Source organism: Thermotomaculum hydrothermale, assembly GCF_016592575.1.
GTDB lineage: Bacteria > Acidobacteriota > Holophagae > Thermotomaculales > Thermotomaculaceae > Thermotomaculum > Thermotomaculum hydrothermale.
This window is the reverse complement of record NZ_AP017470.1, coordinates 2,256,886-2,314,556: the sequence shown is the minus strand read 5'-3', so window position 1 is coordinate 2,314,556 and position 57,671 is coordinate 2,256,886. Positions and strand designations below refer to the sequence as shown.

The following is a 57,671-nucleotide window of genomic DNA, read 5'->3' as shown; positions in this document are numbered from 1 at the left end:
TTACCTTCGTTTTCAATTACATACAAAATAAAAACTTTGACAATGTTATGGCTGACACAGACACAATTTTAAAAGAAAAAAATGGGGATTGTACCGAACATTCATTTCTTGCAACTGCAATTTTTAGAAAGGCAAAAATCCCTGCAAGGTGCGTTGTTGGGCTTGTAATGGGAGATAACATCTTTGGTTACCACATGTGGGTTGAGGTTAAATTAAACGGCAAATGGTACCCTGTTGACCCGACTCTAAACCAGATAAACCCTGACCCTACCCACATTAGAATAGACGAATTCCCAATTACCCCATCAACAATGAAAAATATATACAAAATCATTCTGCCCCTCATTCGCTCTTTGGCAATTGAGCCTGTAAAAGTAAAATTTGAAAACGGAAAAACCATTGGAAACCCTAAAAATTTCTTTGAAAACCTGTTTGGTGCAAAAAATTGGGCTTATGACAACAGGTATTTTACTTATACACTATCCAAAAAAGAAGGAATCTTTAAAGAAACGATTTACCTTGCTTCCCTTTATTCAAAAGACACAAGGCAGTTAGGGATAAACCTCTCAATGTTTGAGGGATGGGAAAAGCATTACAACCAGGATATTAAGGGCAAATATGTCATGATGTATGAAGATAAAAACAAAATAGGGTTTGCATTTGTCCATAACTCTGTTTTAATCGTTTTTGTTGCTGAAAGCTTAAGACCTGTTAAAATAGAAAAGTTCAGAGAATTTATCTATAACAAATGCTTAGAGGTAATAGAAAAATGTCAGAAAGAATTTTAATTGTTGACGATGAAAATAATATTAGGCTTACCTTAAAAACAATTCTTGAGGAAGAGGGGTACTTCTGCCTTCTTGCATCAAGCGGAAAAGAGGCAATTGAGATAATGAAAGGTCAGGAGGTAGACCTTGTCATAACTGACATATGGATGGAAAATATTGATGGTATCGAACTAATAGAGTACATGAAAAAGCATGGAATTGATGCTGAAATTATTGTCATATCTGGGCATGCAACAATAGAGCTTGCTGTTAAGGCAACAAAAAAAGGAGCATTTGATTTTCTTGAAAAACCCCTTTCTTTTGACAAGTTAATACTCTCAGTTAAAAACGCATTGGATAGAAAAAAACTTAAAGAAAAAAACAAATGGTTGCTTGAAGAGTTAAACAAAACAACCCCATTAATCGGCACTTCCCCACTATTTCAGAAATTACTTGAAGACATAGAGCTTGCCGCCCCCTCCGACGGAAGAATTTTAATTTACGGGGAAAATGGGACAGGGAAAGAAGTAGTTGCAAAGACAATACACTTTAAGTCAAAAAGGGCACATATGCCTATGGTTGATGTAAATTGTGCAGCAATTCCAGAGGAGTTAATAGAAAGCGAACTTTTTGGCCACAAGAAAGGGGCATTTACAGGGGCAACTGAGAACAAAAAAGGGAAATTCCTTATTGCAAACGGCGGAACTTTATTTTTAGATGAAATAGGGGATATGAGTTTAAAAACTCAGGCAAAGGTTTTAAGGGCATTGCAGGAAAATGAGATAACCCCTGTGGGAGAAACAAAAAGTTACCCTGTTGATGTAAGAATAATTGCAGCAACAAACAAAAACTTGCAGGACGAGATAGAAAAGGGGAATTTTAGGCAGGATTTGTACTATAGACTCAATGTAATTGAATTGTATGTGCCTTCCCTAAGGGAAAGAATTGAAGATATTCCACTTCTTGCAGAGTTTTTTGTAAAAAAATTCGCTGCAGAAAAAAAGATTGAACCTAAAGAGATCACAAATGAAGCAATGAATATTCTTATGTCTTACAGCTGGCCGGGAAATGTGAGAGAGCTTCAAAACCTAATTGAAAGGCTAATGATAATGGTACCTGACGATAAAATACTGCCAAAACACATTCCTTATCCCATTAACAAAACAACCCCTGAAAGTGAAGCACTTCTCTCTTTGAAGGATGCAAAAGAAGAATTCGAAAAGGAATATATAACAAAGGTATTAAAGATTACCCACTGGAATATCAGCCAGGCTTCAAAGTTATTGGGAATTGAAAGAAGCTATCTGCACAAAAAGATTAAAAAATACAATATTGAATTTAACGAAAAAATAAATCAATAATTGACAAACATCACAACAAAAATTTATCTTAATGGTATAATCTATTGCACACAGCTAAAAAAGGAGGAAAAATATGTCAGATGCTGTTATGTGGTATATTGCCATTGCAGGCCAGCAACAGGGGCCTTTCGGCAAAGAGGATGTTATAAAAAAACTTCAAAGCGGGGAGTTAACCCCGGATACACTTGTTTATGCTCAAGGAATAACTCAAAACTGGGTTCCTATTTCTTCAATCCCAGAGTTTGCACAGTACCTTTCAAATCAAGGGGGAGACACCCCACCTGTTCCAGCTCAAAGCACAACACAGGTTGCCCATGTTATTGACTACAAGGTATTCGGAGATGACTTACAGTTTGTAGAAATTGAGTTAGACCCCGGGGAAACAGTTGTAGCAGAAGCAGGGGCAATGATGTATATGGAAGATGGTATTGAAATGGAAGCAAAGTTTGGAGACGGCTCAAACGAAAATCAGGGGTTTATGGGCAAGCTTTTAAGCGCAGGAAAGAGAATGATTACAGGTGAATCCCTTTTTATGACCCATTTTACAAACAGGGGAAATAGAAAGAAAAAGGTTGCCTTTGGTGCCCCCTATCCAGGAAAGATTGTTCCTGTTGACTTAAAGGATGTTGGGGGAACACTTTTATGCCAGAAAGACGCCTTTTTATGCTGTGCTAAAGGGATATCATTAGGCATTGCTTTTCAGAAAAAAATAGGTGTTGGGCTTTTCGGTGGAGAAGGCTTTATTATGGAAAAATTGGAAGGTGACGGCCTTGTATTTATGCACGCAGGAGGCACAATAATTGAAAAAACATTATCCCCGGGACAGCAGTTCAAAGTGGATACCGGCTGTATTGTTGCCTATCAACCAACTGTAAACTACGATGTGCAGTTTACAGGGGGAATAAAAACCTCTCTATTCGGCGGGGAAGGATTGTTTTTAGCAACCCTTACAGGCCCTGGTAAAATCTGGCTTCAATCCCTGCCATTTTCAAGGCTTGCAGACAGGATTTACTCAGCTGCCCCTCAGACAGGCGGAAAGAGAGTGGGAGAAGGCTCAATTTTAGGTGGGCTTGGTGACTTATTAGACGGCGATTAATACATACTTTTCAATACAATATTTGAAAGGGGGGAGAAAATCCCCCTTTTTTGTTATAATTTTTTTATGAAGAGTTTTCTTTTGGCAAGAATAGGAAAAACAAAAATTGCAATAGATGTAAAACAGATACACTTTGTAATAAGGAATAATGGCATTGTGCCTTTTCCCGATATGCCTGAATGGATGGAGGGAATAATTTCATTTAGAGACAAAGTAATCCCTATTGTGAATAACAAACGAAAATTTGAATTTGAAAATGATAATACAGAAAAAAAACGAATAGTTTTGTGCGAAATCAAAGATAAAGTACTGTTTGGGCTTAATATAGACCAATACCTTGACATAATAAAAGTTGAAGATAAACAGGTTAAAAAAATGACTTTGAAAAAGGGGGAAGAAGTTATCCCTATAATAGACTTGAAAAAGCTGATAACAGAGGAAGAAATTGAATTTGCAAAAAGAATATAAATTCATTGTCTTTACCGATACCCACCTTCCGGTAGAAAACAGGAAAGAGAGATTTAATTATTTTCTTGAACTTCTAAAAAAATCAGTAGAATTAACAGAAAATATAATTCTTTTAGGAGATGTCTTTGAAGTATGGAGCGGTGTATCATACTATAACCACCGGAGAGGAAAGGCTCTTTTAGAAAAGATCAAAGAATTAAGGACAAAAGCAAAATTTATTTTAATAGAGGGGAATTGGGACTTTTTCCTGTGCAAAAACTTTGGAGAATACTTTGATTTTTGCACTGAAAAACACCTTACTCTTAATGAAAATGGTAAAACAATATCCTTTACCCACGGACACTATTTTGGAGACTGGCAAACAAGGGTGTTAAACTTTATCCTGACAAACCCTATAAGCTACTTTGCGTGGAAAACAGGGTGCTTAAAAAACCTTGAAATTAAGGTTGCCCACAAATTTTTAAATAAAGAGACAAGCCCTTTACCTGATGGGTACGACTTATCCCTTGCAGCAAAAAAATTAAAACAAAAATTCAAAGATAGCAATTTTATTTTCTGCGGCCACTTTCACGAAGAGAAGGTAATTGACAATGTCTTTTTTCTGAAAGACTATCAATCAAGCAGTTTTTTTTACGGAATAACACCAAACAGAATAGACACTTTGTTTTTTGAAAATGAAGCAATAAAAAAGGTAAAATCTATTTCCCTGAAATAAAAAAGCCGGGTTCCCCCGGCTTTTATTAAGCAATTTTTTTAAGCAAGGGTAATGTCTTTGTCCAGAAAAACATCCTGAATAGCGTTAAGGAGTTTAACACCTTCATCCATAGGCTTCTGAAATGCCTTTCTACCAGAGATAAGACCCATTCCCCCTGCCCTCTTGTTTATAATTGCTGTTTTTACAGCCTGAGCAAGGTCATTTTCCCCTGACGGCCCACCTGAATTTATAAGGCCAATCCTTCCCATATAGCAACCTGCAACCTGATACCTTGTTAAATCAATTGGATGGTCACTTGTCAGTTTTTCATAGACAAGCTTGTTTGTTTTACCAAAGTTTATAGCCACAAAACCACCGTTATTTTCAGCCTGTTTCTGCTTAACTATGTCAGCCTCAATTGTTGCACCAAGGTGGTTTGCCTGATTTGTTAAATCAGCTGCAACATGGTAATCCTTCCCATCTTTCTTGAAAGCAGGGTTTCTCAAATAACACCAGAGAATAGTTGCCATACCCAAAGAATGAGCATACTCAAAAGCCCTTGAAATCTCCTGAATCTGCCTTGAAGACTCGGGAGAACCAAAGTAAATGGTTGCACCAACAGCTGCACAACCCATATCAAAAGCCTGATCAATGGACGCAAAAAGTATCTGGTCATACTTGTTTGGATAGGTTAACAACTCATTGTGGTTAATCTTTAAAACAAATGGAATTTTGTGGGTATACTTTCTCGCAACAGAACCTAAAACCCCTAAAGTTGTTGCAACAGCGTTGCATCCACCTTCAATTGCAAGTTTAATAATATTTTCAGGGTCAAAGTAAATAGGGTTAGGTGCAAAAGATGCCCCGGCAGAATGCTCAATCCCCTGGTCAACAGGAAGAATTGACAAATACCCTGTTCCTGCAAGCCTTCCAGTATTGTAAAGCCTCTGTAAATTAACTAAAACAGAAGGTTTCCTGTCACTTTGAATAAAAATTCTGTCAACAAAATCTGGACCAGGTGCATGAATCATTTCCTTCGGAATTGTCTTACACTTGTGTTCAAGCAAATCACGGGTTTCCTTTTCCCCTAAAATCTTTTCGTAATCAAGTAATGCCATTTTTATCCCCCTAAACGAATTTGTGCTCTATAGAAAAATTGTAATTTATTTTATTTTTAAACGCAATAAAATAAAGAGAAAGGGATAAGGAGGGAGTATGAAGGTTTTTGTTACAAAAAAGATACCTGAAATTGGAATAAATTACCTGAAAGAAAGGGGATTTGAGGTTAATGTAAGGGAAGAAGAGGGAATTATTCCAGATAATCAATTGATAGAAGCGTTAAAAAAATATGATGGAATTATCTCAATGCTTTCAGACAACCTTTCAAAAGAGGTATTAAAACACGCTGAAAAGACAAGGGTTATTTCAAACTATGCAGTTGGTTACAACAACATTGATGTTGAATACGCAAGGGAAAAGGGAATAATTGTAACAAATACCCCTGATGTTTTAACCTATGCAACAGCAGAACTTGCTTTTGGACTTATGCTTTCTGCATCAAGGAGAATTGTGGAAGGAGATAGGTTTACAAGAGAGGGAAAATTCAAGGGATGGGAGCCACTTTTATTTTTGGGAAAAACACTTGACAATGCAACTGTTGGGATTGTTGGAATGGGGAGAATAGGGCAGAAATTTGCAGAAATGCTTTCAGGGTTTAATGTAAAAATCATCTATTATTCAAAAACTAAAAAGGATTTACCGTACAAATTTGTTGATTTTGAGACTCTATTAAAAGAATCAGATCTTATTTCTCTCCACCTACCTTTAACAAAGGAAAGCAAACATATGTTTACAGAAAATGAGTTTGAAAAGATGAAAGATGGTGTTGTTTTTATAAATACAGCAAGGGGAGCAATTGTTAAAGAGTCAGACTTAATAAAGGCTTTGAAAAAGGGGAAAATAGCCTTTGCAGGCCTTGATGTTTATGAGTTTGAACCTGAAATCAGTGATGAATTGAAAAAAATGCAAAATGTAGTAATTTTACCTCACATAGGAAGTGCAACAGAAAAGGCGAGAAACGATATGTCAATGCTTGTTGCAAAGAACATTGAAGCTGTATTAAGAGGGGGAAAGGCAATTACACCTGTAAATCAGGTGTAATCAATCTGTAAAGAGGCAATCAAAGCACCTATTACTCCAAATATTACAGACAAAAGCAATAATTTTAACTGCATATCAACAGGTAAAATGTGCAACTCTTTCAGGAAACTTAAAACTTCAACTTTTCTGAAAAATCTTGAAGAAAGGTAAACAACTGATAAATTTCCTATTAAAATTCCTGCAATCCCCCCAAAAAATCCCTGCAAAATCCCTTCAAAAACAAAGGGCATTCTAATATACCTCATATTAGCGCCAACCAACTGCATAATGGCAATATCCTCTTTTCTTGAAACAATTGTAATTTTAATAACATTGTAAATTGTAATAATTGACGAAATTATAAGAACAAAGGTTAAAATAAAAGCAAAAAATGAAAAACTTGCCGCAATACTCTGTATCTTTGAAAACAACTCAAAAGGGGTATAAACATCCTCTACAATATCCTGATACTTAATTAAAAGTTCTTGAAGTTCAGGTAGTTTTTTGTAGTTAACCTTTAATATAAATGCGTCCGGCACCGGGTTATCCCCTAAATCTTTTTCAACACCCTTTAAATGGGAAAATCTTTTATAAAGGAGATTTAACCCCTCTTCCTTTGGGATAAACTTTAAATCTTTAACCCCATCAAAAAGGGAAAGTTTATTTTTAAGCAGGTTTATATCCCTCTTTGAAACATTGTTTTTAAGGTAGATTGAAACAACAGGTTCTGTTCTCATTCTCTTTAAATACAAATCTACATTAACAAAAAAGGTGGAAAATATAGTTATAATAGCTAAAGACACAGCAATAATAAAAATAGATATAATTGTTGTCCCCTTAGACCTCGAAAAATTTTTCCAGCCCTCTGATGTGTAAAAAGACAGGTCGCTTAAAATCCTCAAAATCACTCCTTTAAATGCCCGTGTTCAAGCCTTATAACCCTTTTTTTAAACATATCAATCATATTTTTATCGTGAGTTGCTATTACAACCGTTGTCCCTCTATTGTTTATCCTTTCAAAAAGCTTCATAATTTCTATAGAAAGTTCATAATCAAGGTTGCCGGTAGGCTCGTCAGCAAGCAAAATCAAAGGATCATTAACAAGAGCCCTTGCTATGGCAATTCTCTGCTGCTCCCCGCCAGACAAACTTTTAGGGTATTCATTAAATTTATGCTGAAGACCCACCCACTTTAAAACACTGTATGCCTTATCCTCTCTAAACCTTGCAGGATAACCTAACACTTTAAGGACAAAGGTTATATTTTCAAAAACTGTCCTGTTTTCAAGAAGTTTAAAGTCCTGAAAAACAACTCCAATTTTTTTCCTGAAATCAGGCAAGTCACTTTTTGATATATGCATTGTGTCTTTATTATGAACAACAACCTTTCCCTCTGTCGGTTTCAACTCCCTGAAAATTAGTCTTAAAAAGGTTGTCTTCCCTGCCCCTGATGGCCCTGTGAGAAAAACAAACTCTCCCTTTGGAATAGATACCGTTATATCCTTCAAAGCAAACTGCTTCCTGTTGTCGTAAGCCTTGTAAACATGGTAAAACTTAATCATTTATTGCTGTTGTAAAACTCCTCAATTTTTTTAGCAATAGAATTTCCATCAAGGCCAAAGTAAACAAGCAAATCTCCAGCTTTTCCTGACCTTCCAAATTTATCTTCCATTCCTATTCTCTTAATCTTTACAGGGTAATTTTCGCTTAAAACCTCTGAAATTGCACCACCTAAACCGCCTATTATATTGTGCTCTTCAACTGTAACAGCAAGTTTTGTATCTGAAACAGCGTTAACAATTCCTTCAACATCAATAGGCTTAATTGTTGAAACATTAACAACCTTTGCAGAAATACCCTTTTCTTCAAGCAATTCAGCAGCCTTTAAACTTTCAGCAACCATAACTCCACATGCAAAAACTGTTATGTCTGAGCCTTCTTTTAAAACTCTAACCTTCCCGTAGTCAAAAGAGTAATTTTCATCAAAGATAACAGGGGTTGCAGACCTTGTCATTCTAATGTACACAGGGCCTTTATACTCTGCTGCAAACTCAACAGCCTTCTTTGCCTCATAGTAATCTGCAGGAACAATTACTGACATATTCGGTAAAACCCTCATTAAAGCAATATCTTCAAGAGCCTGATGGGTTGCCCCGTCTTCTCCCACAGTAATTCCACCATGGGTTGCACAAATCTTTACATTTTTATTTCCAAGGCAAACAGCCTGCCTCACTATTTCCCACGCCCTTCCTGTTGCAAACATTGCAAAGGAAGAAGCAAATGGAATTTTGCCCACTGTAGCAAGCCCGGAAGCTGTTGCAATCATATCCTGCTCTGCAATTCCCATATTGAAAAACCTTTCAGGAAACTCTTTTGCAAACATTGCAGTTTTGGTAGAACCTGAAAGGTCGGCATCTAAAACCACAATATTCTCATTCTCTTTTCCTAACTTTACAAGTGTTTCACCATAACCTTCTCTCATTGCTTTTTTTTCCATATTTCACTCCGATAACAAAGTTTTTATTCTATTTACAACAAACCTGATAGCCTCTCTATTGTGAGCCCCTTCAGGGATTATCAGGTCAGCCCACCTTTTTGAAGGCTCAACAAACTCCTCGTGCATTGGTTTAACCTGATTGAGATACTGCTCTATTATATTGTCTAAATCCCTTCCCCTTTCGTTAATATCCCTAACAATTCTCCTTAAAACCCTTACATCTGCATCAGTGTCAACATAGAGTTTAATATCTATCAATTCCCTCAACTCAGGTATAACAAAAATCATTATCCCCTCAAGAATAATAACCTTTTTAGGAACAACAGTGGTGAACTTATCCTTTTCCCTTGTGTGGGTAACAAAGTTATAAACCGGCTTTTTTATAGGGACATTGTTTTTCAATGCTTTTAAATCTTCTATTAACTTGTCAAAATCAACTGAACCTGGATGATCAAAGTTTACCTTTTTTCTCTCCTCAAAGGGAAGGTCAGACAAATCTTTGTAATATGAATCCTGGTCAACCAAAACAACATCCCCCTCTGGGAAATGCTTCATAATCTCAAGGGCAAAAGAGGTTTTACCTGAACCTGTACCGCCTGCAATTCCTATAAGAAGGTTATGCATCAGGCTAACTCCTTCATTGCAATCTTATACTCTTCATCGTTAGGTGCCTTGCCGTGAAATTTGTAATTGTTTTCCATAAAAGAAACCCCTTTACCCTTAACCGTTTTTGCCACGATTACGGAAGGAATTCCCATTGTTTCTTTTGCATTTTTTACAGCTTTTTCAATTTCCTCAAAGTTATGCCCGTCAATTGTTTGCACATGCCAGTTAAATGCCCTGAATTTATCTTCAAGAGGCTTTACATTCATAACCTTTTCAACATCTCCATCAATCTGTAACCCATTAAAATCAACAAAGGCAATTAAATTGTCAAGTTTGTAATGACCTGCCGCCATTGCCGCTTCCCAGATTATTCCCTCCTGACATTCCCCGTCACCTAAAATTGCATATACAAACCTTTCTGACTTATCAAGCTTATACCCTAAAGCCATTCCAACAGCCTGAGGAAAGCCCTGGCCTAAAGAGCCTGTGGTAACATCAACACCAGGCACAAAGTGGTTTTCAGGGTGCCCCTGTAAAAAAGAATCAACCTGTCTGAACTTATCAAGCTCTTCCTTTTTAAAGAAACCCTTTTCTGAAAGACAGGCATAGTACGCTGGAGTAGCGTGCCCCTTGCTTAAAACAAGCCTGTCTGAATTAAAATTGTTTCTGTTTTCAAGGGGATATTCCATTTCATAGAAAAATAGGTAAGTTAAAATGTCAATAACTGAAAGAGAGCCTCCTGGATGGCCGCTTTGTGCCTTATAAACCATATCAACAATTTCTCTTCTAAACTTTTTTGCAAGTTTTTTCAATTCTTCAAGTTTACTATTGTCCACTTTATCCTCCAAAATTTCAATTAATACACATAACTATATATCATTATATAATGAGAAATAGCCCCTGCTAAAACAAAAAGGTGCCATATCTCATGAAAACCTAAAATTTTTCCAAAATCTGGCTTTTTCAAGGCATAAATAATTGCCCCAACTGTATAAAAGGTGCCACCTATCATTAGCCACAAAAATCCTTTAAATGAAAGTGCATAATACACATATTTAATCCCGAAAATAGCCACCCAACCCATTAAAAGGTAAATCCCTGTTGAAAACCATCTTGGTGCATCAATCCAAAAAAAAGACTGTATTGCAGAAACAATTGCTAAAGACCATATAACAATCAAAAAAATCATTCCAGCCTTACTTTCCTTTAATGAAATCATACACAAAGGAGTATATGTCCCGGCAATAAATACACCAATCATAACATGGTCTAACTTCCTAAGTGTTTTTATTACCTTATCGTTAGCATTAACAGAGTGGTAAAGGGCACTTGAAAAAAACATTGAAAACATGGAAATACTAAATATTAATGTTGCAATCTTTTTCTCTAAAGTTGTGCTTTTAACCATAAGCCCGGCAAGCCCATAAATTGCAAAAACACTCCCTGCAAAATGGCTTAAAGCATTGAATTTCTCCCTTATTTTCATCACACACCCCTTTTATCACCCCAGATAAATTTGTGGATCTGAAGGTTAAACCTTACATTTAATCCATCTCGCACAATCCACTCTGCAAGCAAAGAAGGCTCTAAATAAGGTATGGCAGGTGAAAGGTTAATTGTATAGCCTTTATCAATTAAATTACGACTATCTATGAGGGTTTTTGCCCATTCATAATCGCTTTGGTCAACAATAACAAACTTCAATTCATCAGTTTTTCTCATTAAATCTAAATTTACATAGTTGTTTTTATCTTCCATTCCGCTTTTAGGGGTTTTTATATCAACAATTAAAATTGTATTCTCTAAAAGGAAAGGCTTAATATTTACACTTCCATTTGTTTCAATAATAATCTTTTTATCTTTTATACTTCCAAGCAATAAAATCAAATCTTTCTGGATTAGTGGTTCACCACCTGTTATATGAACATACTCAAAAGGATTACTATTGATAATTTCAAGCAACTTGGATAAAGAAAATCTTTTCCCTTCATCGTAGGCATACTTTGTATCGCAGTAAACACACCTTAAATTACATCCTGTAAAGCGGATAAAGAGCATGGGGATTCCCTGATAGGAAGTCTCTCCTTCAATAGAGGAGAATATCTCATTAATCAGGTAGGTAGGTTGCGACATACTTATCTGTTTCGTAAACTTCTATCTTTGATACTTTGTTAGGGTGAAACCTGTTTTTTAACTTTTTATAAAAAAATAGGCAATATTTTCGGCAGTTGGATTTATATTGTTGTTTTTAAAATAAGGGTGATTATTTATTACACCATGGTCTAATTGCTCTGCAATCTCATTGATAGCTGACTTTAAATCCTTAAAATCAACAAGCATCCCTAATTTATCTAATTTTTCCCCTTCAATTTCAACAACCACTCTCCAATTGTGGCCATGGAGGTTTGCGCACTTTCCGTTATAACCGTTTAAATAATGAGATGTTGAAAATACTGTCTCTGCCCTTACCCTATACATAGCGATTTAAATTATATAGTAAAAGACAATAAATTCAATAAATTTTATTTGAAACAAAATCACTTCCCTGTTATTATAATTATTAAGAGGAAATTATGATGAAAAATAAGTTAATATTTATTTTTTTTACATTATTAACATGCTTAATTTCATATACTTCAACAGAAACAACAAAAAAAGAAGCTTTGTCTTTTTTTAATAAAGGGGAAAAACTATATTCAAACGAAAACTACTCAAAGGCACTTGAAGAATACTTAAAAAGCAAAGCAATTTATGAGAAAAACAGCTCAACTGATAATTTACTTTACATTAGAATTTTGAGAAGAATAGGAGATTGCTATTATTATCTTAGTAATTACAAAAATGCTATAAATTTTTATCAAACTGCAATTGAAAAAATAGATTCTATTATCAAAAAACAAAAAAACAAAAAACTTTTGATTCACAAAGGACATTTACTAACCATGCTTGGAAATATTTTAAAATTTGTGAATTGCGAAAAAGCTATTCATTACTACAAACAGTCTCTGGAAATATACAAAAAAACAGGTTATAAAATAGGGATAGGTGGGTGCTACCTCAATATAGGAGACTGTCTGGCAAAAAAAGGAGATTTAAATAGCGCCATTGAATATACAAAAAAAGCAATAAAATACTTCAATCCCAACGATTTTTACTCTCTTTCTATAGTATATTCAAATCTTTCTGATTACTACATTGACAAACATGATTTTGAAAAAGCAATCTCCTTGATTAACAAATCAATTGAATACAGTTTAAAAGGAAACAGGAAAAGACAGTTAATATTCAATTACATAAAGTTAGGAAAATTAAAAAAAGCACAGAAAAAGTGCAATGAAGCTCTTACTTCATTTAACAAGGCTTTAGAACTTTCAAAGAAAATAAACGACAAAGATGCTATTAGAAAAACCCTGCTTTTAATGGGAAACTGCTATGCAAACTCAGGAAACTATGAGAAAGCCTATAATTGTGCAATGGAATTTATAAAAAATTCAAGAGAATTGTTTAGCAAGCAATTAATTGAACAACTTGCCGCACTTGAAAGCAAGCAAAAAAGCAAATTAATGGAAAAGAAATTAAAAACCCTTGAAAAAAGCTCTCAAATACAAGAGAAATCTCTCTTTTTGCATAAAACCACCCTTGCTGTAGTAATAATTTTCGTAGTAATTTTGTTCTGGCTTTTATGGCATAGACAAAAACTAATAGAAGAGATAGAACAAAAAAACAAAAATCTTGAAATGCTTATAGGAACTGTGGAAAAGGTTTCAAAAACAGATGATTTAACAGGGCTCCCCAACAGAAGGGGGTTGTTTGAATTTTTGGAAAGAGAAATTTCAAGGGCTATAAGGCAGAAAGAGAAATTTTCCTTTGCAATATGCGACTTAGACAACTTTAAAAGAATTAATGACAACTTTTCCCACCAGGTAGGGGATATAGTATTGATGGCTGTCTCCAAAACATTTCAGGATTTAACAAGAAAGGTTGACATTGTTGCAAGGTTTGGCGGAGAAGAGTTTATATTTGTATTTCCCTCAACACCTCTGAAAAACGCAAAAAAAGTGTGTGAAAAAATAAGAAAAACTATTGAAGAAACAGAGTTTGTGGTTTTTGACACCCCCATAAAGATTACTTTAACCTTTGGAGTAACTGAATTCACTCCTCAAAAAAACTTTGAAACCCTGCTTCAGGAGGCAGACAAAGCTTTATACTTAGGGAAAGAAACAGGGAAGAATAAGGTTGTAACATACTTTCAATACCTTGAAAAATAATCCTTTGTTATTTCTTTAACCTTTGGGGAAAGAAGGACAACAGCAATCAGGTTTGGAATTGCCATTAAACCTAAAGCAAGGTCTCCAAAAGACCAGACAATTTCAAGGGTAAAAATAGCTCCTACAAAATGCATAATCAAAAAAACTATCCTATACGGAAGAATTGCTTTATCCCCAAATAAGTATTGAATAGACCTGTCTCCATAATACGACCAGCTGATAGCTGTTGAAATTCCAAAGAGAAAAACAGAAACAGTCACAAGGTATCTACCATAATTTCCCAATAAAGAAGAAAGGGATAACTCAAAAGCCTTCGCTGTTAAAGGAGAACCGTTTAAAGCTACCCCTGATGCATCAATGTGAGTCCATGCACCGGAAATTATAATAACAAGCCCTGTCATTGTGCATATTACAAGGGTATCAATAAAAGGGCCAATCATTGCAACTGTCCCTTCCCTTGCCGCTTCCTTTGTTTTTGCAGCAGCATGGGCAATAGGCGCAGAACCCTGTCCCGCTTCGTTTGAAAATATCCCCCTCTTTACCCCCCAAATTAAGGTATATAGAAAAGTTGTGCCTGCAAATCCACCAATAGCAGCAGGGGGATTAAAAGCCGAAGTTATTATAAGCTTAAACATTTCAGGAACCTTATCTATATGTAAAACAATTGCAGTAACAGATGCCAAAACATATAAAATAGCCATAAAGGGTGCCAGTTTACTTGCCACCTGTCCTATCCTTTTAATACCACCTAAAATAACAGAACCGACAATAAGAACAAGAATTATCCCTGTAACATACTGAGGTATTCCAAAATCTGCCTTAAACTGGTCAGCAACTGTAAAAGCCTGAACAGCATTCCCTGAACCAAAAGATGAAATTACCGTACAGGCGGCAAAAAGTATTGCAAGAGGCTTAAAATTTTTCCCCAATCCTCTTTCAATGTAATACATTGGCCCCCCTGAAACAGAGCCATCAGGGTTAACCTTTCTATAGTAAAGCGATAAAGTACACTCAGCATACTTTAATGCCATACCAAAAATTGCTGTTATCCACATCCAGAACAATGCTCCTGGTCCCCCATAATGAATGGCAGTTGCCACTCCTGCAATGTTGCCTATTCCAACTGTAGCACTTAAAGCAGCCGACAATGCCTGAAAATGAGAAATATCTCCCTCTTCTTCCTGATTGTCGTATTTGCCGGATATCACTTCCCATGAATGCCAGAATTTTCTAATCTGAATAAACCCAAGGTAAAGGGTGATATAAACACCTGCCCCTAAAAGAAGGACAACCATAATAGGTGCTTTTTCAGGAAAATTCCAGATTAAAGAAGATAAAAACTCTACAATTTCTCTAATTTTATCAACCATCACCGTTTTTTTACCGTCTATATAGTGTATTTTAAATTCTTATGCATTATAGCATAACTTGTGTTAAAATCTCATTTTGACAGGAGGAAAGATGAAAAAAAGCATACTTATTGCATTACTGATTATCTTACCATTAACCATTTTAGGTGATGATTTAAAAAATAATCCTTTTGTACAGGAATTTATTCCAAAAGTTAAAACAAAAGTAAGTTTAAAGGTTTACAGAATAAAAACAAAAAGAGAATGCGCTCACCCTCAAACCCTAACTCCAAAACAGGCAAATAAAATTTTACACTCAATAAAAATCAAAAGACAAATTCCTCTCCTTGTGCTAAACAATGAAGAAATTATGAAAATCTTAAAAGACTTTGTTAAAAACATGGCTGAAGCAGGTAAAAACGAGATGGTTGTTATTGAAAAACAAAAAAATATTTAGATACAAAAAATAAAAAAGACTTACTTACAAAAATTGATAAACTTATGTTCTGGTTTAAAGATAATGAAACTCTTGTTGTTTTTTACAGTTACAAAGGGTACGACAGGGCAAGAATACTGAAAGAGGGGTTTCATGTTAATTATTTTAAAGCAAACGGTAAAATTTATAAGTCTGCAATTGAGATAAAGAAAGATGTCTGGACAAAATACCTTAACAAAGCAATCTTTGAGAAAGATTATGAAAAAATATGGGAAAGAATCCCCAAAAATCCTGAAGAAGCAGAAGCAAGGGAAAAAACAAAACAAAAAACAAGTGGTGAAAATATCAATACTGAACAGAAAACAATCTCTATTGAGGAAATGCAAAAGGAATTAGAAAGATTGAAAAATATGCTTGATAAAAAACTTATCACAAAAGAAGAATACGAAATGCTTAAAAAGAATGTTTTGAAAAAGGCGGGGTTGTAAATGCTTCCAGAAGAAATTTGGAAAAAGGTTGAAGAATTGGGAGAACTAATCCTTGATTACATAGCAGAAGACAAAGAAATAATGAAAAAAATTAATGAATTGAGAAAAAAAGGCTACCATGTATCAATTACACTGGATGCTTTTGAAGATATTGAAGAAGACGAACAACTTGATAAAATCTCAAAGATGGCTTCAAAAATAAATTCAAAAGATAGAGAATTTTTAAAAAAGTTAAAAATAAAAATTCCAGATGATAATAACTGATTGCACTTTTGAGGAATTACAAGAAAACCCCTTTTTTTCAGAAGAAAAGCCTTTCAGGATAAAACAGATAGCACAATGGGTTTATACAAAATCTGAATTTGATTTTGACAATATGACAAACCTGTCAAAGCAATTCAGAGAAAAATTAAAGGGAAATGTAGAGATTCTATCAATTGAAAAGGCTGGAGCAAACACTTCAAAGGATGGCACAACAAAGTATGTTTTCAAACTAAGAGACGGGCTTTTTATTGAATCAGTTTTAATCCCTATGAATGAAGGGAAAGTTACCTTTTGCATATCCTCCCAGGTTGGTTGCGCAATGGGGTGTAAATTCTGCAAAACAGCCACAATGGGGTTTATCAGAAACTTAACACCTTCTGAAATTGTTAGTCAGGTGCTATTACTTAAAAAATACGCAAATTTACCTGAAAAAAAGAAATTCAACATTGTATTTATGGGAATGGGGGAACCTTTACACAACACAGAAAATGTTTTTAAAGCTATACAAATTCTGACAGACAAGAACCTTATGGATTTGTCGCCAAGAAGGATAACAATTTCAACCTCTGGTTTGATTGAAGGGATAAAAAAACTTGCAAATTTTCCAATAAAGGTAAGGCTTGCAATATCGTTAAACGCCTCAAAAGAAAAACAGAGAGAAGAAATAATGCCTGTAACAAAGGGAAATCCCTTATCAAAATTGATAGATACCCTGAGAAAATTTCCCCTTTCAAACAGGGATAGAATAACCTTTGAGTATGTTCTTCTAAAAGATTTTAATGATAAGAAAGAGGATGCTTTAAGGGTTTACAAACTTTTAAAGGGGATAAAGTATAAAATAAACCTCATACCCTTTAACCCATATCCAGGAAGCAAATTTGATAAACCGGAAGAAAAGAAGGTGCTGGAATTTCAAAAGATCCTTACAGACAGGGGAATTAACGCTATTATAAGAAAATCAAAGGGAGAGGACATATCAGCTGCCTGCGGAATGCTTGCCTCAAAAACAAAAAAGGATTAAACTGATAAAAAACCCTTAAAAGGGGGAATAAATGAAACTTTACAGCGAAACAATGGGACAAGGAAAAACCATTCTTTTTATTCACGGTTTTGGGGTAAACACCTATACCTGGCGCTACTTAATGCCTGAATTTTCAAAAAGTTACAAATGCATAGCAATTAATTTAAAAGGCTTTGGTAAATCCCCAAAACCATTTGATAACAAATACTCCTTCTTTGACCACCTTGAAAATGTCTTAAAATTTATAGAGGAAAATAGGTTAAAGGATTTTGTTATTGTTGGTAATTCGTACGGTGGCGGGCTTGCAATGGGAATAGCCCTTGAATACAAAAAGAGAGGAATTGAAGAAAATTTAAAAGGCCTTGTCTTAATTGACACAATGGCGTACATTCAGGAACTTCCCCCCTTTATGAAAATTTTAACCCTGCCTGTAATCAGTGAAATTCTATCAATTTTAATTCCCCCCTCTGTTGCAACAAAGAATGCCCTGAAAGAGGTGTGGCACAATTACCATAAGGTAACTGAAGATGTGGTCAATGCGTATAAGGTAAAGTCAATAAGGGATAGATACTGCTCAATAAAAACAGCAAGACAGATTTTAAAGGGAAATATTGAAGGTTTTGTAAATGGGATAAAAGAGATTGATACAAAATCCTTGATAATATGGGGAGACAAAGACAAAATTATCCCAATTAAAACTGCTTACAAACTTGAGAAAGATTTAAAGAATTCAAGACTTGAAATTATCGAAAACTGCGGGCATGTTCCTCAGGAAGAGTGCCCTGAAAAAACAATTGAAATTATTAAAAACTTCTTAAAGGAGATAGAATTTTAACCTTCGTTTTTCAATTCAGGGTCAAAACACTTCCTGCACCTTGCCTCATACATCCCAACTGAACCAACCACAATTCTATCCTTCTTCTTTACTGTCCTCTGGGTTCTATTTGCAAGGTTTCCACACTTAACACATATCGCGAGCAACTTTGTAACATATTCCGCTTCTGCCATAAGCCTCATTGTATTTTCAAAAGGCTGGCCAAGGTAATCCTGGTCAAGCCCTGCAACAATTACCCTTTTGCCATTGTCAGCAAGGTATTTACAAACATCTATAATCTTTTCGTCAAAAAACTGCACTTCCTCAATTCCTATAACATCATCATTTTCTTCCACAAGGGGAAGGATTTCGTCTGAGTGCCTAACAACAATAGCCTCTAACATATTTCTGTTATGGGAAGAAATCTTGTCTTCAGAATACCTGTTATCAATCATTGGCTTAAAAACCTTAACACTTTGCTTTGCAATAATTGCTCTTCTCAACCTTTTTATCAACTCCTCTGTTTTTCCGCTGTACATACAGCCTGTTATAACTTCAATCCACCCAACATCGCTTATGTGCCTCATCATAACAAAACTCCTTAATGCCTGAAGTGCCTGATGCCGGTAAACACCATAGCAATTCCATGCTCATTTGCAGCCTCAATTACCTCTTTATCCCTAATTGAACCGCCTGGCTGAATAACAGCCTTTACCCCTATTTTTGCAGCTTCGTCTATGCTATCTCTAAAAGGAAAGAAGGCGTCAGATGCAAGCACACTTCCGTTTAAATCCTTATTTGCCTTCATCACGGCAATTTTAACTGAATCAACCCTGCTCATCTGGCCTGCCCCAATACCAAGAGTTTCATTTTCCTTGCAGAAAACAATTGCATTTGATTTTACATGCTTTACAACCTTCCATGCAAACTCCAAAGCCTTAAATGTCTCCTCATCAGGCTTTGCCTCTGTTACAACATTCCAATTGCTTCTGTCCTCTTCAATAGTGTCAGCATCCTGCAAAAGTATTCCACCCCTTACTCTCTTTATGTTGAAGTAAGGGTATTTTTCAGAGTTAATGGGCAATTGGATTAGCCTTAAATTCTTCTTTTTTGAAAAAATCCCCCTTGCTTCCTTTGTAAAGGAAGGGGCAATTACAACCTCAACAAAATTTTTAGTAATCAGAGAGGCAAGCTCACCGTCAACCTCTCTGTTTAAAGCAATAATGCCCCCAAAGGCAGACATCGGGTCAGTGGAGTGTGCCCTTTCAAAAGCAATTTTTAAAGATTCATTATCCCTTCCTATCCCGCAGGGGTTAGCATGTTTTACGATTACGCACGCAGGCTCATCAAACTCCCTTACCATTTCAATTGCAGCATCAGAATCCATTAAGTTGTTGTATGATAACTCCTTACCCTGCAATTTTTTCAAAGCAGGCAATTCATCATTCCTAAAATCAGGCTCGCTGTAAAAAGCAGCTTGCTGATGGGGGTTCTCCCCGTACCTCAATGTGTTCTCAAGGTTGTATTCAAGAAACAACCTCTCAGGAAATTTATTTTCAAGCATTCTATTAAAGAAAGAGGATATTGCAATATCGTAAGATGCTGTATGGGACAAAGCCTTTAATGCAAGTTTCTTTCTTGTATCAAGGGACACTTCACCGTTTTTCTCAATTTCCTCAACAACCTTTGAGTAATCATCAGGGTCAACTACAACTGCAACAGAGTAAAAATTCTTTGCAGAAGCCCTTAAAAGGGTTGGCCCGCCAATGTCAATGTTTTCAATAATCTCGTCAACATCATCTGTTTTTTTAACTGTTTCTTTAAATGGGTAAAGGTTAACGCAGACTATCTCAAAGTTATTAATGCCGTGTTTTTTCAACTCTTCTCTATGGCTTTCTTTTCTCATATCTACAAGTATTCCACCGTGAATTTTTGGGTGAAGGGTTTTAACCCTGCCGTCAAGTATTTCAGGGAAACCTGTAATATCAGAAACCTTAACGGGATTCAACCCTGCATCTTTCAACACTTTAAAAGTTCCCCCACTTGAAACTATTTCAAAGCCTAAATTTTCAAGCTTTTTTGCAAAATCAACAATACCGTTTTTATCACTAACAGAAATTAAAGCGTATCTTTTCATTTCCCTCTCCTTGTTTAATTCAATTTATTTTAAACAAAAAAATCAATCTTTAAAAGGCAAACAATTGGTTTTAAAATTCAATGGAAAACCAAATTGCTTAAGGCATTCAATACATTTTTCCTGATAATCCTGAATTGTCAAAGAAGGTAATAGCTCTTTTAAAGAAATTACCCTTTTTTTTAATCTTTCTTTTTGTGTATTTAAAACAATAGCAGTCTCCTCATAATCAAAATCAAAGGCTATTGAACCGTGCTGCAAAACCCTGTTTTTTTCTACCCTCAAAGCGTTTCCCACAATTTTTTTGCCGTTAACAAGTATTTCAAAATCTGAAGGAAGGAGAAAACAGGCAATTCCATTTTTCATCCCTTCCCTTCTCAGCTCTCTTTTAACCTTTCCAGCAAATTGACAGTTTAATTCTAAAGATGTAAATATTTTCATTAATATTTCAGCATTTTTTCTATAGATGCCTAATACGGTTTTATCATTATAAAATTCAAGGGGGAATGAAATCATATAGGTTATGTCGTTTTTGTGGTAAACAGCACCACCACCTGTAATTCTTTTTACAATATCTATCTTGTTTTTTTCACAGTAAGAAACATTGCACACCTTTTCTTTTTGCTGGGAAAAGCCAATAGAAACTCCATAAGGCTTCCATCCGTAAAGCCTGAAAACAAATCCTTTGCTTTTTGTTAAAAAAAATTCATCTATCTTCATATTTGTTTGTGGAGAATTGTATTCAAAAGGGTAAAATTCTAAATCAATCATACGATATATTTTCCGAAAGAAAGTCGGAGAGTTTAAACTGCAAAGCCTCAGCAATATGGAAAACCTTTATTTTTTCGTTGCCTTCTAAATCTGCAATTGTTCTTGCTAACTTCAAAACCCTTGTATAGGTTCTTGAAGAAAATGAATTTTGCTTGCCTGCGCTTAAAAGCAGGTCTTCCGCATCGCTTTCTAATTTACAAAGTTGTTTTATCTTCTTTGAATTAAGGTATGCGTTTAAGCAATTGTTTCTCTTAAATTGAATTTCCATAGCCTTTGAAACCATTTCCCTTGCCTTTTTTGAGGTTAAATTGTCAAGATTAGCCTCTCTCATCTTTTCAAGAGGAATTTGAGGGACATTTACAATTAAATCTATCCTGTCAAGAATTGGGCCTGAAATTCTGCTTCTATAATTTAAAATCTTTGAAGGGGTGCATATACACTCCCTCTCCTTTGAACCGTAATACCCACAGGGGCATGGGTTCATTGCTGCAACAAGCATAAACTTTGCAGGAAATTGAACAGAGCCAGTGGCCCTTGTAATTGTTACAACCCCATCCTCCATTGGCTGCCTTAAAACTTCAAGTGTTTTCCTTGAAAATTCAGGGAATTCGTCTAAAAACAAAACCCCGTTGTGGGCGTAGGATACTTCCCCAGGCAATAATTTTGCACCGCCACCTACAAGGCCAACATGGGATATTGTATGATGCGGGCTTCTGAAAGGCCTTATCTTTATAAGCCCTTTCTCCCTAAGCCTTCCCCCTGCTGAATAAATCATTGTTGTCTCTATTCTCTCTCTATTATTCATTTCAGGAAGAATTGAAGGTATAGCCTTGGCAAGCATTGTTTTACCACTCCCAGGTGGGCCATACATAAGCATATTATGCCCTCCTGCACAGGCTATTATCAAAGCTCTTTTAGGCTGTATATGCCCTTTTATATCCTCAAGTAAAACCTCGTAATCCTGTTTTGCTTCCTGGTCTGTGCACTCTTCAACAAAATTAGAGTTTTCCTTTTCCCCGGTTAAAATAGCAATTAAATCAAGAAGCGATGAATAGGGGTAAATTTCAATCCCTTTAACCGAATTTGCCTCGCAAAAGTTTTCTGAAGGGATAAAGAGTTTAAGACTGTTTTCTTTACAGTATAATGCTGTGCTTAATACACCGCTTACCCCTCTAACAGACCCATCTAAAGACAATTCCCCTATAAAAAGGCATCTATCAAAGGGGAAAACTGGCTTTATTTTCCCCTGCTCAATAACCATTCCCAGGGCAATTGCAATATCAAGCCTTGAACTTTCCTTTTTCAAGTCTGCCGGGGCAAGGTTAACTGTTATCCTTGATTTTGGGAAATCAAACCTTGAGTTTTTTATTGCAGAGCGTATTCTGTCGCGGCTTTCCCTGACTGATGCATCAGGCAAGCCAACAATGTTGAAGGATGGCAATCCACCTGACAAATCAACTTCCACATCTACCGGATAAGCGTAAATTCCTGATAAATCGGCGGATTTAACCTTTGTAACCATCAAATATCCTTAACTTTTAATAAATCTCCCGGCCTTATTATATTTGACTTTATGTTGTTTATCTTTTTGAGCCTTGCAACACTTAAACCAAATTTTCTTGAAATTGAATAAATTGTATCCCCTTCCCTCACAAGGTAAAAACCTTCGGGAATTTTATCTTTTACGGAAGAATGAGACTCTTTGCGTTTTGTAGAAATTCCATAATAAACAACAAGTTTTTTCCCCGGCCTTAAAAGATTAGATTTAAGCTTGTTCCATTTTTTTATACTCTCTGTGTCAGTATCAAACTTGCGAGCAATTCTATAAAGGGAATCGCCTCTTCTTACCCTATAATAAAATTTCTTACCGCGGGGATACCTCTTTCTTCTATACTTAACTGTAAAATCTTTAACTCTGGGAACATAGTAATCATGACCGGTGCCTATTGGGATAACAATTGTTTTACCTGCTCTAATTAATCTTTTATTCCTTATTCCATTTGCCCTGCATATAGCAGACACGCTTGTTTGATACCTTCTTGCAATTTGAGAGAGTGTTTCCCCTCTCTTTATCCTGTGATACCTTAAAGTCACCCTCTTTTCTGGAGGGAGTTTACTGAATTCTGCGATAAATTTATCTTTCGTCCCTTTTGGAATGTTTATTTTAAAATTCTTAACCCTTATAGGAGTGGTTAATCTCCTTAAATGGGGGTTAAGCTCCTGAATCTTTCTAACAGAAGTATTGCAAAGTTTAGCTATCACTCTTAAATCTGTGCAGGAATCAATTGTCACAGTATCGTATTCAAGGGGTTTTTCATAATTTAAATCAGTAAAACCATACTTTTCAGGGTTTTTTGCAATTATTAGTGCTGCTATAAAGGCCGGGACATAATTTTTTGTCTCCCTTCTTAAAAGCCATCTATGCTTTGCCAATTTCCAGAAATCCCTTGTTTTAGCCCTTCTAATTGCCCTATCCACCTTCCCCTGCCCAGCATTGTACGCCGCAAGGGCAAGATACCAATCATTGTAATGTTCATAGAGTTTTTTAAGGTGTTTTGCTGCAGCAATTGCAGATTTTTCAGGGTCACACCTTTCATCAACCCACCAGTCAACCCTTAACCCCTCAAGTCTTGCTGTTCCTCTTACAAATTGCCATATCCCTTTTGCTTTTGCCCTTGAAAGAGCATGTATTTTAAATCCGCTTTCAATTATAGGTAGATATGCAAGGTCTTCCGGTACTCCCTGCTCCCTGAAAATCTCTTTGTATCTATCTATATACCTTCCAGAACGCTCAAGAGTTGCTTGAATAACAGGCTTTAGTTTTGTGGAGTAAGCCTTAATAAACGCAAGCACTTTTTCATTTACAACAACAGGGAAAGAGTAAGTTACCTTCGAACTTTCAATTAATTTTTTCTCGCTTAACTCTTCTTCTCCAGATAGCTTAATATCTCCATCGTTTAAAATCTCGTCTTTAACATCATTATCTTGCTCTGTCTCTGAATAGGCATCGCCTTTTGCAAGCAGAGTTGTCTCCTGAAAGTGGATTTTATTAATTAGGTCTTCCCTGAATTGCTTAAATTCTGGGTTATTTATAACCTCGTCAGGTTGCTCATAAACAAACTCAACAGCCTTATCAAAGTATGTTTTTGCGTCCTCCACATAGCCGATTTCAGAATACATTTTTCCGGTTTTATAGTAATAAAGAGCACTCTCTATACCTGAATTAACCTCTTTTTCTACATTTAATTTATTTTCAGGGGGATTTATCTCAATCTTTGGATTGGCACAGGAAACACCTAATAAAAGAGAAATAAATACAAAAATTTTAATCCCGCTATACATCAAACTGCTTTTTTTCACAAATTTTAATATATCTTATTCTATCTCTTTTTCAAGTTCTTTTATTCTTCTCAAAACTATGTCTTCAGCAATCTGGGGAATAACTTCCCATGCAATTTCCCTGATTATTCTATCGCTTAACCTGTTTACAACCTCTTCTGCTATCCTCTTAATATCATCCTCAGTTAAACTTAAACCCTTTGCAGTTGTTTCTTCAGCAACAACACTTTCTACAACAGGTTCCGTTTTCTCCATCACTTCTTTCATTATAGGTTCGCTATCATGATGAAGCTCTTTTTTTTCTGCTTCTATCATATCTGATTCGTCAAATTGGGTAGGATGGGAAAAGTCTTCATTATTTATTAAATCAGATGCTTCTGAAGCTGATGATTGTTCAATTTCTTCTTCAATATTTATTTCTTCTTCATTTTTAATTTCTTTTGCAAGCTTCTCATCTACAGTTTTTTCCGAAACCTCTTCAACAAAGTTATCAAACTCATCTACCTTTGTTGGTTCCATTTCTATATCTTTAACCTGAGCCTGCTCGCTACTACTTGCCATTGCAGAATCAAGGTCTAATGTTTTTTCTTCGCTTGTTAAATCAGTCTCTTCTGAGACTGACGGTTGCTCAATCTCCTCATCAATATTTATTTGTTCCTCATTATCAATTTCTTTGACCAATTTTTCATCTACATTTTCTTCAGCAACTTCTTCCACAAAATCTTCAAATTCTTCTCCTTTTACTTCTTCCATTTCCTCTTCAGTCTCTTCCCCTTTATAATCCTCTGCTATTTCTCTAAATTGGGCAAGCTGTTCCGGTTCAATCCTCTGAGTTTCAGCTTCATGAATTTCACCTGTCTCTATCTCAGCCTGTTCTATCATTTCCTCTTCAAATTCCTCTGCTTCTTCCTCAATTGAAGACAAATCCATAGATTCAAGGTCTTTTTCAAGCTCTTCCTCGGTGAATTCCACCTCTTCAAGTTCTTCATCCAACTCTTTGTCAATGTCTTCACCTAACTCAGCATCAAGTTCACTCTCCAGTTCTTGCTCATCAAAATCCAGTTCACCAAATTCAGCATCCTGTTTGTTACCATCACCCTGTAATTCTTTGGTATCTATCTCGTCTTGAAAATCATCCATTATAAGCTCATCCCCGGAAACTTCCTGCTCTAATATTTCCCTGTCAACATCCATCAAATCTTCTTCTGAAAGGGTTAAATCTTCGTCAAAACTCCCTATTTCTTCAAAAGTTTCGGAATCTATTTCAGCAATTGTTTCCTCTTTTAAAGAGGTTGACTCACTTAAAGATACAAGGGTGTTTCTTAATTCATCTGAAGTAAAAGGCTTCTCTAAAATAGCATCAGCCCCTGCGTTAACAATTGAATCTCTGTTGTAATCAAGAAATTTAGGAACCATGGCAATTAGGGGGCAATTATATTTGCTTTTTAGCTCTTTTATAGTTTCTTCAATCTCAATTCCCGGTAAATCAATTGTAATAAATATATATTCAGCTTTTTCCCCCTCATCAATATTTAAAGGATAACTTGAGAAAAACCTGACATTATATTCAGGGCTATCTTTGAAAGTTAATTCAACAATTTTATGAATCATTATTGACGGGTCAACAACAAAAATATTTTTCATAATAAACCCCTTTATCTTTTTTCTTAACATTAACAAGTTAACAATAAAAAGTCAATATTTTTTATTTTTTAATAAAAGATTTGAAAAACACTTAAAAGTAAATTATGGTGATTTAAACAAGTAAAAATACAGACAACAATTAAACTAATTTGACAATAAAAAAAGGCGGCTTAAAGCCGCCTGAAAATTTTAATAAAAATTTTAAACTATTATTCTGCGTTTTCTGCAAGCTCTTTAAACATCTGTCTTGTAACAGATTTTGGCCTTTCAATAGGATAACCAAGAGCCCTATCCCAGATAATCTGAGCGGTAATTCCAAGTGCTCTTGAAACGCCAAACAGTACAGTGTAGAAATCAAATTCTCTTACGCCATAGTAGTACTGGAGAACACCTGAGTGAGCATCAACATTAGGCCATGGGTTTTTAGCCTTACCGTGCTGCTTCAATACTTCAGGAACAACTTCATAAATATTGGATACTGTCTTGAAGATTGGGTCATCAGGCAGGTATTTGAGAGCAAATTCTCTCTGTGCAGTATACCTTGGGTCTGTTTTTCTCAAAACAGCGTGTCCGTACCCTGGAATTACCCTACCGCTGTTTAAAGTATCCCATGCGTATTTTTCAATTTCTTCTTTGGTTGGTGTTCTTCCACCGAAATGATCCATAAGATTGAGAATCCATTTCAAGCATTCCTGGTTTGCAAGACCATGGAGAGGACCTGCAAGCCCGTCCATTGCTGCTGAAATTGCATAGTAAACATCTGAAAGAGCGGAAGCTACAAGATGACCTGTGTGCGCAGAAACATTTCCACTTTCATGGTCACTGTGAAGAATAAGGTAAAGCCTCATAAGGTTTTTATATTCTGGATTTTCAACACCCATCATGTGTGCAAAATTTCCACCCCAGTCTTCATTTGGGTCAGCCGGGATATGAACATCTTCTTTATATTTTCTTCTATAAATATAAGCTGCAATTAATGGAAGCCTTGCAAGCAACCTGATTGAATCTTCAAGCATAGGCTCCCACATTTCAGCCTTGGTCATTCCTTCATCGTATCTCTTTCTAAACTGTGATTCCCTCTCCATTGCAACAATTGCTGTTGAGAACATTGCCATTGGGTGAGAATCGGCTGGCATTGCCCTTAACACATCAATTACATACTGGGGAAGGTAAGCATATTTTTTAAATTCCTCTTCAAGGCTTAAAACTTCTTCTTTTGTTGGAATTTCACCGGTTAAAAGAAGCCACCAGAGCCCAAGAGGATACGGCTCATCGTTTTCTCCTGGTTTAGGAAGGAGTTTTTGAACTTCAGGAATTGTGTAACCTCTGAACCTGATTCCTTCATAGGGGTCAAGGTATGAAGTATCACATACAAGAACCTTGCATCCCCTCATTCCACCTATAACCTGGCCGCATTTTACTTCATCAACCTTTTTGTCTGCCAGAGCCTTGATTTCCTTTAAAGCTTCTCTCTCCTGAGGGATTAATGCAGAAAGTTTTTCTTTTAATAACATGTTTCACCTCACTTTATGTTTTTTAAGGGGTTAATACCTTTGTTACAGACGCACTTAGTTCACTAAAATTATACTAAAAAAAATTTATTTCAAACAAAAAGATTTATTTCACAATATTTCCAAAATATTTTTGACAAAAATCAACAAAAAATATTGAATTTTTGTGACAAAATATAAATGAAAAAAAATTTGGGGATGCGAAATGAAAGAAACAAATAAATTAATTAAAATTTTAGAAAGAATTAAAAATTTCTTTGTTGTTTTTCCTGTAATACTCTCTATGGTAATTTTAGCTGCCCACTTTTCAAGGCACAATATTCCCAACCTCACTTTGTTCACCCTATTTTTTCCTTTAATTCTTTTTTCAAAAAGGGAATGGGTAAAAAAGGTAACCTTAGTTTTTCTTATTTTAGGCTTTTTTGAGTGGATTAGAACAACATATATTCTAACCATGGTAAGAATACAGATACATCAGCCCTTTATAAGAATGATTATTATTCTTGTTACTGTTGCAATTTTGACTCTAATCTCCGGGCTTGTATTTAAAACAGAAAGGTTAAAGAAAAGATACTCTCAAAATTCCAACACTGCATCTATGTCAGCATGGGCATTTATTTTAACTTCCTTAGTTCTGTTTATTGCAAGCATTAAAACACCGATAAAAATACTTCTTGCTGACAGGTTTTTACCAGGTGCAGGCGGGATTGAAATACTTCTGCTTGCGACCTACTCTGCATTTATAAGTGAAAAACTCTTCAACTCTAAAAAGATTGATAGAATAAGAAGCAAAATATGGTTATTCTTTTCTATAGTATTTTTTTCCCAGTTAATTTTGGGATTATTAGGGTTAAACAAATTTCTTATGACTGGAAAACTCCACCTTCCTGTGCCTGCAATGATTGTAGGGGGCCCCATTTACAGGGGATACGGCCTTTTTATGCCTATTCTTCTAATAGTTACAATAATTTTTGTTGGACCTGCATGGTGTTCTTATCTTTGTTACATAGGAGCATGGGACAACACCCTTGCGAGAAAAACAAAAATTCCGAAAGCATTCTCTGTTAAATACAGAATTATTCAGGGCTCAATTTTAATTGCAATAGCATTAGGGGCGTACCTTCTAAAGTCTTTAGGGGTAAACTGGGTAATTGCATCTGTTTTAGGGGGGTTATTTGGAATTATCGGGGTTGGCATAATGATTTTTGTATCAAGAAAATTGGGAGTACTTGTTCACTGCACAACATATTGCCCAATTGGAATAATTACAACAACCTTAGGGAAACTAAACCCATTTAGAATAAGAATAAACAGGGATACCTGCACAAATTGTATGGCATGCACCTATGCCTGCAGGTATAACTCTTTAACTAAAGAAAATGTAAAAAATGGGAAAGCGGGGTTTTTCTGTACCCTCTGTGGAGATTGCTTAACTGCATGCCCCCACAGTTCAATAGAATATGCCTTCTACAACAAATATACAATTACAGCAAGAAAGGTTTTCTTTGTCCTCATAGCTGTATTTCACGCAGTATTTTTAGGTGTTGCAAGAATTTAATTTTAAATTGGAAGTTCAATAACAAAAGTGGTGCCTTGCGGGAAGTTGTTTTTGACAAACACATGTCCATTGTGTGCCTGGATTATATTTCTAACAATTGCAAGGCCTAAACCGTCACCTTTAGGTTTGGTGGAAAAGTAGGGAATAAAAATCTTTTCCTTTAAAGTGTCAGGTATGCCTTTTCCTGTATCTGAAATCTCAATATTAACCTTTCTGCCCGAAGCAAAATATATTGTTTTAATTGTTATTGTTCCCCCTCCTTCATCCTCAACCGCATTTATTGCATTTTTTACAATGTTAAGTATTGCCCTTTTCATCAACTTTTTATCTATATTCAGCAGGGGAAGATTTTCTGCAAGCATTCTCTTAATTTTTATATTACCTGGGAGAGAAGAGTAAAGGGATAAAATGTCTTCAATTAAAAGGTTAATGTCTGTCGGCTCAAGTTCTGGTGGTGGCATCTTTGCATACCTTGAGAAGTTTTCTATTAAATATTGCATAGCATTAATCTCTTCAATCATTGGCTTCAAACTTTCTAAAACAATCTCTCTTAAATTTGGAGAATCTTCCTCTGCCCTTCTTTTAATCCTCTCAGCAGATAGTTTAATAGGGGTTAACGGGTTTTTAAGCTCATGGACAATTCTTCTAACAGCCTCTTTCCATGCAATCATTTTTTGAGCCTGCTCAAGTTCTGTTACATCTTCAATAATTACCAGATAGCCAACCTCTTTGGAATACTGGTCTTTCATTAGAATAAAACTAACCTCTGAAGTTATTGCTCCCTCAAGGGTATTGAAAGAGGTAAGTTTTTTCTGGAAATGCTCCCCACTTTTTGTCATTTCCTCCAATGCCTCCACTATGTACCTACCTGCTTCAGAATTCTTTGCTACAGCAGGGAAAGGGACTCCTTCATGGACTTTACCCTTTATTTTCAAAAGCTTTTTTGCAAACAGATTAATAGAAACCACCTGTCCGTAATTTTTCAAAGCAATAACCCCAACAGGAAGGTTATCAAGCACTGTTTCAAAAAATTCTTTCTTTTCTTTTAAAACCTTGTTAAGTGTTTCAAGTTCAATGCTCCTAAGCCTGATCTCCTGGTCATGAGTCCTTAATACGTCAAGCATTTTGTTAAAAGATTCTAAAAGCTTTGCAAACTCGTCGCTTCCTTTTACCTCAATGGTGAAATCAAATTCATTATTGGCAACCTTTTCAGTGGCATAAACCAGTTTGTTGAAGTTTGCAAGAAGCATATCAGTAAATTTAATCCCAGCCCACAGCCCGGAAAACATAGACATTATCCCTATTAAAATAAGAGAGGTAATATTAAAAAGTTTCAAGGAATAGATATCTTCCTGCACAGCTTGAAACCTTTTATATCTACCTACAATAAAATGCAAATCTGAAGAAATATTCTGAATAATCAATTTACCGCCAACTATTGTGTACCTTTTTTCAAGCCCACTTACTGGAATAATTGTGCCAAATCTGATAAAAATACCTGTCGGCAATTGCTCAATCTGGGAAAAACTTAATTCATCTAATTTTTTTGGAAATCTCATAGAAATTGCCTTTAACTCTCTCAACGGCTCTTTTTTATTTCTCACCATTACAATAAGGTTCTTGTTCTGGTAAACCTCAACAGAGGACAACCCGTACTTTGCTAACGATTTATCCAGGTAAGCAATAAGCTTTTCCCTGTTTGATAACAAATCAGGTGTTAATTCATCACCTAAAACCTTTGTAAAATGCGCTGTGTTTTTTGCTATTTCACTCTGGTAGCTTGTTGCTATTTTCTCTGCACCTTTTAAAACATCAAGCAAATCAGGATTGTGCCATGTGTTCATAATCTTGTAAATTATTACAGTTGCCATCGAAAGAATTATCATTGAAGGAACAACAACTAAAATTATTGACATAATAATAAACTTAGTTCTTATCTTTAATGTGTAAAATCCAGTCTTCTTTCCCTCAAAGTATGGTTTAACTATTCTACGGATTGGGATAAAAAGAAGAATTAATACAAGTATTACATTAATGATTCCTAATATATTTAGAAAAATATTAGGCTTATCAAAAAAGGATATATGATGCCTTAAATAGGTATAGAAAAAATAGGTTAAAAGTATTGCAAACAGAACAAAAATAAAATAACGCTTTTTCATATATTAAATTATAACTTATCTTCCCGTTGTCTTCCCGAAAAGATTTTTTATAACATATGCTCCCATCATAGGGTTGGCAGCAAGCCTCCTTTTGCAGTAGGCTATTGCATACTTCCATTTTTCTGCAAAAGGCACATAAAGCCTCATAACATTGCCTCTTTCAACAATCTTTCTTTGAATCTTTTCCCTTGGAACTCCCATAAGCATCTGAAATTCGTATCTATCCTTGGGAACATTGTTTTTATCAAGATATTCTATACACCTTTCAATGAGTTTCTCGTCATGAGTTGCAATTTCAGGGTAATGTCCTCTTTCAAGAAGAAGCACCATGTACTCAAAAAGCTTTTCTTTCATCTGCCTTTTATCCTGTAAAGCAACCTCCGGAGGTTCTTTATAAATTCCAATACAGGTTCTAATCTTGCACATTTTGTCGGTTGGAAGGTTTAAAATATCCTGCTTTGTCCTGAAAAGCCTTGACTGCAATACAGTCCCCACATTGTCATACTTATTCCTTAACGATTTAAACATATCAAGGGTTAAATCTGTAAAAGGGTGGTCCTCCATATCAATAGTAATGTGTATTCCGTAACCTTTTGCCTTTTTTATTATTTTTTCAATATTCTCATAACAATAATCAACCCCATAAATCTTACCGCCTTCTCTGTAAACCCCTAATTGCGTAGGTTTAAGTGAAACTGAAGCAAATTCCTGTTTCCCTAATTTGTCAAGCAAATTAAAATAAATCTGCACATTGTTTTCAATTTCCTCTTTTTCCTTTATTTCCTCACCTAACAAATCAATGGTTGAATGAAGTTTTTTTTCTTCCCATAGTTTTTTTGCCGTATTTATCCCTGCATCTATTCCCTGCCCCGCAACATATGGCCTTGCAAAAACTTTTACTAAAGGTGAAGGCATTAAGTTCACTATTATGTTCCTTATACTCATATTAAACTCCTAATTTTTCTTCCAATTCTGATTATAACTAAAAAAAATAAATAAAAAAGGGAATTGTATACTCAAAAAAGTTGAAAAAGATTAACAAAAACAAGAAAAAAACAAAAATTAATAAATTCAAAAAGTAATCTCTTACCCTTTTTGCCAGACATATTTATCCATTTCTTACTTTTTTAATAAAATTTTATATTTTTTATTTTACTTTTTTGTAAAAATTATTATAATTATTGCGGGAGGTTGATATGAAACTATCATTATTACAAACACACGGATTAAAGATTTTGCTAACAATTATAAAAAGCGGAAAAGAAACACTTACCGCCTCTGAAATATCAAAGATTGAGGGGTTGAAAACTGGGTATGTGGGAAAGATTTTGTTTATGCTGAGGAAAGCGGGGATTGTATCAACCATCAGAGGAAAAACCGGAGGATATTTCCTTGCTGATGACAAAAAAAATATAACCCTTTACGATGTATTAAACGCCTTAACCCCTAATAAAACTGAAATTGATTTATGCCCTAATATAAAAGAGGGGGAAGATTGCACACACTCTATTGATTGTGCTATAAGGCCTGTTTTTTACGAAGCACACCAATACTTTAAGTACCTTGCTCAAAGTATAACCCTTGAAGAAATGGCAAACAGGGAAAAGGATATTATGTCTAAAGTATTAAAAATAAAAGACCAATATTATGAGAAAAGGAGAAACCATGAAAAAGTTTTTCGAGGTTAAAGATTTAAATGTTTCAATTGCGGATAAAAAAGTTATTAATGGACTAAACCTTTCAATAGATAAGGGGACAATTTCAACCATTATGGGCAAAAACGGGATAGGGAAATCAACTCTTGCCTATGCCATTATGGGACACCCTCAATACAAGGTTAGTGGAGAGGTTTTCTTAGACGGGGTTGAGATTTTAGACCTGCCTGTGCACAAAAGGGCACAGCAGGGAATATTTTTAGGTTTTCAGCACCCGATTGAAGTTCCTGGCGTTACTGTTGTTAAATTTTTACAGCAATCTTACAAAGCTCTAAAAGGCCAGATTGACTATACAGAATTTCAGAAATCCCTTACAAAGTGGATGGATTTTTTGGGGATTGACAAATCTTTTCTATACAGGTATTTAAATGAAGGATTTTCAGGAGGGGAAAAGAAAAAGCTTGAGACTTTGCAACTCCTTCTCTTCAACCCTAAATTAGCAATTTTAGACGAACCTGATTCAGGCCTTGATGTTGACGCATTAAAAGTTGTTGGAGAAGGGATAAAAAAGGCAAAGGAAAACGGGACAACTGTCATTCTAATCACCCATTATCAGAAACTGTTAAACTTCCTTGAAGTGGACAATGTTTTTGTATTAAACAATGGAAAAATTGCTTTACAGGGGGATATAACTTTAGCGGAAAAGATAGAGAAAAACGGTTACGACGCAGTTTTGGCAAACGCTTAAACAGGAGTGAATTATGAATAAGAATAAAGACATTAAATCCATAAGTGAAGAGTATAAATACGGCTTTAAAACAAAAGAAAACTATAAATTCAAATCAGATAAGGGGCTTACAGAAGAAATCGTAAGGGCAATATCAGAGTTTAAAAAAGAGCCTGAATGGATGCTTGAATTCAGGCTTAAAGCCTATAATGCTTTCAAAAAAATGCCTATGCCATGGTGGGGGAATACAGAGTTATTAAACACAGTTCAATTTGATAATATTCACTACTACATAAAGCCTGAAAAAGACCATGAAAAATCCTGGGACGATGTACCAGACGAGATAAAAGAAACATTTGACAAGCTTGGAATCCCGGAAGTTGAGAGAAAATTCTTAGCCGGCGTTACTGCCCAATACGAATCAGAGGTTGTTTACCATTCAATAAAAAAAGAGTTTGAAAAGTTAGGCATTGTATTCCTTGATATGGACTCTGCAGTAAAGGAGTACCCTGAATTGGTGAAAAAGTACTTCGGCACTGTAATCCCTATTCATGACAATAAATTTGCAGCACTAAACTCTGCTGTGTGGTCCGGGGGAAGTTTTATCTATGTGCCGAAAGGCGTAAAGGTTGAAACACCGTTACAGGCATACTTCAGGATAAACGCACAGAATATGGGACAGTTTGAAAGAACCTTAATTATTGCTGACGAAGACTCTGATGTTCACTATATTGAAGGCTGCTCAGCACCTGTTTATTCATCAGATTCTTTACACGCTGCCGTTGTTGAGGTTATTGCATTAAAGGGGGCAAGAATAAGGTATTCCACCATTCAAAACTGGTCAAACAATGTTTACAACCTTGTAACAAAGAGGGCGGTTGCCTATGAAAACGCAACCGTTGAGTGGGTTGACGGGAATATAGGTGCAAAGTTTACAATGAAGTACCCTGCAATATTCCTTAAAGGGGAAGGTGCTCATGCAGAGGTTTTGTCAGTTGCCCTTGCAGGTGACGGACAGCATCAGGATAGCGGAGCTAAGGCTTTTCACCTTGCACCTAATACAACATCAAGGATTGTCTCAAAATCTATCTCAACAGGGACAGGAAGGGCATCTTATAGAGGCTGGGTTAAAGTGAATAAGGGAATGAAAAATTGCAAAAGTGATGTTAGGTGCGATGCCCTAATTTTTGGAGACAAGGCAAGAAGTGATACATACCCAAGAATGGAAGTTTACGAGCCAACAACAAAACTCACCCACGAGGCTACTGTATCAAAAATTCAGGAAGACCAGCTATTCTATCTTATGTCAAGGGGGTTAAGCGAAGACGAGGCTTCCACAATGATAATAAACGGCTTCTTTGAGCCATTTACAAAAGAATTGCCAATGGAATACGCGGTTGAGTTTAACAGGTTAGTCTCATTAGAGATGGAAGGCTCAATAGGTTAGGAGGAAAGATGACTGTTGAAATAAAAAATTACCCGACAAAACAAAATGAGGATTGGAGATACTTTAATTTAAAAGAGGATAAAGTAAAAGAAATACTATCTTTCAACGAATTTGATAATGAAACTTACTTTTTTAAAAACCTTGCAGAAAAAATAGAGCATAAAAAGTATTCAAAATTCTTCAATGAAATAGACTATCAAAAAGACTTTTTTAAAAACCTTATTCTTGAAAAGGGGAAATTTGAAAAGGTACAGTTTGAGGAAAAGGAAAAATCAATTAACGAATACTTTATCCTTGAAAGCGGAAAAACACTTTCAAGACAGATTGATATCACAGTAAAACCTAATTGCAAAACTGTTTTAACTATCTTCTTCAAACCACTTGAAAACTCTTTTTTAAACCTTTTGTTTAACTTTTTGGTTATGGAAGACGCTGAGCTAAGGCTTAATGTTATTTTAGACGGCGAAGAAAACTCTCTAATGTTTTTCAGAACAAACCACAAATTGCTTGAAAACGCAAAAGCAAGCGTTTTTCTTTTGCAACTTGCACACTCAACAACAAGGATTGAAACAATGGCCAACCTTGAAAAGGGAGCATCATTCAACAGGTATCAAACAAACATTTTAAACAATTCAAGTTTTACAGACACTCTGTTTAAGGCTTTCCATTACGGGAAAAATTCAAGCTCAGAGATAAACAATCTCTCAATTGTGCAGGATAAAGCAAAGTCAATTTTAAACGGGCTTCTCTTTATTGACCAGAAGGCAAAGAATTCAAAAGCATTCCAGAGCGCAAGAAACATAATTCTTTCAGAAGAAAGCTACAGCGTGTCATACCCGCAACTTGAAATTTTAAACCCTGATGTTGAATGCTCACACGGAACATCAATGCACTCCTTTGAAGAACCTCAAATCTTCTATTTAAAGTCAAGGGGAATTGAAGAAGATGAAGCAAAGGCTATGATTTTAAACGGATACATTGACTTCTTCTTTAAAAACATGGACAATAAAATCAAGAAATATTTCCTTGACTTCTGTCACAGGAAGATTAAGGAGTTAATGTAAATGCTTGATTTAAAAAAAGACTTTCCAATTTTCAGAGAAAATCCTGGACTGTGCTTTTTGGACAGTGGGGCTTCAGCACAGAAGCCGTCCTATGTTATTGATTTTGTTGCAGACTTTTACAGAAAAACTTATGCAAACATACACAGGGGAGTTTACAAATTAAGTTGGGATACAACTGTTCTTTACGATAAAGCAAGGGAGAAAACTGCCCAATTTTTAGGTGTAAAAGACCCGGAATCTGTGATATTCACCAAAAACACAACTGAATCAATAAACCTTGTAGCATACTCCTTCGGTGAAAAATTAAAAGAGGGAGATGAGGTAATTGTTTCAATAATGGAGCATCACGCAAACTTTGTCCCCTGGCAAATGCTTGCAAAAAAAAAGGGGATAAAACTAAAAATAGCATATATTGATAAAGAAAACCTTACCTTGCCTTTAGAAAATATCACAAACCTCATAACCGATAAGACAAAACTCATTGCCCTTACAATGTGTTCAAATGTTTTAGGCACAATATCCCCCTTTGTTGAGGTGTGCAAAATTGCAAAGGAAAAGGGGATAAAAGTGCTTCTTGACGGTGCACAGTACATGCCTCACCACAAAATAAATTTCTCTAAATTAGGAATTGACCCTGACTTTGTTGTATTCTCCGGCCACAAACTCTGCTCTTTTGACGGTGTTGGGGTTTTATACGGTAAAAGGGAATTGCTTGAAGAAATGAGACCTTTCCTTACCGGTGGGGATATGATTGAGAGTGTTTCAATTGAAGAAACAACATTTGCCCCCCTTCCAAACAAGTTTGAAGCAGGCACTCCACCGATAGGCGCAGTTATCTCGCTATTAAAGGCTATTGAATACCTTGAATCAATAGGGCTTGAAAAAATAGAAGAGCATGAAACAATGCTTGCAAAAGAGGCGATAAAAAGGCTTAGAGAGATTGAAGGTGTGTATGTTTTTGCCCCTGAAAATATTTCAAACGGGATTGTATCATTTACAATTGACGGCATACACCCCCACGACATAGCAACAATACTTGCTAAAGACAATGTCTGTATAAGGGCAGGGATGCACTGTGCAGAGCCTTTGATAACATATTTAGGACAGGATTCCTTTGCAAGGGCAACCTTTTACCTTTACAATGATATGGAAGATGTTGAAAGGCTTATCAAAGCTGTCTTAAAATGCAAGGAGGTATTCAGACTATGAATATTGACCCAATATATCAGGAAGTCATTTTAGACCATTACAAAAATCCAAGAAACTGCAAAGATATAGAAGGGATTTCAGAAAAGGGACACAATGCAAGCTGCGGAGACAAGGTTGAAGTCATTGCCAAGATAGAAGGGGATAAAATAGAAGACCTGTCTGTATGCACAAAAGGGTGTGCAATATGCACTGCGTCAGGCTCAATAATGTCTGAAAAGGTTAAGGGAATGAATGTTAAAGAGGTTGAAGAATTTATTGAAAAGGTAAAAAAATACCTTAAAGGGGAGTTGCCTGAAGATGAGTTTAAAGACATCTTTGAATTACAGGCTTTAAGCGGAGTTAGAAAGCTTCCGGTGAGGATAAAGTGCGCCCTTCTTCCATGGATAACCCTTGAAAACACATTAAAGCAAAATAAATAAATTATTTAATTTAAGTTTTTAAAATCTGCTAAAATAAAAATATGAAAAGGTTTCTAATATCGTTTGGAATTTTTGTTTTTTTATTTTCTGTCTCCTGCCATAAAAAACCAACTTATGAGCCTGCTAATGTAGTTGTGGCAATAGCATATAAGCAGATTGGAAAGCCATATGCATTAGGGGGTAAAGGACCCTATTCCTTTGACTGCTCAGGGCTTGTTTATTATTGTTACAAGCATGCAGGGTACAACCTTCCCTCAACAACCAAAAAGCTAAAAAAAGTTGGTAAAAAGGTAACAGGCAAATTAAAATTCAAAAAACTGAAAAAAGGGGACATCCTATTTTTCAAGATTGGAAAGATATTCGGCGGGCCAAACCATGTTGGAATTTATGTGGGGAACAGGGAAATGATTCACGCATCCCCAACAAAAGGGGTTGTTAAGGTTTATCTAAAAACAAATTACTGGGAAAAGCACTTTAAATACGCAAGAAGGGTAATATATTAAAAATTGCCGTAAAGAAGCAATGCCATCTTTTCTTTTCTCAAAATACCTTGTGCTAAAGACCTCACCTGTTTAAACTCAACACTATCAATCATTTTAATCACTTCTTCAAAGGAATAAGGCTTACCATAAACCATTGTGTTTTTAGCATTAAACATAGCCTTGCTCAATGCTGTTTCAAGCCCCATGCTTAAACTTCCCTTTAACTGGTTTTTAGCCCTTTCGAATTCATTTTCTGTAATTGTTTCAGCAAGGGAAAAACACTCTTTCAAAATTTCTTCCTTTAAACTATCTTCTTTACCCTTTGATGTTGAAGCAAATATATAGAGCATACCTTCGTTTCTGTGGTAAACAGGAAAGGAAGACACTGAATAGGCTAACCCTTTCTTTTCCCTTATCTTCACAAACAACCTTGAACTCATACCATCCCCAAGGATATTGTTTAAAACAGAAAGTGCAAACCTGTTTCTGTCGTTTGACGGGAAGGTCTCAAAACCAAGGTAAAGGTTAACTCCATCCATTCCCTCTCTTCTCACCTTTTTTTCAAAAGTATTAAACTGCTGTTTCTCTGAAGAAGGGATACAGCCTGAAACATTCAATCCTGATAAATAATTCTCTATTTTCTTAAAAAAATCATTTTCTTCTAAACTCCCCACACAACTTACAATAAGATTTTCCCCTGAAATCCTTGTATCTTTATACTTAAACAACTGCTCTTTAGAAAAAGAATCTATACTCTTCTCATTTCCTAAAATAGAACGACCTAACTCTTTTTCTGGATAAATTAAAGATATAAACAATTCATCCCCGCTGTCATCGTGATTTTCCTTTGACATTCTCAACTCTTCCTTGACAACCCCCTTTTCAAGCAAAATATCCTCTTCCCTAAAGAGGGGATTTAACAGCATATCAAAAACAACATCCATTGCTGTGTCAAAGTGGTCAGAAGGGATTTTGCATGTGAAACACAAATTATCCCTTGTGGTAAATGCGTCCAACTCTCCGCCAACACCCTCAATCTCTGCTGATATTTCCTCAGCACTTCTCTTTTCAGTACCTTTAAACACCATGTGTTCAAAGAAATGGGTTAATCCGTGCTCATTTTCTTTTTCATCCCTTGAACCGCACTTAACACAAACAGAAAGGGCAAAAACAGGTGATTCTGAAATTTTTTGATACAAAATCTTTGCATTGTTTATACTTTTCAAAACAACCATAATTAAACTCCAAACTCATTAAATTTTAGCAAAAACAACTATTCCTTCAATTGCATTCTGTAAAAATAAGGGAAAATATTGTATAATTTCAATCCTGTGAGAGCATTGATAATTTTACAAAAAGGAGAAGACAATGGTTAATATACTGATAAGCATTCTCGTTGCAATAGATTTAGGGTTGGGATTATACCTTTTAAATGTTCATTATGTAATTGACATTATTGCAGGCCTTATGGCAGGTGTTGCTGTATTTTATGTTTTATCAAAGAAAATGGCTGCAACATTAACAGCAATAGTTGAAAAGGCAAACAAACTTGCAATGAAGAAAAATCTTGACGGGGCAATTGAGGTATTGAAGGAAGGGTATAAGTACAGGTGGAGACACCCTTTTGTAAAATCACAGTTAGATGCACAGATTGGTGTTCTTTACTATTATAAAAAAGACTATGACAACGCTTTCCCGTACCTGAAGAAAGGTATTGCAACCCATTACATTGCCAAGGGAATGCTTGCCGTGATTTACTACAAGAAAAAACAGTACGACAAAATGCAAGAGACATTTGAAATAGCGGTTAAATCTGCATCAAAAGAGAGTTTAATATGGGCTTTATATGCATACTGTATGAACAAAATTGGGAAAAGGGAAAAAGCAATTGAGATAATAAACAGGGGATTGAAAAAGATACCAGGTGATGAAAGGCTTCTTGCCAACTTAAAGGCTTTGCAAAATAGAAGGCCTATGAAAATGAAGGCATATGGAGAAATGTGGTATCAGTTTATGCTTGACAAAATGCCTGTTATTCAACAGCAGCCCCCAAAATTTGCAAGGTTTAAAAGGAGATATTAGTGCTAAAAAAATATGGAGCACTACTTTTTATCCTTCTACTCCTCACATCCTGCTCAAATATCGAAAGGGTTAAGTGGCGAGAATTCTCAAATGCTCTGTTAGAACAGGAAGAGTCAGATAAGCCTATAATGTTTTTCTTTTATTCAACATCATGTATGTACTGCAAAATGATGGAAAAATCCACTTTAAACAACAGAGAAATTTCCGAAATAATAAATAAAAACTTTATTCCGATTAAATTAAATGTTGATAACAAACTCCCGTTAGGGAAGGATTTGCCATCCCCCTCTCAACTTGCTGCCACATTCAGGGTAAAGGGAGTGCCTGCAATTTTCTTTGTAAACAAGGAGCATAAAATAATAAAAACAGTAACAGGTTTCCAGCCTGTTTTTCTCTTTAAAAAACATTTAAATGAGGCTTTATCTCTAAGTAAAGAAGAATAGGTTTGTGCTATAATTTTCACATGAAAAAAATAGTTGTTTTAGCATTTTTCATATTCTTTAACCTTCACGCGCAAATTGTTAAAAAGATAGATTTTAACCAGCCTTCCCTTCTCCCACTTGTGCCAATAAACAAGGGAGAAAAGATTTCCCCGTCACTAATAAAACAAACAATAGTAAACCTATACAAAACAGGGCTGTTTTACAATGTCATTGTTAAAACAGAGGAAGAAAAAGACGGTGTGATTGTAAAAATTGAAGCAATCCCTGCAAAGTACTTTGGAGAAATAAAGACAAAAGGAAAAATTGGAATTAAAAAGAGAAGATTAAAAAAATTTTACAGTGAATTTTACCCGTTAGGAAAGGTATTCAGACAGGAAGAACTTGAAAACTTTGTTCAAAAACTAAAAGAAAAGATTAAGGAATTAGGTTACCCTGATGTAAAAATAGACTATAAAATAACAGAAAAAGACAATATTGTTTACCCAGAAATACATATTGAAAGCGGCAAACCTTTAATAGTCGCATCTATTAAAACAAACAATAAAAAACTTTATAAAAAATTCATAAAAATAAAGGAAAAAGATATATATAACAAAGAATTGTTCCTTCACGGAATAAAAAAATTAAAATTTTATTTAAGAAAAAATCATTATTTAAACTCAAATATCGCTTTTAAAGAACATATAGTAAATCACAATGTTTATCTTGAGGTAAATATTGACAAAGGAACCAAATTTGAAATTAAATCAAAAAATCTAAATATAGAGACAGATAGAATTGAAGGAACCTGTGCTTTTTTAAAAAGCGGAAAAATAAATGATTCCACAATAAAACTTACCGAAAAAAACCTGTATTTTCAGGCATTAAAAGAAGGCTATTGCAACCCCCAAATAAAGGTTGAAATTAATAAAAAATATCTGTTTTGCGAAATAGAAAACCCGACAAAGAAAAAAATTGAAAAGATAAAAATAGAATCGGATATCCCTTTAAAACTTACAAAAAAAATCTTAAATTTCAATAAATTAACAAAAAGCGATATTTACTCCGAGTTAAGCGAACAACTTGTAAAAAAAGGATACCTTAAACCTTCTATAAAATTTGACTACAATGAAATAGACAAAACATTAATTGTAAAGGTTTACCAGGGGAAAAGGTATAAAATAGGCAAAATTACCTGGAATTCTGATATACCAATCCCTGAAAAATTAAAATCAATGTTAATCAAAGAGAATGAAATATTTGTAAAAGAAAAAATTTTTAATACGCTTTCAATTTTAAAATCATACCTGAACGGAGAGGGCTACTTTGACCCTCAGGTCAACATAAAAATTGAAAAACCATCTAATGAGAAAATACCTGTAAATATCATAATTAATGCTGGTGAAAAAATTTTTCTAAAAGACATTGTTATCCTTGGAAGCCAAAAAATAAAAAGAGAGCATATTCTTAAATTTGCATCATTCAAACAGGGTGCTTTAATCTGCAAATCATGTATGGAAGATTTCAAAAACAGGCTTGAGTTTACAGGTTTGTTTAACAAGGTTGAATTAAATCTTGTTAAACAAAAAGACAATCAGGCTGTCTTGCTTGTAAAAGTAAAAGAAAACAGGCTTTATTCATTCTCCTATGCAATTGGAATTAATTCAGATGAAGGGTTGCGTTTCACCGCAAAAATAAAGAAAAGATACCTTTTTAACACCTTCCTTACAGGAACAACAATTTTTAGAATTTCCTCAAAGAGAAGGCAGGGATATTTTACAATAAGCGGGGAAAAGCATTTTCTTTCTTCTGTTTACTTCACACTTGAAGACAAAGACGATTACAAGTTTTCAAGGTTTGGTTTTTCATTAAGTTACAGAGGAGACATTTTTTCAAGGTTAAGGTTTGTTGAATCAATTGAATTTACAAAAAACAATTTAACAAATGTAAGAGTTCCATTTGAAGAAATAGAAAAAGAGTTGCAGCCTGATTACACAATAGGATTTAGAAGCAACTTACTCTATGATAGGAGAAACGATATTCTTTTCCCGACAAAAGGATATTTTATCAGGGCAAACCTTTTCCCTGCATACTCATTAACTGACGATGAATTCTTTTTCAAAGCAAACATAAAAACAGGATTTTACTTTAAAAACCTTGAATTTATAACAAATATAGGCAAAATATTCACTAAAAACGGCTATCAGGTGCCTATCCCACAGAGATTTTTTACAGGTGGGTCAACCAATTTAAGGATATCCTCATTTGAAAAAGCCGGGCCTCAATTTTCAACAGGCGTCTCAAAGGGTGGGCACTTCCTCTTTGTATTCAGCGGAGAATATAAATACCACATTAAAAATATATACTACCTATCTATCTTTGCAGACATTGGAAATGTGTGGGAAGATTCATCTGACTTCTCATTTTCTTCCTGCATAAAGGATGCAGGCATAGGGTTGACAGTCAAAACACCTGTTGGACCTATTAAAATACAACTTGCTCACAACCTTGACAAAGATACATTTCCATCAAATTACAAAATTGTATTCTCCCTTGGAACAACCTTCTAAAACCTTAAATCTTTATAAAACAATAAAGTTTGATATAATCTCAATTGCACATTTTTTGAGGAGGAGTTATGAAAGTTTGTGTAATTGGAACAGGCTATGTAGGCCTTGTTGCGGGAGCATGCTTTGCCGACAGCGGAAATACTGTAATCTGCGTTGATATAGATAAAGAAAAGATAGAAAAGCTTAAAAAGGGGATAATTCCAATTTACGAACCTGGATTACAGGAAATTGTTTTAAAAAATGTTGAAAAGGAGAGGCTTTTCTTTACCACTGAAATAAAAGAGGGAGTTGAAAAAAGCGATATTATCTTTATTGCAGTGGGAACACCTGAGGGAGAGGACGGTTCGGCAGATTTATCCTATGTATTGCAGGCAGCAAGGGATATTGCAAAACACATGAACGGTTATAAAATAATTGTAAACAAATCAACAGTGCCTGTTGGAACTGCTGAAAAGGTGAGAAAAGAGGTTGAAAAGATAACAAATCACCCATTTGATGTTGTCTCAAACCCTGAATTTTTAAAAGAAGGTGCCGCTGTTCAGGACTTTCTTAAACCAGACAGGATTGTAATAGGCACAAACAGCGAAAAGGCAAGAAAGATAATGGTTGATTTATACTCACCATTTGTCAGGAAGAAAGAGAGAATTATTCTAATGGACAATGTTAGTGCAGAATTGACAAAGTATGCTGCAAACTCAATGCTTGCAACAAGAATTTCCTTTATGAACGACCTTGCAAACTTAGCTGAAAAGGTTGGCGCAGACATTGAAAAGGTAAGAATTGGAATAGGCACAGATTCAAGAATAGGGCTTGCATTCCTCTTTCCGGGGGTTGGTTACGGCGGCTCCTGCTTTCCAAAGGATGTAAAAGCTATCTTAAAAACTGGGGAAGAGTACGGGCACAAATTAAGCATTATTGATGCTGTTGAAAGGCTAAATAAAGAGCAGAGAAAAATAATGGTTGACAGGGTAACAAACTTTTTCAAAGGGGATATCAAAGGCAAAACATTTGCAATCTGGGGATTGTCATTTAAACCAAACACAGACGATATGAGGGAAGCACCTGCAATTGACATTATAAAAGGCCTTGTTGAAAAGGGGGCAAAGATTCAGGCTTACGACCCTGTTGCAATGGAGAATGCAAAAAAGGTGTTTTCAAGGCTTGGAATAAACGAAGAAATCACCTATTGTCCTAAACAATACGGAGCATTACAGGACGCAGACGCATTGATTGTTGTTACAGAGTGGATGGAGTTTAGAAAACCAGATTTTGAGTTAATAAAGAAACTAATGGCAGGAAATACAATATTTGACGGGAGGAACATCTACAAGCCTGAACAAATGAAAGAATTAGGCTTTAACTACTTCTCAATAGGAAGAAAGCCTGTAATTCAAGGTTAATCATTTAAACACAACAAGTTTTGTTAACTAACAAAGAAAAAAGAAACGGCTTTTACAGGAGAAGAAAGTTTCTTTCTTATTAAAAATCTTCTTCTTTTTCTTTTTTCTATAAAAATAAGTTTGACTTTTTTTAGCCTTTGCAACATATTATTAACAAATAACTCTTATTTTTACAAAAAGGGGAAAATATAATCAATGCTTAAATTGGCTTGAAAGCCAGGAAAGTTGGGGCAAAATAATTATTCAAAAACAAGCTTTACTAATATTAGAAAAAACCATCTCTTTGCCTGAAATCTTTTTTATCAGACTTAAAAGTTACACCTCGGAAAACAGACAAAGTCTCTATTTTAAAAGATAAAAATTTTTAGATAAAAAAATTTATTGACTAATAAAATTTTTAGACTATATTATTAACAGGAGGTGTTATATGAAAGAAAAAAATTCAAGAAAGAGATGGATTACAGACTGGTGGCCTAATAGGCTAAACCTTAAAATCCTTAGACAGGATTGTCCAAATTCCAATCCATACGGCATTGATTACAACTATTTAAAAGAAGTTAAAACTCTTGATATTGATGCGGTAATAAAAGATTTAAAAGAATTAATGAGAAAATCACAGGATTGGTGGCCTGCAGATTTTGGACATTACGGACCTCTCTTTATCAGACTTGCGTGGCATAGTGCTGGAAGTTATAGAATGTATGACGGTAGAGGCGGGGCAAAAGACGGCAGTTTAAGATTCCCCCCAAGAATAAATTGGCCTGACAACATAGGGCTTGACAAAGCACTCAGATTGCTGTGGCCGATTAAGAAAAAATACGGAAAAAAGCTTTCATGGGCTGATTTAATAATTTTAGCAGGAACAGTTGCACTTGAAGACATGGGAGTCAAAATTTATGGCTTTGCATTAGGCAGGGAAGACATCTTTGAACCGGATGAGAGCCCTGATTGGGGACCTGAAGAAGAGATGCTTACTTCCGAAAGAATGAATGAAGGGTTGCTTGACAAACCCTATGCAGCAACAGAAATGGGCTTAATCTATGTTAATCCGGCGGGTCCTGGAGGAGTACCAGATCCAAAAGCATCTGCAAAAGAGATAAGAATGTCTTTTGCAAGAATGGGCATGAACGACGAAGACACTGTTGCCTTAATTGCAGGAGGGCACGCATTCGGAAAATGCCATGGTGCAGCATCCGAAAACAAACTTGGTCCCGACCCGAGTTTCTCACCAATAGAGCAGCAGGGGTTAGGCTGGAAGTTTAAACATAAAAGCGGCAAAGGCTCAGACACCTTTACTTCAGGGTTTGAATTAACATGGTCATCTACCCCTACAAGGTTCGGAATACCCTATCTTAAGTTTATGTTTGAATATGAGTGGGAAATAGAGACCAGCCCTGCGGGAAAAGCCCAGTGGGTAGCCAAGGATGCTCCTGAAATTATTCCAGATGCACATGACCCAAACAAAAAACACAAACCAAGAATGCTCACTGCCGACCTTGCTTTAAGGTATGACGAAGAATATGCAAAAATAGCCAGAAGGTTTCTTGAAAAACCGGAAGAGTTTGAAAAGGCTTTTGCTAAAGCATGGTTCAAATTAACCCACAGGGATATGGGACCTAAAACATGCTACATAGGAAAATATGTTCCCGAAGAAACCTCTATCTGGCAGGACCCTCTTCCTGAAAAAGATTTTGAATCCATCGAGGAAAAAGATATAAAAAAATTAAAAGAAAAAATCCTGAATTCAGGGTTAAACATTTCTCAACTTGTTTATACCGCATGGTCTTCAGCATCTACTTTTAGAAACTCTGATAGAAGAGGCGGGGCAAACGGAGCAAGAATCAGGCTTTATCCTTTAAATGAATGGGAAGTAAATCACCCTGACAAATTGTCACAAATTATTTCTATTTACGAAAGAATTCAAACAGAATTTAATCAAGAACAAAAGAAAGCTGGATACAAAAAAAGGGTATCAATAGCAGATTTAATAGTTTTAGGCGGGTGCGGCGCAATAGAATTAGCAGCCAAAAAAGCGGGCTTTGAAGTTAATGTTCCCTTCACCCCTGGCAGGGTTGACGCCAATCAGGAACAGATAGAAGTAGGATTTTACAAGGCCATTGAGCCGTACGCAGACGGGTTTAGAAATTATCTAAAATATCCGGAGAGGTTTTCCGAAGAAGATATTTACACAACACCTGAGTACTTCTTAGTAGACAAGGCAAATCTTTTAACTTTGACAGTCCCGGAAACCGTGATTTTAATAGGCGGGTTAAGGGTTTTAGGAGCTGTTTACAAATACCAAAAATACGGGATTTTAACCAATAAACCTGAAACTCTCACTAACGACTTCTTTATCAATTTGCTTGATATGGGAATTGAATGGAAAGCAGCTGACGATTACCGTTACACATTTGACGGCTATGATAGAAAAAGCGGGGAATTAAAGTGGAAAGCAACAAGGACAGACCTGATTTTCGGACACCACGACGAATTAAGGGCTGTATCGGAAGTCTATGCATCTGACGACGCAAAAGAAAAATTTGTTAATGACTTTATTAAAGCATGGGACAAGGTTATGAATCTTGACAGATTTGATTTAAAAATAAAATAATAAAAACTTGCAAAGAGTTAAAGTTTACAAAAAATTCCAGCACTTTGTAATTATTTAATATCACCAAAGGCGTGTATCCCTGGAAAGCAATGGATAAAACAACATAATTTCTCGGATACACGCTTTTTGTGAATACTCAAAAAGCATAAAAAAATCTACAATTAACAATCATTCACTTAAACGCGAGCAACCTTGCTAAAAAGCGCGACATAAAAGGAAAAAGTTTAGCAAGGAAGTTTAATGCCTTTGCTTTTAATCCAACATAATGGTGAACCCTTTTGCCTTTGTCTACAGCATAAAAAACTGTGTTTGCCACCTTTTCAGGGGTAATTGTTACTCCCAACCTTCTTACGCTTGTTGCAATATTTTTTGCATTTAAAACCATAGGGGTTTTAACATAGTCAACAATTACATCGCAAACATAAACCCCATACTTTTCAAACTCTATATTCAAACTTTCAGTTAAAGACTTTACAGCACTCTTTGTTGCAGAATAAACAGCAAGTTCAGGAGTGCCATACAATGCTGAAAGGGAAGACATATTAACAATAGCACTCCCTCTCTTCAACAAAGGCTTAAAAATAAAAATACAATTTACAACTCCCTTAAAGTTTATGTCAATCTCCGCTATATGTTCTTTCAAATCAATCTCTTCAAACTTACCCATCCTCAAAATCCCTGCTGAACTAAACAATGCGTCAATAAAAATATTCTCTCTTCTTAATGCCTTAAAAACCTTTAAAACTTCCCCTCTATTTACCACATTGCATTGAAAAAAAAGAATTTTATCCTTTAAATCTGAAGGAGAGGGGCTAATATCAAGCCCCACAACCCTCCAGTTATTTTCAAGAAAGAGTTTTGCTGTTGCCCTTCCAATTCCTGAAGAAACACCTGTAATAAGAATTGTTTTCATTACGCCTTCTCCAGAATTGTTATTCCCATTACAGCCTCTTCAAGCCCTATGTTTCCTCCTCCATTTTGAGCAAGCCCAATTTTTGCATTTTCAACCTGCCTTTTCCCTGCCTCTCCCCTTAACTGCAAGACAATCTCGTGAATCTGCGCTAATCCGCTTGCACCAATTGGATGCCCCCTTGATTCAAGCCCCCCGCTTGTATTTATAGGGATTCTCCCCCCTAATTTTGTTTCTCCCCTCTCTGCAATAATCCCACCTTCTCCCTCCTTACAGAAGCCTAAATTTTCGCTTTGATGCAACTCTCCGTATGCTGTTGCGTCGTGAAGTTCGGCAACATCAATGTCTTCAGGGCTAATTCCTGCTTTTTCATACGCCTTTTTGCCCAACCTCTTGCCTAAATCTTCGTCATCTATATTTCTATCCCTTCCCTGCCCTAAAACTGAGGCACAAATTCTAATTGCCCTCTGTTTTCCATGCTTTTTTAAAAACCTTTCAGAAACAACAATTGCCGCAGCAGCCCCGTCTCCAACAGGGGCACACATTGAGCGTGTCAAAGGCCAAACAACAACTTCATCGTTTAAAACCATTTCAGGAGTCATAGGAATTTGATACTGGGCAAGGGGATTCATTGAAGAATGCCAGTGGTTTTTTGCAGCAATAACCGCAAGTTGTTTTTGAGTTGAGCCGTATCTATCCATGTGCCACCTTGCCCCCACAGCGTAAACATCCATAAAAACTGAACGGCCTTTGTTAAGGTTTTGCGCCTCATGAGGTATAACAAGGTTTTTAAATGTCTGCTGAAGCATTAAAACCTCTTTCATGTGGGTTTTAAAGTTTTCCATATCCATACATGAGGCATAGACAGAAAGGGATTTCATTTTATCCTCTGATGTGATTTTTTCAGAACCTACTGCAATTGCCACATCACATGCACCGCTTAAGACAGTGAGATACGCCATGTGTAAGGCGGTTGACGCACCTGCACAGGCGTTTTCAACATTCACAACAGGGATATCACCTATCCCAAAAGAGCGAAAAACAACCTCACCCTTAATTGAGTGCTGATTTGAAAACATCCCCCAGAAAGTATTTGAAAAAAATGCGTATTCAATATCCTTTTTGTCTAAACCAGCGTCATCTAAAGCAAATTGAATAGCCTCAATTGCCATTGTTCTTACAGTTTTATCTGGGTATTTTCCAAACTTTATCATTCCGCTTCCAATAATATAAGCGTCCACTAAAATACCTCCTTTGCAATCATATTTCCCCCGCTTATTGCAAGGGTATCGTTTGAACCATCTTCAATTAACCCTGCCCTTGCGTCCCTGAATAACTTTTCAATCTCATACTCTTTTGTTAAGCCGTAACCTCCGAAAATCTGTATAGCGTCATTGCAAACCTCAAAAGCAGCCTGGGTGCAATAAACCTTTGAAGAGAGGCTAAACTTTGCAACAGGTGGTGCAAAGTTTAAATTGTAATTCATAACTGCACGGGAGTATGCCCTTGCAGTTTCAACCTTTGTAAACATGTGGAAAAGTTTTTTCTTAATATCCTGATGCTCTATGAGATACCTTCCTCCCTGCTTTCTCTCTGTTGCATACTGTAACGCAAGGTCGTACGCTGCCTGTGCCAGGCCGGTGAAAAATGCCCCCATGTGCATGTTGGCTTCAGCAATTACAATCTCAGTCATTACCTCATAACTCTCAGGGTCAACAATCATCAACTCTTCTGGCACTTCTGCATCTTCAAAGTAAATCTCCCCCTGTGGCAATTCCCTCTGCCCCAATTTGTCAAGAGGCTTACCCTTTTGAACACCCTTCTGGGTTAAATCACAGATACAGATTCCTCCCCCAGCCATTCCCATTGATTTATCAATATTCACAAATAGCAATGCCTGCGTTGCAATTGGCCCATTTGAAACCCATGCAGACTTCTGACCGTTTAACACCCACCTATCCCCCTTTTTAACAGCCTTTACCTCCTGAATAACATCTGGATTTCTAAAATGCTCCATCCCCGGAGTCAAGGTATCGCTTCCGTGATTTGGCTCTGTTATTGCCCAGCATCCAACAATTGAGGCGTCTTTACAGGAAGCAAACGGCTTTATAATTTTTTCCACAATAAAATCGTCTGCAAGCATTGACGCCATAAAGGGAGCAAATAAACTTACCCCTAAAGAAACGGCAAAACCAACACTTCCATACGCCAATTCTTCCCAGAAAATGTGCTGAGAAATCGGGTCAAGCGCCATTCCCCCATATTCATCAGGGGTGTGTACTGTGTGATAGCCTAATTCATACATTTTTTTCATTACATCCCAGTAAATTGAGTTTTCTGCAATAACCTCTTCAGGTGTCATTTTGTCAAGTTTTATAGCCGCAGGCCTTAAAACCTCAACAGCAAATTTGTGAACCTCTTTCTTTAACACCTCCTGCTCTTCTGTCAAATCTATATTCAATTCAAGATATGACATGACCCCTCCTAATTTTTCCTGTAAACCTCGTTTAAATCAGGGCTAAATCTCTCAACAAGCACCCTCTTTAAAAATTTTTCCGATGGTGTTTTAGGAATTTCATCAACAAACCACAAGTAAAGCGGCATAAAGTTTGATTCAAGGTTTTGTTTGCAGTATTCAAAAATTGCTTCAGCATCAGGAGAAACACCATCAAACAACTTTATTACAGCAACTATATCGCTTTCCCCGGGAGCACCACTTTCCGCAGGAATCCCGATTACACAAACCTCTGAAATGTCTTTGTGCCTTCCTATTACAGCCTCAAGGTATTCAGGCTGAACAAAATCTCCAGCCCTTCTTAACTCTGTCCCCTTTCTAAAATCAAAGTAAAACCAGCCTTTTTCATCGTAATGAACCATATCTCCAGTGTACATCCAGCCATTTCTAACCTTTTGTGCCGATGCTTCAGGGTTTTTTAAATACTCAACCTTTGTCTCTCCCCGCAAATTCCTTATTATCAATTCCCCAATCTTGTTTGGCCCTAATTTGTTTCCATTTTCATCAACAACCTTAAACTCCATAATACCAGGAAGGGGCTTTCCAAAACTCCCTATAGGGCCTTTGCCCGGTGGGTTATGTGCAAAACCGCCTTCAGCAGAGCCGTACCATTCGTGAACCTTAACATTAAACCTTTCTTCAAATGCCCTCCATATTGCCTTTGGCATTCCAGCACTTACAACAACTTTAACAGGGTTGTCTGAATCATCTTCCCTTTCAGGCTCGTTGAAAATCCCGGCAGCCATTCCACCTAAAAGAGAAAAGGTTGTGCAATTGTACTTTCTGCAAATATCCCATATTCTTGACTTTGTAAATTTAGGGGAAAACACAGCCTTTATCCCTCCGTAAAGTGCGGGAAATAGTGTGACAGCCTGAGCATTTGCGTGGGAAAGGGAAAGGCCTGTATAAAGCACATCATCTTTTTTATACTTCCAGGCAAGTTGCCTTAATATATTGTAAAGCCCTATTCTCTGATGCCTTATAATAACCCCTTTGGGATTTCCGGTTGTGCCGGAAGTAAAGATAATCTGCGCTATTTTGTTTACATCAAAAATCTTTTGTTCAACAACAGGCAAGTTTTCTTCCAGTATTTCACCTAAATTGTCGTAATCATTTTCAATTTCCACAGGAAAATCTCTTTGAGGGGCATAGGCAACAAAATTTAAGTTTTTTATCCTATCTTTCACTTCGTTAAAGGCATTTAGAGTTTCCCCTGAAAGAATAATCCCCTTTGCCTCTGTGAAATTGAAAAAGTATTCAAGTCTCTCCCCCCTTGAACGAGGGTCAATAGGCACGGCAATAGCCCCTATGGTTGAAGTTGCAATAAAGGAGAATACTGTTTCAGGCCTGTTGTACATAAAAACAGCAACAGTATCCCCTTCTTTAATCCCCTTCTCAACCAAATACCTTGCAAGCCTGTTTCCTTTTATATGCAAATTACCATAGGTAAAAACATCTTCTCCGTATTCCCCCCTTTCAAAAACAAGTATCTCTTTTTCAGGGAATCTGTCTGCCTGATACTCAATCAAATGAGAGGTTATAACCTGATTTAAATGAGATTTTGCCATAGCATTATTCCTCCACAGCCCCTATAAATCCCCTGTTAAATGTTGGAAATTCTCGGTTAAAAATCTTTTCCCATTCTTCCTTTGTCCAGTATCTGTGCCTGTCAAAGAATGGGTCTTGCTTTGCTGCGCTAACAGCAACCCCAACAACTATGTCTGATTCAATATAGCCTAAAGCCTTGGCAGCAAAGGCAAGGGTGGAAAACACCCTGCAATGAAGCCCCAATCTCCAGGCCATTGCAGCGGCAGCATTTGCAGCCATATTTAAATTCAATGTTTTAAAAATACAGGCAGGTCCATTTGATGTTAAAGATTCAACAGTTTCAGCCTTATTCAATTCAGCGCATGTTCTAAATCCACACGCACCGCAATTGTAATTAAAAGGAGACTTTCTATTGTCTCCTAAAATCAAAACAGCGTAAGGCTCTTTCATCAACTCCAGGGCAAACCTGCCATCCCTTGCAGCAAGGGGAGACATATCCCCGAGGGAGAGGGCATAATTTGCCATCTCTTCCAACTCTTCATCGTCAAGCATAACAATTTCAAGTGAGTGTTTCCCTCCAAAGTGCCATGCATTATTTGCAGCCAGCGCCATTAATTCAACAGCCCTTTCAAGCCCTGCTTTTACAAGCTCTTGCAAATCTTTCTTTGCCATAAGCGCCCCCTTAAGAATAGATTGAACGAAATTGAGGCCACAGCCTGCTAATAATCCTGTCCCTCATAGTCCTGTCATTATATTTGTGATAATCAAGGGGGATATCCCTGAATGGAGATTTTTCAGTTATGCTTATTGCCACCCCAACAGCAAAGCCTGTTGTTTTAGGCAAAAGCCCCATTCTTAAAGCAGCAAGGCCAGCAGACCAGAAAACTCCAAAATCTATCCCAAGTTCCCTTGCAAGGGAGATAACCCCGTTTAAAGCATAGGCCACATTTGCAGCCCTGAATGTGCATAAAGGGCCTGTAAAGGCAACTGATTTGTCTTCTTTATTCAACTTCTCCCTTTCTTCCATATACTCACAGGTTAAATACCCGCACATATTGCAGTTAATATCAGACGGGTCGGTTAAAGAGCGGAGAGAGGTTATAATTATCAAAGCGTCAGCATCCCTCATCATCTCCGCATCTCTTTCAAAAAAATTCCAGGCCTCATTATTCTCTGCAATCTCCTCAACCTTTTTGCATATATCCTCAATATCGCACTCATCCTCTATAATGTGAAAGGTGCACTCTCCAACACCGCCAACCCTCGGGCTTGTGGTGCCTGATGCAAGGAGAAGCCTTGCGGCTATCCGTGCAGCCTCTTTTCTATCCATTTCAAACTGCTTAATAGGCCTTTCCTTTGCCATAACTCCCCCTAAATCTGCAATCCGTGTTTTTTTGCAATTTCAGGGTAAGCCTCGTAAGCAGGGTTAAGAAGGGGCAATAACTTTAAAACCTTTGGGAGAGGTCCCTTTGCCTTAATCAAACCCTTTGCAAGGGCAACAGGCATTGTAATCTGCTTTAACCAGAATTTATGGGCAGTATCCCCGCTTAATGTCATAGAGATGTCTTCCTTCCTTCCCTCAGGCACTCCACAAAAAACTTTGCCTTCAGGCAAAAGCCATATTTCCCCCTTAGGTTCACTCATAATAAACCTGATGGTTACATTCTGCTGTTTAAACTTCTCCCCAACAGTTTCATGGGCAAGCAATGTTTCAAACAATTCACCTAAAACCTCATACATCTTTTCTGTTGATTCAAAAACCGACATATCCCCTCCCTGTTTTTAATCTTTTGAGACAATAAATTTAATAAGGTTTTTAACCGTTTCCTTTGCCCATTCATCAGAATGATTGTCAGGGTCTAAAAACCACCTTGAAGCAACCCCCTGATAGACCGCAGAAATTGTCTTTGCTGCCTCTTTTGCATCTTTAACCTTGAAATCACCGCTTTTAATCCCTTTTTCAATTGAGGCTTCAAGCAACTCAACCCAGCCGTTAACCCATTGATGAAAAACCTCTCTATAACCTTCATCCATAGAGGCTATTGCCATAATCTCAAAAAACATTCTGTAACCTGTGAAATAATCCGGGTCTTCCCTATCGTATATCCAGACAAATGAAGTTAACTGCTCATAAGGGTCTTGAAGGGAATCCCTCAACTCCTTTCCCTTCTGGAAAATCCTGTTAAAAAACTCTTTTACAACCGTTTCAATCAAAGCCTTTTTAGTGGGGAAATAATGGATAAGCCCACCCTTTGAAAGCCCTGCCTTTTTAGCAACAGCATCAAGGGTGGTTTCCTTTATCCCCTTTTCGGCAATAATCTGCGACGCTGCCTCAACAATTTGAGGAATTCTTATTGATTGAATTGCTTTATTTACCCCATAAAACCTCCAAAAAACAATATTGAGGAAAATTCTTCAACAATTTTTTTCAAAAAACCAACCAATTAGTTTAAAAACCGACTGTTTGGTTTTTATTTTTACTTCTTTTTTCCTCACTGTCAACAAAAAAAATAAAACTTAAGAGAAATTTAAAAAAGCAAATTCTATTAAATCCCTGCTTATTGCAACAAATTAAAAAGTTTTCAATCCTTTTAATTTTTAAAAACAGGAAAGCATATAATTTAAAAAATCAACTCTGATAAATTTAAAGGGATTAAAAAAATTTTGATGAAATTTTAAATAGAAAATAAAAAAGGCGGGATAAATCCCGCCTTGTATCTAATTTAGTTTTAGACTTCTTAGATAGGCTTTTTAACCTTGCCTGCCTGGATGCAGGATGTGCAAACCTTCATTCTTCTTACATTTCCGTTTTCGTCAACAACTCTTATTTTCTGAATATTCGGAAGAAATCTTCTCTTTGTTAAGTTATGTGCATGGGAAACATTGTTTCCAACCATTGGCTTTTTGCCGCATATTTCACAAACTCTTGACATGGCGTTCTCCTTCGTCGTAATTTTTTAGCCTTAACTTTATACCACAGTTAGCAAAAAATTCAAAGAAAAAATTAAAATTAAGTTCCCTGTGAGTAATCGTTTATATACTCAATCTGCTCAGGGGTTAATTCATCAATCTTAAATCCCATAGTTTCAAGCTTGATTCTTGCAATCTCCTGATCCTGCTCTTCCGGAAGGAGGTAAACATTGTTTTCAAGGTCTTTTCCTGTTTCAGTAAGCCTTATCATTGCAAGAAACTGGTTTGCAAATGACATATCCATAACCTCTGATGGGTGGCCTTCAGCAGAAGCAAGGTTAACCAGTCTTCCCTTTGCAAGGAGAAAAATCCTTCTTCCGTCTTTTAAAGTGTACATTTCATTGTTTGGCCTGATTTCTTTTTTATCAACTGCAAGGCTTTCAAGGTCTGGAATATTTATTTCACAGTCGTAATGGCCTGTATTGCAGACAATTGCACCGTCTTTCATTGATTCAAAGTGCCTCTTAACAATTATGTCTTTAACCCCTGTCGCTGTAACAAATATATCGCCAAGTTTTGCAGCCTCATCCATAGGCATTACCCTGAAGCCCTCCAAGGTTGCCTTTAAAGCGGCTGTGGGTTTTACCTCGGTTACAATTACATTTGCACCAAGGCCTTTAGCCCTCATTGCAACGCCCTTCCCGCAGTGGCCGTAACCTGCAACAACAACTGTTTTGCCTGCAATTAAAACATTGGTTGCCCTTAAAATCCCGTCAATTGTGGATTGGCCAGTGCCGTAAACATTGTCAAAATCCCACTTTGTTTCAGCATCGTTTACAGCAAAAACCGGATACAATAGTTTCCCAGCCTTTGCCATAGCCCTTAACCTATGAACACCTGTTGTTGTCTCCTCTGTGCCACCGATTACATTCTTAGCCTTTTCAGGGTGTTTATTGTGAATGGTGAATATTAAGTCTGCACCGTCATCAAGTGTTAAATTCGGGTCTATTTCAAGGGTTTTATCAATTGCCCAGTAAAACTCCTCAACATTCATTCCATGCCAAGCATAGATTGAAATTCCGTTTGCTGCAAGGGCTGCCGCAACATCGTCCTGTGTTGAAAGTGGGTTGCATCCACTCCAGGCAACTTCAGCACCTGCTGCCCTTAAAGTTTCAACTAAAACAGCAGTCTCCTTTGTAACATGTAGGCAACCTGCAATTTTATAGCCCTTTAAAGGCTGGGTCTTGCTGTACTTATCCCTTAAATACATTAAAACAGGCATTCTTGATTCTGCCCAATCAATCTTTTTCCTTCCCTGCTCTGCAAGGTTTATGTCTTTAACTTTGTAATTCTCCATATTTCCTCCGTTTTATGTTTATCCACGCTGCTTATTCAAGCGCAAGTATTCATTTTATTTCATCATAGGTATTTTGCAACCCTTTTTCTTTGCAACCTCTATTGCCTCCTCATACCCTGCATCAACATGCCTGAAAATCCCTGTTAACGGGTCGTTGGTCAAAACCCTTTCAAGCCTTCTTGCAGCAGCATCGGTACCATCTGCAACTATTACCTGTCCTGCATGGAGAGAGTAACCTATTCCAACCCCGCCTCCATGGTGGAATGAAACCCATGTTGCACCTGATGCAGTGTTTAACAAAGCGTTTAAAATAGGCCAGTCTGCAATTGCGTCTGAGCCGTCTTTCATTGACTCTGTTTCCCTGTAAGGTGAGGCAACGCTTCCAGTGTCAAGGTGGTCTCTTCCAATTACAATTGGTGCTTTAACCTTGCCTGATTTAACCAAATCGTTGAACAATAAGCCTGCTTTATCCCTTTCTCCGTACCCTAACCAGCAAATCCTTGCAGGAAGTGCCTGAAATTTTACCTTCTTTTGTGCCATTTCAATCCAGCGTTTTAACTGTTCATTTTCAGGAAATAGTTTTAAAAGTTCCCTGTCAGTTGTATAAATATCTTCAGGGTCTCCGCTTAATGCAACCCATCTGAAAGGGCCTTTACCTTCGCAAAAAAGAGGTCTTATGTATGCTGGAACAAATCCTGGAAATGCAAATGCATCTTTCAAACCAGCCTTATATGCCTGTCCCCTTAAGTTGTTTCCATAGTCAAAAACAACAGAGCCTTTTTTCTGAAAACCAACCATTGCCTCACAGTGTTTGTACATTGACTCATAGGACATCTCTATGTACTTTTTCGGGTCTTTTTCTCTCAATTCAAGTGCTTCTTCATAGGGAATACCTGCCGGCACATAGCCGTTTAATTCATCGTGGGCTGAAGTCTGGTCTGTAACAACATCAGGGAT

56 protein-coding genes and 1 pseudogene (2 of these 57 only partly in view) are annotated in these 57,671 nt (G+C 36.3%); 25 read left to right on the top strand and 32 right to left on the bottom strand.

What is annotated here, in order from left to right; genetic code table 11:
- From TTHT_RS10755 to TTHT_RS10735, 5 genes are all read left to right on the top strand, one after another.
- Positions 1–788, top strand: partial view of a transglutaminase domain-containing protein gene (locus tag TTHT_RS10755; RefSeq protein WP_201327985.1) — the final stretch only. 1,000 nt of this gene lie to the left of the window's left edge; 788 of the gene's 1,788 nt are visible here — the last part of the coding sequence; the start codon falls outside the window, past its left edge; it ends in the stop codon at positions 786–788.
- Positions 770–2,128, top strand: coding sequence for a sigma-54-dependent transcriptional regulator (locus tag TTHT_RS10750; protein ID WP_201327984.1), 1,359 nt, complete (start codon positions 770–772; stop codon positions 2,126–2,128). Before TTHT_RS10755 ends, TTHT_RS10750 begins: the two co-directional genes overlap by 19 nt.
- A gap of 73 nt (positions 2,129–2,201) precedes the next feature.
- Positions 2,202–3,224, top strand: a complete 1,023-nt coding sequence (locus tag TTHT_RS10745; protein ID WP_201327983.1) for a TIGR00266 family protein — start codon at positions 2,202–2,204, stop codon at positions 3,222–3,224.
- Positions 3,225–3,305: 81 nt separating this feature from the next.
- Positions 3,306–3,692, top strand: a complete 387-nt coding sequence (locus tag TTHT_RS10740; RefSeq protein ID WP_201327982.1) for a chemotaxis protein CheW — start codon at positions 3,306–3,308, stop codon at positions 3,690–3,692.
- Positions 3,670–4,407 (top strand): metallophosphoesterase family protein, encoded by a 738-nt coding sequence (locus TTHT_RS10735; protein ID WP_201327981.1) that lies wholly within the window; start codon positions 3,670–3,672, stop codon positions 4,405–4,407. Before TTHT_RS10740 ends, TTHT_RS10735 begins: the two co-directional genes overlap by 23 nt.
- Before the next feature lie 38 nt (positions 4,408–4,445).
- Here the strand turns inward: TTHT_RS10735 and TTHT_RS10730 are convergent, their stop codons facing one another.
- Entirely contained in the window at positions 4,446–5,504 is a 1,059-nt protein-coding gene (locus TTHT_RS10730; protein ID WP_201327980.1) for a class I fructose-bisphosphate aldolase, read from the bottom strand.
- A 97-nt stretch (positions 5,505–5,601) separates the two neighbouring features.
- Between TTHT_RS10730 and TTHT_RS10725 the strand changes: the two genes are divergently transcribed.
- The gene (locus TTHT_RS10725; protein ID WP_201327979.1) at positions 5,602–6,546 is read left to right on the top strand and encodes a 2-hydroxyacid dehydrogenase; all 945 of its coding nucleotides are present in this window, start codon (positions 5,602–5,604) and stop codon (positions 6,544–6,546) included.
- On the opposite strand, the gene TTHT_RS10720 is transcribed toward TTHT_RS10725, so the two are convergent.
- From TTHT_RS10720 to queD, 8 genes are read right to left on the bottom strand one after another with little or no spacing between them, the layout of a single operon-like run.
- On the bottom strand, positions 6,537–7,427 hold the full coding sequence (locus TTHT_RS10720; RefSeq protein ID WP_201327978.1) for a cell division protein FtsX: 891 nt from the start codon (positions 7,425–7,427) through the stop codon (positions 6,537–6,539). The two genes, TTHT_RS10725 and TTHT_RS10720, sit on opposite strands and share 10 nt — an antisense overlap.
- 2 nt (positions 7,428–7,429) lie before the next feature.
- The gene (gene ftsE / locus TTHT_RS10715; RefSeq protein WP_201327977.1) at positions 7,430–8,086 is read right to left on the bottom strand and encodes a cell division ATP-binding protein FtsE; all 657 of its coding nucleotides are present in this window, start codon (positions 8,084–8,086) and stop codon (positions 7,430–7,432) included.
- On the bottom strand, positions 8,083–9,021 hold the full coding sequence (locus tag TTHT_RS10710; protein ID WP_201327976.1) for a transketolase family protein: 939 nt from the start codon (positions 9,019–9,021) through the stop codon (positions 8,083–8,085). Before TTHT_RS10710 ends, ftsE begins: the two co-directional genes overlap by 4 nt.
- Positions 9,022–9,024: 3 nt before the next feature.
- Positions 9,025–9,645 (bottom strand): uridine kinase, encoded by a 621-nt coding sequence (gene udk, locus TTHT_RS10705; RefSeq protein ID WP_201327975.1) that lies wholly within the window; start codon positions 9,643–9,645, stop codon positions 9,025–9,027.
- Positions 9,645–10,463, bottom strand: coding sequence for a transketolase (locus TTHT_RS10700; protein WP_201327974.1), 819 nt, complete (start codon positions 10,461–10,463; stop codon positions 9,645–9,647). The genes udk and TTHT_RS10700 overlap by 1 nt, the downstream gene beginning before the upstream one ends.
- Positions 10,464–10,483: 20 nt before the next feature.
- Positions 10,484–11,113, bottom strand: a complete 630-nt coding sequence (gene trhA, locus TTHT_RS10695; RefSeq protein WP_201327973.1) for a PAQR family membrane homeostasis protein TrhA — start codon at positions 11,111–11,113, stop codon at positions 10,484–10,486.
- The gene (locus TTHT_RS10690) at positions 11,113–11,760 is read right to left on the bottom strand and encodes a radical SAM protein (protein WP_201327972.1); all 648 of its coding nucleotides are present in this window, start codon (positions 11,758–11,760) and stop codon (positions 11,113–11,115) included. The genes trhA and TTHT_RS10690 overlap by 1 nt, the downstream gene beginning before the upstream one ends.
- Before the next feature lie 57 nt (positions 11,761–11,817).
- Complete coding sequence (gene queD, locus TTHT_RS10685) at positions 11,818–12,105, bottom strand: 6-carboxytetrahydropterin synthase QueD (protein ID WP_201327971.1); 288 nt, start codon at positions 12,103–12,105, stop codon at positions 11,818–11,820.
- 95 nt (positions 12,106–12,200) lie between these two features.
- Here queD and TTHT_RS10680 point away from each other — a divergent pair, with 95 nt between their 5' ends.
- Complete coding sequence (locus tag TTHT_RS10680) at positions 12,201–13,895, top strand: tetratricopeptide repeat-containing diguanylate cyclase (protein ID WP_201327970.1); 1,695 nt, start codon at positions 12,201–12,203, stop codon at positions 13,893–13,895.
- Here TTHT_RS10680 and TTHT_RS10675 read toward each other — a convergent pair.
- Positions 13,877–15,265 (bottom strand): alanine/glycine:cation symporter family protein, encoded by a 1,389-nt coding sequence (locus TTHT_RS10675; protein ID WP_201327969.1) that lies wholly within the window; start codon positions 15,263–15,265, stop codon positions 13,877–13,879. The genes TTHT_RS10680 and TTHT_RS10675 overlap by 19 nt on opposite strands.
- Before the next feature lie 91 nt (positions 15,266–15,356).
- Between TTHT_RS10675 and TTHT_RS10670 the strand changes: the two genes are divergently transcribed.
- Genes TTHT_RS10670 through TTHT_RS10650 form a run of 5 tightly spaced genes read left to right on the top strand, consistent with a single transcriptional unit; the run spans position 15,357 to position 18,288 of the window.
- A complete protein-coding gene (locus tag TTHT_RS10670) occupies positions 15,357–15,701 on the top strand; it encodes a hypothetical protein (protein WP_201327968.1) in 345 nt (114 codons plus the stop codon).
- Positions 15,702–15,745: 44 nt separating this feature from the next.
- Positions 15,746–16,168: an SHOCT domain-containing protein gene (locus TTHT_RS10665; protein ID WP_201327967.1), complete on the top strand. Its 423-nt coding sequence runs from the start codon at positions 15,746–15,748 to the stop codon at positions 16,166–16,168.
- The gene (locus tag TTHT_RS10660) at positions 16,169–16,432 is read left to right on the top strand and encodes a hypothetical protein (RefSeq protein WP_201327966.1); all 264 of its coding nucleotides are present in this window, start codon (positions 16,169–16,171) and stop codon (positions 16,430–16,432) included.
- On the top strand, positions 16,419–17,453 hold the full coding sequence (gene rlmN, locus TTHT_RS10655; RefSeq protein ID WP_201327965.1) for a 23S rRNA (adenine(2503)-C(2))-methyltransferase RlmN: 1,035 nt from the start codon (positions 16,419–16,421) through the stop codon (positions 17,451–17,453). The genes TTHT_RS10660 and rlmN overlap by 14 nt, the downstream gene beginning before the upstream one ends.
- Before the next feature lie 31 nt (positions 17,454–17,484).
- Complete coding sequence (locus TTHT_RS10650) at positions 17,485–18,288, top strand: alpha/beta fold hydrolase (RefSeq protein WP_201327964.1); 804 nt, start codon at positions 17,485–17,487, stop codon at positions 18,286–18,288.
- Here the strand turns inward: TTHT_RS10650 and TTHT_RS10645 are convergent.
- The 7 genes from TTHT_RS10645 to TTHT_RS10615 form a co-directional block, all read right to left on the bottom strand.
- Positions 18,285–18,857 carry a thymidine kinase gene (locus tag TTHT_RS10645; RefSeq protein ID WP_269089388.1) on the bottom strand — a complete coding sequence of 191 codons (573 nt, stop codon included), beginning with the start codon at positions 18,855–18,857 and terminating at the stop codon, positions 18,285–18,287. The genes TTHT_RS10650 and TTHT_RS10645 overlap by 4 nt on opposite strands.
- A gap of 11 nt (positions 18,858–18,868) precedes the next feature.
- Positions 18,869–20,404, bottom strand: coding sequence for a bifunctional phosphoribosylaminoimidazolecarboxamide formyltransferase/IMP cyclohydrolase (gene purH, locus TTHT_RS10640; protein ID WP_201327963.1), 1,536 nt, complete (start codon positions 20,402–20,404; stop codon positions 18,869–18,871).
- Between the two features lie 42 nt (positions 20,405–20,446).
- Positions 20,447–21,172, bottom strand: a complete 726-nt coding sequence (locus TTHT_RS10635) for a lipoate--protein ligase family protein (RefSeq protein WP_201327962.1) — start codon at positions 21,170–21,172, stop codon at positions 20,447–20,449.
- Positions 21,165–22,694, bottom strand: coding sequence for a YifB family Mg chelatase-like AAA ATPase (locus tag TTHT_RS10630; RefSeq protein ID WP_201327961.1), 1,530 nt, complete (start codon positions 22,692–22,694; stop codon positions 21,165–21,167). The genes TTHT_RS10635 and TTHT_RS10630 overlap by 8 nt, the downstream gene beginning before the upstream one ends.
- On the bottom strand, positions 22,694–24,514 hold the full coding sequence (locus TTHT_RS10625; RefSeq protein WP_201327960.1) for a lytic transglycosylase domain-containing protein: 1,821 nt from the start codon (positions 24,512–24,514) through the stop codon (positions 22,694–22,696). Before TTHT_RS10625 ends, TTHT_RS10630 begins: the two co-directional genes overlap by 1 nt.
- Positions 24,515–24,547: 33 nt before the next feature.
- Positions 24,548–26,155: a response regulator gene (locus TTHT_RS10620; RefSeq protein ID WP_201327959.1), complete on the bottom strand. Its 1,608-nt coding sequence runs from the start codon at positions 26,153–26,155 to the stop codon at positions 24,548–24,550.
- A gap of 209 nt (positions 26,156–26,364) precedes the next feature.
- A complete protein-coding gene (locus TTHT_RS10615) occupies positions 26,365–27,669 on the bottom strand; it encodes a citrate (Si)-synthase (protein ID WP_201327958.1) in 1,305 nt (434 codons plus the stop codon).
- Between the two features lie 202 nt (positions 27,670–27,871).
- Here TTHT_RS10615 and TTHT_RS10610 point away from each other — a divergent pair, with 202 nt between their 5' ends.
- Positions 27,872–29,224 (top strand): 4Fe-4S binding protein, encoded by a 1,353-nt coding sequence (locus tag TTHT_RS10610; RefSeq protein ID WP_201327957.1) that lies wholly within the window; start codon positions 27,872–27,874, stop codon positions 29,222–29,224.
- A 2-nt stretch (positions 29,225–29,226) separates the two neighbouring features.
- On the opposite strand, the gene TTHT_RS10605 is transcribed toward TTHT_RS10610, so the two are convergent.
- Together TTHT_RS10605 and TTHT_RS10600 are read right to left on the bottom strand one after the other, a co-directional pair.
- Complete coding sequence (locus tag TTHT_RS10605; protein ID WP_201327956.1) at positions 29,227–31,386, bottom strand: sensor histidine kinase; 2,160 nt, start codon at positions 31,384–31,386, stop codon at positions 29,227–29,229.
- 15 nt (positions 31,387–31,401) lie between these two features.
- Positions 31,402–32,331, bottom strand: coding sequence for a proline dehydrogenase family protein (locus TTHT_RS10600; protein WP_201327955.1), 930 nt, complete (start codon positions 32,329–32,331; stop codon positions 31,402–31,404).
- A 251-nt stretch (positions 32,332–32,582) separates the two neighbouring features.
- Between TTHT_RS10600 and TTHT_RS10595 the strand changes: the two genes are divergently transcribed.
- The 7 genes from TTHT_RS10595 to TTHT_RS10565 are packed head-to-tail and all read left to right on the top strand — an operon-like array spanning position 32,583 to position 38,410.
- Positions 32,583–33,074, top strand: coding sequence for an Rrf2 family transcriptional regulator (locus tag TTHT_RS10595; protein ID WP_201327954.1), 492 nt, complete (start codon positions 32,583–32,585; stop codon positions 33,072–33,074).
- Positions 33,052–33,789 (top strand): Fe-S cluster assembly ATPase SufC, encoded by a 738-nt coding sequence (gene sufC / locus TTHT_RS10590; protein WP_201327953.1) that lies wholly within the window; start codon positions 33,052–33,054, stop codon positions 33,787–33,789. The genes TTHT_RS10595 and sufC overlap by 23 nt, the downstream gene beginning before the upstream one ends.
- Before the next feature lie 13 nt (positions 33,790–33,802).
- Positions 33,803–35,215, top strand: a complete 1,413-nt coding sequence (gene sufB, locus TTHT_RS10585; RefSeq protein WP_201327952.1) for a Fe-S cluster assembly protein SufB — start codon at positions 33,803–33,805, stop codon at positions 35,213–35,215.
- 8 nt (positions 35,216–35,223) lie between these two features.
- Complete coding sequence (locus TTHT_RS10580; RefSeq protein ID WP_201327951.1) at positions 35,224–36,279, top strand: SufB/SufD family protein; 1,056 nt, start codon at positions 35,224–35,226, stop codon at positions 36,277–36,279.
- On the top strand, positions 36,280–37,488 hold the full coding sequence (locus tag TTHT_RS10575; RefSeq protein WP_201327950.1) for an aminotransferase class V-fold PLP-dependent enzyme: 1,209 nt from the start codon (positions 36,280–36,282) through the stop codon (positions 37,486–37,488). It begins immediately after the preceding gene.
- Positions 37,485–37,907 carry a Fe-S cluster assembly sulfur transfer protein SufU gene (sufU, locus tag TTHT_RS10570; RefSeq protein WP_201327949.1) on the top strand — a complete coding sequence of 141 codons (423 nt, stop codon included), beginning with the start codon at positions 37,485–37,487 and terminating at the stop codon, positions 37,905–37,907. The genes TTHT_RS10575 and sufU overlap by 4 nt, the downstream gene beginning before the upstream one ends.
- Positions 37,908–37,948: 41 nt before the next feature.
- Positions 37,949–38,410 (top strand): C40 family peptidase, encoded by a 462-nt coding sequence (locus TTHT_RS10565; protein WP_201327948.1) that lies wholly within the window; start codon positions 37,949–37,951, stop codon positions 38,408–38,410.
- Here TTHT_RS10565 and TTHT_RS10560 read toward each other — a convergent pair.
- Positions 38,407–39,624 carry a M16 family metallopeptidase gene (locus TTHT_RS10560; RefSeq protein ID WP_201327947.1) on the bottom strand — a complete coding sequence of 406 codons (1,218 nt, stop codon included), beginning with the start codon at positions 39,622–39,624 and terminating at the stop codon, positions 38,407–38,409. The two genes, TTHT_RS10565 and TTHT_RS10560, sit on opposite strands and share 4 nt — an antisense overlap.
- 133 nt (positions 39,625–39,757) lie before the next feature.
- Here TTHT_RS10560 and TTHT_RS10555 point away from each other — a divergent pair, with 133 nt between their 5' ends.
- The 5 genes from TTHT_RS10555 to katG all read left to right on the top strand — a co-directional run bounded on the left by TTHT_RS10555 (position 39,758) and on the right by katG (position 47,474).
- Positions 39,758–40,471: a hypothetical protein gene (locus tag TTHT_RS10555; protein ID WP_201327946.1), complete on the top strand. Its 714-nt coding sequence runs from the start codon at positions 39,758–39,760 to the stop codon at positions 40,469–40,471.
- Positions 40,471–40,914 carry a thioredoxin family protein gene (locus TTHT_RS10550; protein WP_201327945.1) on the top strand — a complete coding sequence of 148 codons (444 nt, stop codon included), beginning with the start codon at positions 40,471–40,473 and terminating at the stop codon, positions 40,912–40,914. Before TTHT_RS10555 ends, TTHT_RS10550 begins: the two co-directional genes overlap by 1 nt.
- A 20-nt stretch (positions 40,915–40,934) precedes the next feature.
- Entirely contained in the window at positions 40,935–43,463 is a 2,529-nt protein-coding gene (locus TTHT_RS10545) for a BamA/OMP85 family outer membrane protein (RefSeq protein ID WP_201327944.1), read from the top strand.
- Between the two features lie 68 nt (positions 43,464–43,531).
- A complete protein-coding gene (locus TTHT_RS10540; RefSeq protein ID WP_201327943.1) occupies positions 43,532–44,863 on the top strand; it encodes a UDP-glucose dehydrogenase family protein in 1,332 nt (443 codons plus the stop codon).
- A 427-nt stretch (positions 44,864–45,290) separates the two neighbouring features.
- Positions 45,291–47,474 (top strand): catalase/peroxidase HPI, encoded by a 2,184-nt coding sequence (katG, locus tag TTHT_RS10535; protein WP_201327942.1) that lies wholly within the window; start codon positions 45,291–45,293, stop codon positions 47,472–47,474.
- A gap of 172 nt (positions 47,475–47,646) precedes the next feature.
- Here katG and TTHT_RS10530 read toward each other — a convergent pair whose 3' ends face one another.
- From TTHT_RS10530 to hutU, 12 genes and pseudogenes are all read right to left on the bottom strand, one after another.
- Positions 47,647–48,387 (bottom strand): SDR family NAD(P)-dependent oxidoreductase, encoded by a 741-nt coding sequence (locus tag TTHT_RS10530; RefSeq protein ID WP_201327941.1) that lies wholly within the window; start codon positions 48,385–48,387, stop codon positions 47,647–47,649.
- Positions 48,387–49,631, bottom strand: coding sequence for a thiolase family protein (locus TTHT_RS10525; protein WP_408033920.1), 1,245 nt, complete (start codon positions 49,629–49,631; stop codon positions 48,387–48,389). The genes TTHT_RS10530 and TTHT_RS10525 overlap by 1 nt, the downstream gene beginning before the upstream one ends.
- Positions 49,625–50,860: an acyl-CoA dehydrogenase family protein gene (locus TTHT_RS10520; RefSeq protein ID WP_201327939.1), complete on the bottom strand. Its 1,236-nt coding sequence runs from the start codon at positions 50,858–50,860 to the stop codon at positions 49,625–49,627. Before TTHT_RS10520 ends, TTHT_RS10525 begins: the two co-directional genes overlap by 7 nt.
- A gap of 8 nt (positions 50,861–50,868) precedes the next feature.
- Complete coding sequence (locus TTHT_RS10515) at positions 50,869–52,467, bottom strand: class I adenylate-forming enzyme family protein (protein ID WP_201327938.1); 1,599 nt, start codon at positions 52,465–52,467, stop codon at positions 50,869–50,871.
- Positions 52,468–52,471: 4 nt separating this feature from the next.
- The gene (locus TTHT_RS10510) at positions 52,472–53,119 is read right to left on the bottom strand and encodes a DUF2148 domain-containing protein (protein ID WP_201327937.1); all 648 of its coding nucleotides are present in this window, start codon (positions 53,117–53,119) and stop codon (positions 52,472–52,474) included.
- A 10-nt stretch (positions 53,120–53,129) separates the two neighbouring features.
- Entirely contained in the window at positions 53,130–53,810 is a 681-nt protein-coding gene (locus TTHT_RS10505) for a DUF2148 domain-containing protein (protein ID WP_201327936.1), read from the bottom strand.
- 8 nt (positions 53,811–53,818) lie between these two features.
- Entirely contained in the window at positions 53,819–54,214 is a 396-nt protein-coding gene (locus tag TTHT_RS10500) for a hypothetical protein (RefSeq protein WP_201327935.1), read from the bottom strand.
- A gap of 15 nt (positions 54,215–54,229) precedes the next feature.
- Positions 54,230–54,661, bottom strand: a complete 432-nt coding sequence (locus TTHT_RS10495) for a TetR family transcriptional regulator C-terminal domain-containing protein (protein ID WP_201327934.1) — start codon at positions 54,659–54,661, stop codon at positions 54,230–54,232.
- Between the two features lie 3 nt (positions 54,662–54,664).
- Positions 54,665–54,787: pseudogene (locus TTHT_RS11070) on the bottom strand (TetR/AcrR family transcriptional regulator); the annotation flags it as partial.
- A gap of 398 nt (positions 54,788–55,185) precedes the next feature.
- Entirely contained in the window at positions 55,186–55,380 is a 195-nt protein-coding gene (gene rpmB / locus TTHT_RS10485) for a 50S ribosomal protein L28 (protein WP_201327933.1), read from the bottom strand.
- 77 nt (positions 55,381–55,457) lie between these two features.
- Positions 55,458–56,714, bottom strand: a complete 1,257-nt coding sequence (locus TTHT_RS10480; protein WP_201327932.1) for an adenosylhomocysteinase — start codon at positions 56,712–56,714, stop codon at positions 55,458–55,460.
- Positions 56,715–56,768: 54 nt separating this feature from the next.
- Positions 56,769–57,671: the 3' portion of a urocanate hydratase gene (gene hutU, locus TTHT_RS10475; protein WP_201327931.1), read on the bottom strand. 747 nt of this gene lie beyond the right edge of the window; the window shows 903 of its 1,650 coding nt (coding positions 748–1,650); the start codon falls outside the window, past its right edge; the stop codon is at positions 56,769–56,771.

What these genes read in the sequence shown, in the direction of transcription:
- TTHT_RS10580 (WP_201327951.1), top strand. Translation starts at nt 35,224, where the DNA reads ATGACTGTTGAAATAAAAAATTACCCGACAAAACAAAATGAGGATTGG.
- purH (WP_201327963.1), bottom strand. Translation starts at nt 20,404, where the DNA reads ATGAAAAGATACGCTTTAATTTCTGTTAGTGATAAAAACGGTATTGTT.
- TTHT_RS10515 (WP_201327938.1), bottom strand. Translation starts at nt 52,467, where the DNA reads ATGGCAAAATCTCATTTAAATCAGGTTATAACCTCTCATTTGATTGAG.
- TTHT_RS10670 (WP_201327968.1), top strand. Translation starts at nt 15,357, where the DNA reads ATGAAAAAAAGCATACTTATTGCATTACTGATTATCTTACCATTAACC.
- TTHT_RS10645 (WP_269089388.1), bottom strand. Translation starts at nt 18,857, where the DNA reads ATGATGAGGCACATAAGCGATGTTGGGTGGATTGAAGTTATAACAGGC.
- sufU (WP_201327949.1), top strand. Translation starts at nt 37,485, where the DNA reads ATGAATATTGACCCAATATATCAGGAAGTCATTTTAGACCATTACAAA.
- sufC (WP_201327953.1), top strand. Translation starts at nt 33,052, where the DNA reads ATGAAAAAGTTTTTCGAGGTTAAAGATTTAAATGTTTCAATTGCGGAT.
- TTHT_RS10745 (WP_201327983.1), top strand. Translation starts at nt 2,202, where the DNA reads ATGTCAGATGCTGTTATGTGGTATATTGCCATTGCAGGCCAGCAACAG.
- TTHT_RS10575 (WP_201327950.1), top strand. Translation starts at nt 36,280, where the DNA reads ATGCTTGATTTAAAAAAAGACTTTCCAATTTTCAGAGAAAATCCTGGA.
- sufB (WP_201327952.1), top strand. Translation starts at nt 33,803, where the DNA reads ATGAATAAGAATAAAGACATTAAATCCATAAGTGAAGAGTATAAATAC.
- katG (WP_201327942.1), top strand. Translation starts at nt 45,291, where the DNA reads ATGAAAGAAAAAAATTCAAGAAAGAGATGGATTACAGACTGGTGGCCT.
- trhA (WP_201327973.1), bottom strand. Translation starts at nt 11,113, where the DNA reads ATGAAAATAAGGGAGAAATTCAATGCTTTAAGCCATTTTGCAGGGAGT.
- TTHT_RS10540 (WP_201327943.1), top strand. Translation starts at nt 43,532, where the DNA reads ATGAAAGTTTGTGTAATTGGAACAGGCTATGTAGGCCTTGTTGCGGGA.
- TTHT_RS10680 (WP_201327970.1), top strand. Translation starts at nt 12,201, where the DNA reads ATGATGAAAAATAAGTTAATATTTATTTTTTTTACATTATTAACATGC.
- TTHT_RS10725 (WP_201327979.1), top strand. Translation starts at nt 5,602, where the DNA reads ATGAAGGTTTTTGTTACAAAAAAGATACCTGAAATTGGAATAAATTAC.
- TTHT_RS10560 (WP_201327947.1), bottom strand. Translation starts at nt 39,624, where the DNA reads ATGGTTGTTTTGAAAAGTATAAACAATGCAAAGATTTTGTATCAAAAA.
- TTHT_RS10615 (WP_201327958.1), bottom strand. Translation starts at nt 27,669, where the DNA reads ATGTTATTAAAAGAAAAACTTTCTGCATTAATCCCTCAGGAGAGAGAA.
- TTHT_RS10625 (WP_201327960.1), bottom strand. Translation starts at nt 24,514, where the DNA reads ATGTATAGCGGGATTAAAATTTTTGTATTTATTTCTCTTTTATTAGGT.
- TTHT_RS10610 (WP_201327957.1), top strand. Translation starts at nt 27,872, where the DNA reads ATGAAAGAAACAAATAAATTAATTAAAATTTTAGAAAGAATTAAAAAT.
- TTHT_RS10620 (WP_201327959.1), bottom strand. Translation starts at nt 26,155, where the DNA reads ATGAAAAATATTTTTGTTGTTGACCCGTCAATAATGATTCATAAAATT.
- TTHT_RS10750 (WP_201327984.1), top strand. Translation starts at nt 770, where the DNA reads ATGTCAGAAAGAATTTTAATTGTTGACGATGAAAATAATATTAGGCTT.
- TTHT_RS10650 (WP_201327964.1), top strand. Translation starts at nt 17,485, where the DNA reads ATGAAACTTTACAGCGAAACAATGGGACAAGGAAAAACCATTCTTTTT.
- TTHT_RS10565 (WP_201327948.1), top strand. Translation starts at nt 37,949, where the DNA reads ATGAAAAGGTTTCTAATATCGTTTGGAATTTTTGTTTTTTTATTTTCT.
- TTHT_RS10730 (WP_201327980.1), bottom strand. Translation starts at nt 5,504, where the DNA reads ATGGCATTACTTGATTACGAAAAGATTTTAGGGGAAAAGGAAACCCGT.
- TTHT_RS10675 (WP_201327969.1), bottom strand. Translation starts at nt 15,265, where the DNA reads ATGGTTGATAAAATTAGAGAAATTGTAGAGTTTTTATCTTCTTTAATC.
- queD (WP_201327971.1), bottom strand. Translation starts at nt 12,105, where the DNA reads ATGTATAGGGTAAGGGCAGAGACAGTATTTTCAACATCTCATTATTTA.
- TTHT_RS10530 (WP_201327941.1), bottom strand. Translation starts at nt 48,387, where the DNA reads ATGAAAACAATTCTTATTACAGGTGTTTCTTCAGGAATTGGAAGGGCA.
- TTHT_RS10690 (WP_201327972.1), bottom strand. Translation starts at nt 11,760, where the DNA reads ATGTCGCAACCTACCTACCTGATTAATGAGATATTCTCCTCTATTGAA.
- rlmN (WP_201327965.1), top strand. Translation starts at nt 16,419, where the DNA reads ATGATAATAACTGATTGCACTTTTGAGGAATTACAAGAAAACCCCTTT.
- TTHT_RS10710 (WP_201327976.1), bottom strand. Translation starts at nt 9,021, where the DNA reads ATGGAAAAAAAAGCAATGAGAGAAGGTTATGGTGAAACACTTGTAAAG.
- TTHT_RS10520 (WP_201327939.1), bottom strand. Translation starts at nt 50,860, where the DNA reads ATGTCATATCTTGAATTGAATATAGATTTGACAGAAGAGCAGGAGGTG.
- TTHT_RS10505 (WP_201327936.1), bottom strand. Translation starts at nt 53,810, where the DNA reads ATGGCAAAGGAAAGGCCTATTAAGCAGTTTGAAATGGATAGAAAAGAG.
- TTHT_RS10630 (WP_201327961.1), bottom strand. Translation starts at nt 22,694, where the DNA reads ATGGTTACAAAGGTTAAATCCGCCGATTTATCAGGAATTTACGCTTAT.
- TTHT_RS10480 (WP_201327932.1), bottom strand. Translation starts at nt 56,714, where the DNA reads ATGGAGAATTACAAAGTTAAAGACATAAACCTTGCAGAGCAGGGAAGG.
- TTHT_RS10665 (WP_201327967.1), top strand. Translation starts at nt 15,746, where the DNA reads ATGTTCTGGTTTAAAGATAATGAAACTCTTGTTGTTTTTTACAGTTAC.
- TTHT_RS10545 (WP_201327944.1), top strand. Translation starts at nt 40,935, where the DNA reads ATGAAAAAAATAGTTGTTTTAGCATTTTTCATATTCTTTAACCTTCAC.
- ftsE (WP_201327977.1), bottom strand. Translation starts at nt 8,086, where the DNA reads ATGATTAAGTTTTACCATGTTTACAAGGCTTACGACAACAGGAAGCAG.
- TTHT_RS10635 (WP_201327962.1), bottom strand. Translation starts at nt 21,172, where the DNA reads ATGATTGATTTAGAATTTTACCCTTTTGAATACAATTCTCCACAAACA.
- TTHT_RS10500 (WP_201327935.1), bottom strand. Translation starts at nt 54,214, where the DNA reads ATGTCGGTTTTTGAATCAACAGAAAAGATGTATGAGGTTTTAGGTGAA.
- TTHT_RS10510 (WP_201327937.1), bottom strand. Translation starts at nt 53,119, where the DNA reads ATGGCAAAGAAAGATTTGCAAGAGCTTGTAAAAGCAGGGCTTGAAAGG.
- TTHT_RS10605 (WP_201327956.1), bottom strand. Translation starts at nt 31,386, where the DNA reads ATGAAAAAGCGTTATTTTATTTTTGTTCTGTTTGCAATACTTTTAACC.
- udk (WP_201327975.1), bottom strand. Translation starts at nt 9,645, where the DNA reads ATGCATAACCTTCTTATAGGAATTGCAGGCGGTACAGGTTCAGGTAAA.
- TTHT_RS10555 (WP_201327946.1), top strand. Translation starts at nt 39,758, where the DNA reads ATGGTTAATATACTGATAAGCATTCTCGTTGCAATAGATTTAGGGTTG.
- TTHT_RS10660 (WP_201327966.1), top strand. Translation starts at nt 16,169, where the DNA reads ATGCTTCCAGAAGAAATTTGGAAAAAGGTTGAAGAATTGGGAGAACTA.
- rpmB (WP_201327933.1), bottom strand. Translation starts at nt 55,380, where the DNA reads ATGTCAAGAGTTTGTGAAATATGCGGCAAAAAGCCAATGGTTGGAAAC.
- TTHT_RS10595 (WP_201327954.1), top strand. Translation starts at nt 32,583, where the DNA reads ATGAAACTATCATTATTACAAACACACGGATTAAAGATTTTGCTAACA.
- TTHT_RS10600 (WP_201327955.1), bottom strand. Translation starts at nt 32,331, where the DNA reads ATGAGTATAAGGAACATAATAGTGAACTTAATGCCTTCACCTTTAGTA.